Source organism: Emticicia soli (assembly GCF_037860775.1).
Classification (GTDB): Bacteria; Bacteroidota; Bacteroidia; order Cytophagales; family Spirosomataceae; genus Emticicia; species Emticicia soli.
The window spans coordinates 286,543-344,213 of sequence record NZ_JBBEWC010000007.1 but is presented as its reverse complement, the minus strand read 5'-3'; the positions used below and the strand labels follow the sequence as shown (position 1 = coordinate 344,213).

51 protein-coding genes (2 of these 51 only partly in view) are annotated in these 57,671 nt (G+C 39.2%); 25 read left to right on the top strand and 26 right to left on the bottom strand.

Annotated elements, in window-relative coordinates:
• The 4 genes from WAE64_RS13580 to WAE64_RS13565 all read left to right on the top strand — a co-directional run.
• A protein-coding gene (locus WAE64_RS13580; protein WP_340237302.1) for a S8 family serine peptidase crosses the window boundary here: on the top strand, positions 1 to 619 show its final stretch. The gene continues 2,219 nt to the left of window position 1, outside the view; the window shows 619 of its 2,838 coding nt (coding positions 2,220-2,838); the start codon falls outside the window, past its left edge; it ends in the stop codon at positions 617 to 619.
• Positions 620 to 676: 57 nt separating this feature from the next.
• On the top strand, positions 677 to 1,219 hold the full coding sequence (locus WAE64_RS13575) for a transposase (RefSeq protein WP_340237300.1): 543 nt from the start codon (positions 677 to 679) through the stop codon (positions 1,217 to 1,219).
• A 986-nt stretch (positions 1,220 to 2,205) separates the two neighbouring features.
• A complete protein-coding gene (locus WAE64_RS13570) occupies positions 2,206 to 5,499 on the top strand; it encodes a S8 family serine peptidase (RefSeq protein WP_340237299.1) in 3,294 nt (1,097 codons plus the stop codon).
• A gap of 214 nt (positions 5,500 to 5,713) precedes the next feature.
• Positions 5,714 to 8,365 carry a sodium-translocating pyrophosphatase gene (locus WAE64_RS13565; protein ID WP_340237297.1) on the top strand — a complete coding sequence of 884 codons (2,652 nt, stop codon included), beginning with the start codon at positions 5,714 to 5,716 and terminating at the stop codon, positions 8,363 to 8,365.
• A gap of 474 nt (positions 8,366 to 8,839) precedes the next feature.
• On the opposite strand, the gene WAE64_RS13560 is transcribed toward WAE64_RS13565, so the two are convergent.
• From WAE64_RS13560 to WAE64_RS13545, 4 genes are all read right to left on the bottom strand, one after another.
• Complete coding sequence (locus tag WAE64_RS13560) at positions 8,840 to 9,754, bottom strand: DUF6607 family protein (RefSeq protein ID WP_340237295.1); 915 nt, start codon at positions 9,752 to 9,754, stop codon at positions 8,840 to 8,842.
• 177 nt (positions 9,755 to 9,931) lie between these two features.
• Positions 9,932 to 10,636 carry a nickel transport complex, NikM subunit,transmembrane gene (locus WAE64_RS13555; protein WP_340237293.1) on the bottom strand — a complete coding sequence of 235 codons (705 nt, stop codon included), beginning with the start codon at positions 10,634 to 10,636 and terminating at the stop codon, positions 9,932 to 9,934.
• A gap of 81 nt (positions 10,637 to 10,717) precedes the next feature.
• Entirely contained in the window at positions 10,718 to 11,905 is a 1,188-nt protein-coding gene (locus tag WAE64_RS13550; RefSeq protein WP_340237292.1) for a PepSY-associated TM helix domain-containing protein, read from the bottom strand.
• Between the two features lie 2 nt (positions 11,906 to 11,907).
• Positions 11,908 to 14,250, bottom strand: coding sequence for a TonB-dependent siderophore receptor (locus tag WAE64_RS13545; RefSeq protein WP_340237290.1), 2,343 nt, complete (start codon positions 14,248 to 14,250; stop codon positions 11,908 to 11,910).
• A gap of 229 nt (positions 14,251 to 14,479) precedes the next feature.
• On the opposite strand from WAE64_RS13545, the gene WAE64_RS13540 reads away from it, so the two are divergent.
• From WAE64_RS13540 to WAE64_RS13525, 4 genes are all read left to right on the top strand, one after another.
• Positions 14,480 to 14,947, top strand: a complete 468-nt coding sequence (locus tag WAE64_RS13540; RefSeq protein ID WP_340237288.1) for a Fur family transcriptional regulator — start codon at positions 14,480 to 14,482, stop codon at positions 14,945 to 14,947.
• Positions 14,948 to 15,066: 119 nt separating this feature from the next.
• Positions 15,067 to 15,270: a hypothetical protein gene (locus WAE64_RS13535; protein ID WP_340237286.1), complete on the top strand. Its 204-nt coding sequence runs from the start codon at positions 15,067 to 15,069 to the stop codon at positions 15,268 to 15,270.
• Positions 15,263 to 15,589 (top strand): DUF6686 family protein, encoded by a 327-nt coding sequence (locus WAE64_RS13530; protein ID WP_340237284.1) that lies wholly within the window; start codon positions 15,263 to 15,265, stop codon positions 15,587 to 15,589. Before WAE64_RS13535 ends, WAE64_RS13530 begins: the two co-directional genes overlap by 8 nt.
• Positions 15,590 to 15,835: 246 nt before the next feature.
• Entirely contained in the window at positions 15,836 to 17,353 is a 1,518-nt protein-coding gene (locus WAE64_RS13525; RefSeq protein WP_340237283.1) for a 3-coathanger stack domain-containing protein, read from the top strand.
• Positions 17,354 to 17,417: 64 nt separating this feature from the next.
• On the opposite strand, the gene WAE64_RS13520 is transcribed toward WAE64_RS13525, so the two are convergent.
• Both WAE64_RS13520 and WAE64_RS13515 read right to left on the bottom strand, forming a co-directional pair.
• Positions 17,418 to 17,978: a 50S ribosomal protein L25/general stress protein Ctc gene (locus tag WAE64_RS13520; protein ID WP_340237282.1), complete on the bottom strand. Its 561-nt coding sequence runs from the start codon at positions 17,976 to 17,978 to the stop codon at positions 17,418 to 17,420.
• Between the two features lie 39 nt (positions 17,979 to 18,017).
• On the bottom strand, positions 18,018 to 18,968 hold the full coding sequence (locus WAE64_RS13515) for a ribose-phosphate pyrophosphokinase (protein WP_340237281.1): 951 nt from the start codon (positions 18,966 to 18,968) through the stop codon (positions 18,018 to 18,020).
• Between the two features lie 152 nt (positions 18,969 to 19,120).
• On the opposite strand from WAE64_RS13515, the gene WAE64_RS13510 reads away from it, so the two are divergent.
• The 3 genes from WAE64_RS13510 to WAE64_RS13500 all read left to right on the top strand — a co-directional run bounded on the left by WAE64_RS13510 (position 19,121) and on the right by WAE64_RS13500 (position 21,445).
• Positions 19,121 to 19,495 (top strand): hypothetical protein, encoded by a 375-nt coding sequence (locus WAE64_RS13510; RefSeq protein ID WP_340237279.1) that lies wholly within the window; start codon positions 19,121 to 19,123, stop codon positions 19,493 to 19,495.
• A 268-nt stretch (positions 19,496 to 19,763) separates the two neighbouring features.
• Positions 19,764 to 20,240: an RNA polymerase sigma factor gene (locus WAE64_RS13505; protein ID WP_340237277.1), complete on the top strand. Its 477-nt coding sequence runs from the start codon at positions 19,764 to 19,766 to the stop codon at positions 20,238 to 20,240.
• Positions 20,241 to 20,242: 2 nt separating this feature from the next.
• Positions 20,243 to 21,445, top strand: a complete 1,203-nt coding sequence (locus WAE64_RS13500; protein ID WP_340237275.1) for a hypothetical protein — start codon at positions 20,243 to 20,245, stop codon at positions 21,443 to 21,445.
• On the opposite strand, the gene WAE64_RS13495 is transcribed toward WAE64_RS13500, so the two are convergent.
• The 5 genes from WAE64_RS13495 to WAE64_RS13475 all read right to left on the bottom strand — a co-directional run bounded on the left by WAE64_RS13495 (position 21,423) and on the right by WAE64_RS13475 (position 25,527).
• Positions 21,423 to 22,133: a pirin family protein gene (locus tag WAE64_RS13495; RefSeq protein WP_340237273.1), complete on the bottom strand. Its 711-nt coding sequence runs from the start codon at positions 22,131 to 22,133 to the stop codon at positions 21,423 to 21,425. The genes WAE64_RS13500 and WAE64_RS13495 overlap by 23 nt on opposite strands.
• A 4-nt stretch (positions 22,134 to 22,137) precedes the next feature.
• A complete protein-coding gene (locus WAE64_RS13490) occupies positions 22,138 to 22,653 on the bottom strand; it encodes a hypothetical protein (RefSeq protein ID WP_340237271.1) in 516 nt (171 codons plus the stop codon).
• Positions 22,654 to 22,863: 210 nt separating this feature from the next.
• The gene (locus WAE64_RS13485; protein WP_340237269.1) at positions 22,864 to 23,589 is read right to left on the bottom strand and encodes a dioxygenase family protein; all 726 of its coding nucleotides are present in this window, start codon (positions 23,587 to 23,589) and stop codon (positions 22,864 to 22,866) included.
• Between the two features lie 102 nt (positions 23,590 to 23,691).
• Positions 23,692 to 24,393, bottom strand: coding sequence for a LytR/AlgR family response regulator transcription factor (locus WAE64_RS13480; RefSeq protein WP_340237268.1), 702 nt, complete (start codon positions 24,391 to 24,393; stop codon positions 23,692 to 23,694).
• On the bottom strand, positions 24,394 to 25,527 hold the full coding sequence (locus tag WAE64_RS13475) for a sensor histidine kinase (protein WP_340237266.1): 1,134 nt from the start codon (positions 25,525 to 25,527) through the stop codon (positions 24,394 to 24,396).
• A gap of 304 nt (positions 25,528 to 25,831) precedes the next feature.
• Here WAE64_RS13475 and WAE64_RS13470 point away from each other — a divergent pair, with 304 nt between their 5' ends.
• Positions 25,832 to 26,008: a T9SS type A sorting domain-containing protein gene (locus tag WAE64_RS13470; protein WP_340237264.1), complete on the top strand. Its 177-nt coding sequence runs from the start codon at positions 25,832 to 25,834 to the stop codon at positions 26,006 to 26,008.
• Positions 26,009 to 26,062: 54 nt separating this feature from the next.
• Here the strand turns inward: WAE64_RS13470 and WAE64_RS13465 are convergent, their stop codons facing one another.
• Together WAE64_RS13465 and WAE64_RS13460 are read right to left on the bottom strand one after the other, a co-directional pair.
• Positions 26,063 to 26,944 carry a bifunctional 5,10-methylenetetrahydrofolate dehydrogenase/5,10-methenyltetrahydrofolate cyclohydrolase gene (locus tag WAE64_RS13465; protein WP_340237263.1) on the bottom strand — a complete coding sequence of 294 codons (882 nt, stop codon included), beginning with the start codon at positions 26,942 to 26,944 and terminating at the stop codon, positions 26,063 to 26,065.
• 89 nt (positions 26,945 to 27,033) lie between these two features.
• Positions 27,034 to 27,540, bottom strand: coding sequence for a uridine kinase family protein (locus WAE64_RS13460; RefSeq protein ID WP_340237262.1), 507 nt, complete (start codon positions 27,538 to 27,540; stop codon positions 27,034 to 27,036).
• 337 nt (positions 27,541 to 27,877) lie between these two features.
• Here WAE64_RS13460 and WAE64_RS13455 point away from each other — a divergent pair, with 337 nt between their 5' ends.
• Positions 27,878 to 29,143 carry a metal-dependent hydrolase family protein gene (locus tag WAE64_RS13455; protein WP_340237260.1) on the top strand — a complete coding sequence of 422 codons (1,266 nt, stop codon included), beginning with the start codon at positions 27,878 to 27,880 and terminating at the stop codon, positions 29,141 to 29,143.
• Between the two features lie 78 nt (positions 29,144 to 29,221).
• Here WAE64_RS13455 and WAE64_RS13450 read toward each other — a convergent pair whose 3' ends face one another.
• Complete coding sequence (locus WAE64_RS13450) at positions 29,222 to 30,043, bottom strand: N-acetylmuramoyl-L-alanine amidase-like domain-containing protein (RefSeq protein WP_340237258.1); 822 nt, start codon at positions 30,041 to 30,043, stop codon at positions 29,222 to 29,224.
• Between the two features lie 81 nt (positions 30,044 to 30,124).
• Entirely contained in the window at positions 30,125 to 31,414 is a 1,290-nt protein-coding gene (locus WAE64_RS13445) for an aminopeptidase P N-terminal domain-containing protein (RefSeq protein ID WP_340237257.1), read from the bottom strand.
• Between the two features lie 169 nt (positions 31,415 to 31,583).
• Here WAE64_RS13445 and WAE64_RS13440 point away from each other — a divergent pair, with 169 nt between their 5' ends.
• The 4 genes from WAE64_RS13440 (at position 31,584) to WAE64_RS13425 (ending at position 36,835) form a co-directional block, all read left to right on the top strand.
• Positions 31,584 to 33,146 carry a S8 family serine peptidase gene (locus tag WAE64_RS13440; RefSeq protein ID WP_340237255.1) on the top strand — a complete coding sequence of 521 codons (1,563 nt, stop codon included), beginning with the start codon at positions 31,584 to 31,586 and terminating at the stop codon, positions 33,144 to 33,146.
• Positions 33,147 to 33,650: 504 nt separating this feature from the next.
• The gene (locus WAE64_RS13435) at positions 33,651 to 34,175 is read left to right on the top strand and encodes a gluconate 2-dehydrogenase subunit 3 family protein (protein WP_340237254.1); all 525 of its coding nucleotides are present in this window, start codon (positions 33,651 to 33,653) and stop codon (positions 34,173 to 34,175) included.
• Positions 34,176 to 34,203: 28 nt separating this feature from the next.
• A complete protein-coding gene (locus WAE64_RS13430; protein ID WP_340237252.1) occupies positions 34,204 to 35,919 on the top strand; it encodes a GMC oxidoreductase in 1,716 nt (571 codons plus the stop codon).
• A gap of 64 nt (positions 35,920 to 35,983) precedes the next feature.
• Complete coding sequence (locus tag WAE64_RS13425; protein ID WP_340237250.1) at positions 35,984 to 36,835, top strand: sugar phosphate isomerase/epimerase family protein; 852 nt, start codon at positions 35,984 to 35,986, stop codon at positions 36,833 to 36,835.
• A 74-nt stretch (positions 36,836 to 36,909) separates the two neighbouring features.
• On the opposite strand, the gene WAE64_RS13420 is transcribed toward WAE64_RS13425, so the two are convergent.
• From WAE64_RS13420 to WAE64_RS13395, 6 genes are all read right to left on the bottom strand, one after another.
• Positions 36,910 to 37,701, bottom strand: coding sequence for an alpha/beta hydrolase (locus tag WAE64_RS13420; protein ID WP_340237248.1), 792 nt, complete (start codon positions 37,699 to 37,701; stop codon positions 36,910 to 36,912).
• Positions 37,702 to 37,930: 229 nt separating this feature from the next.
• Positions 37,931 to 38,521 carry a Crp/Fnr family transcriptional regulator gene (locus WAE64_RS13415; protein ID WP_340237246.1) on the bottom strand — a complete coding sequence of 197 codons (591 nt, stop codon included), beginning with the start codon at positions 38,519 to 38,521 and terminating at the stop codon, positions 37,931 to 37,933.
• 301 nt (positions 38,522 to 38,822) lie between these two features.
• Positions 38,823 to 40,268, bottom strand: coding sequence for a Fe-S cluster assembly protein SufB (gene sufB, locus WAE64_RS13410; RefSeq protein ID WP_340237244.1), 1,446 nt, complete (start codon positions 40,266 to 40,268; stop codon positions 38,823 to 38,825).
• Between the two features lie 124 nt (positions 40,269 to 40,392).
• Entirely contained in the window at positions 40,393 to 40,878 is a 486-nt protein-coding gene (locus WAE64_RS13405; RefSeq protein WP_340237242.1) for a hypothetical protein, read from the bottom strand.
• 21 nt (positions 40,879 to 40,899) lie between these two features.
• Positions 40,900 to 42,024 (bottom strand): lipid-A-disaccharide synthase, encoded by a 1,125-nt coding sequence (lpxB, locus tag WAE64_RS13400; RefSeq protein WP_340237240.1) that lies wholly within the window; start codon positions 42,022 to 42,024, stop codon positions 40,900 to 40,902.
• A gap of 242 nt (positions 42,025 to 42,266) precedes the next feature.
• The gene (locus WAE64_RS13395; protein WP_340237238.1) at positions 42,267 to 42,677 is read right to left on the bottom strand and encodes a 6-pyruvoyl trahydropterin synthase family protein; all 411 of its coding nucleotides are present in this window, start codon (positions 42,675 to 42,677) and stop codon (positions 42,267 to 42,269) included.
• A gap of 208 nt (positions 42,678 to 42,885) precedes the next feature.
• On the opposite strand from WAE64_RS13395, the gene rfaD reads away from it, so the two are divergent.
• The 5 genes from rfaD (at position 42,886) to hslV (ending at position 48,798) form a co-directional block, all read left to right on the top strand.
• Positions 42,886 to 43,851, top strand: coding sequence for an ADP-glyceromanno-heptose 6-epimerase (gene rfaD, locus WAE64_RS13390; protein WP_340237236.1), 966 nt, complete (start codon positions 42,886 to 42,888; stop codon positions 43,849 to 43,851).
• A 165-nt stretch (positions 43,852 to 44,016) separates the two neighbouring features.
• Entirely contained in the window at positions 44,017 to 45,804 is a 1,788-nt protein-coding gene (gene lepA, locus WAE64_RS13385) for a translation elongation factor 4 (RefSeq protein WP_340237233.1), read from the top strand.
• 268 nt (positions 45,805 to 46,072) lie between these two features.
• A complete protein-coding gene (locus WAE64_RS13380) occupies positions 46,073 to 47,701 on the top strand; it encodes a pyruvate dehydrogenase complex dihydrolipoamide acetyltransferase (protein ID WP_340237228.1) in 1,629 nt (542 codons plus the stop codon).
• A 1-nt stretch (position 47,702) separates the two neighbouring features.
• Positions 47,703 to 48,260 (top strand): hypothetical protein, encoded by a 558-nt coding sequence (locus tag WAE64_RS13375; RefSeq protein ID WP_340237226.1) that lies wholly within the window; start codon positions 47,703 to 47,705, stop codon positions 48,258 to 48,260.
• A gap of 1 nt (position 48,261) precedes the next feature.
• Complete coding sequence (gene hslV / locus WAE64_RS13370; RefSeq protein WP_340237224.1) at positions 48,262 to 48,798, top strand: ATP-dependent protease subunit HslV; 537 nt, start codon at positions 48,262 to 48,264, stop codon at positions 48,796 to 48,798.
• Positions 48,799 to 48,874: 76 nt separating this feature from the next.
• Here hslV and WAE64_RS13365 read toward each other — a convergent pair whose 3' ends face one another.
• The 3 genes from WAE64_RS13365 to WAE64_RS13355 all read right to left on the bottom strand — a co-directional run bounded on the left by WAE64_RS13365 (position 48,875) and on the right by WAE64_RS13355 (position 51,838).
• Positions 48,875 to 49,264 (bottom strand): sugar 3,4-ketoisomerase, encoded by a 390-nt coding sequence (locus WAE64_RS13365; RefSeq protein ID WP_340237222.1) that lies wholly within the window; start codon positions 49,262 to 49,264, stop codon positions 48,875 to 48,877.
• 121 nt (positions 49,265 to 49,385) lie between these two features.
• On the bottom strand, positions 49,386 to 51,251 hold the full coding sequence (locus WAE64_RS13360; protein WP_340237220.1) for a hypothetical protein: 1,866 nt from the start codon (positions 51,249 to 51,251) through the stop codon (positions 49,386 to 49,388).
• Positions 51,252 to 51,373: 122 nt separating this feature from the next.
• Positions 51,374 to 51,838 carry an Lrp/AsnC ligand binding domain-containing protein gene (locus WAE64_RS13355; protein WP_340237218.1) on the bottom strand — a complete coding sequence of 155 codons (465 nt, stop codon included), beginning with the start codon at positions 51,836 to 51,838 and terminating at the stop codon, positions 51,374 to 51,376.
• A 570-nt stretch (positions 51,839 to 52,408) separates the two neighbouring features.
• On the opposite strand from WAE64_RS13355, the gene WAE64_RS13350 reads away from it, so the two are divergent.
• From WAE64_RS13350 to WAE64_RS13340, 3 genes are read left to right on the top strand one after another with little or no spacing between them, the layout of a single operon-like run.
• Positions 52,409 to 53,647 carry a DUF819 family protein gene (locus WAE64_RS13350; protein WP_340237216.1) on the top strand — a complete coding sequence of 413 codons (1,239 nt, stop codon included), beginning with the start codon at positions 52,409 to 52,411 and terminating at the stop codon, positions 53,645 to 53,647.
• Between the two features lie 52 nt (positions 53,648 to 53,699).
• A complete protein-coding gene (locus WAE64_RS13345) occupies positions 53,700 to 55,175 on the top strand; it encodes a capsule assembly Wzi family protein (RefSeq protein WP_340237214.1) in 1,476 nt (491 codons plus the stop codon).
• Between the two features lie 54 nt (positions 55,176 to 55,229).
• Positions 55,230 to 56,090, top strand: coding sequence for a DUF5694 domain-containing protein (locus tag WAE64_RS13340; protein ID WP_340237212.1), 861 nt, complete (start codon positions 55,230 to 55,232; stop codon positions 56,088 to 56,090).
• Here WAE64_RS13340 and WAE64_RS13335 read toward each other — a convergent pair.
• The gene (locus WAE64_RS13335; RefSeq protein ID WP_340237210.1) at positions 56,079 to 56,798 is read right to left on the bottom strand and encodes a 6-phosphogluconolactonase; all 720 of its coding nucleotides are present in this window, start codon (positions 56,796 to 56,798) and stop codon (positions 56,079 to 56,081) included. The genes WAE64_RS13340 and WAE64_RS13335 overlap by 12 nt on opposite strands.
• 69 nt (positions 56,799 to 56,867) lie before the next feature.
• Positions 56,868 to 57,671, bottom strand: partial view of a 1-aminocyclopropane-1-carboxylate deaminase/D-cysteine desulfhydrase gene (locus WAE64_RS13330; RefSeq protein ID WP_340237208.1) — the 3' portion only. The gene runs 117 nt beyond the window's last position; 804 of the gene's 921 nt are visible here — the last part of the coding sequence; its start codon lies off the right edge, out of view; it ends in the stop codon at positions 56,868 to 56,870.

Genomic DNA, 57,671 nt, shown 5'->3' with positions numbered 1-57,671 from the left:
ACGAGTTGCAGCGAAGTTTAATGTAATTACGGTGCCACAGGTACGAGTTTTTGCTATTTCTAACAGCCTTGCCGCCGATAGCCGATTCAAAGAAATGTTGAAGAAACAAACGCTTTCGTACAGCAAAAATGCCCAGAATCAATACCAGCTTTATGACAAAGCCGATGCCTCTACCGAGTATATTACAATGGGCGAAAATCCGCCGATGAGTAGCCCTGTAACACTTTGCAGCGCCAGCGAATCATATTTATTATTGGCAGAAGGCTGCCCAACAAATGTAATTACCTGGAACAACGGTGCCAACGGACAATCGCTAATGGTAGCTCCCAATAATCCTATTGGGTATAATGCGTATTGCCACAAAGAATGGGCTCCGTGTGCGCCAATTTCTTCAAACAATATTCTGTTTGTGTCGCCTGCCGATGCTGTTGTGATTAACCAAAAAGTGTATCCTAATTCAGTACAAACTTTCACCGGAAACAGCATTATGGCTTCAAACAGCATTGAAAGTCCATCGAATATTGTTTATAGAGCCAATACCTCAGTAATGCTTAACGCAGGTTTCAGCGTTGGAGGAAATAGTGTTTTTATGGCTCGGATTGGTGGGTGTGGGAATTGATGTTTGATTCTGGTAAAGAAGAATCATATTTTTTATTTAAGTGGCTAAATTGTTTTTATGATTGAACTATTCAATAATAAATATCGTGTACCATCAGCACGTTTACAGTCTTGGAATTATGCAAATGAGGGCATCTATTTTGTAACCATTTGCACCAAAGATAGAGAACCCTATTTTGGAGATATTGAAGATGCCACATTGCTACCGAATGAAATAGGAAAAATAGCCTGGCTTGAATGGTTTAAGGCTATAGAGATGCGACCAGATATGAATATTGAATTAGGAGAATTTGTGGTAATGCCAAACCATATTCATGGAATAATAATAATTGGCAGAAATAATTTCAACAAACCCGATTATAGCAATTGTTCCGAAAGTCAGAATCAATTTATGGCACAATCTAAAAATCTGGCGTCAATTATCAGAGGTTATAAATCGGCGGTTAGTTCTTATGCTAACAAAAACAACATCAATTTTGAATGGCAAACACGGTTTCATGAACATATTATTCGTTCTGAAGACGATTACGCAACCATAGCAAATTATATCATTAATAATCCTGCCAAATGGGAAGAAGACAAATTTTATAGTTCCATTTAATTAATGATGTTGATTTTGTAATTATTAAAATAACATAAAAAAATCCTATTCGTAGAGACGACATGCTGGCGTCTCCAAGGGCCTGTCTAATTCCTGAAAATTATATTTGAGAAATGAATCCAATAGATGATTTTCTGACATTTATAGACCTTTGGAGACGCCAGCATGTCGTCTCTACTTGAATTGCGTTTTTTCAGTATATCCAAAGAACGTTTATTTCTTGAATCTTAATAAGTCCGCATTGTACACTAAAAATTTCCTTTGTTACATTAGGCGGTGACCGCCACGGCGGACCGTTTCATTCACCGTTACTCCGAGTAGCCTTTTAGCCACAGCATTTTTCACTTAAAATCGCTTTTAAATTTAGATAAATTTATCCAGATTTCAAAGGTTTTTGGGGCTGTGATTAGGGCGAAATTTGTAAGAAAAATGCTATTTGTGGTGGGGAGGTTTAGATTTAAAGAAATAGTAATTTTCGTAGAGCCGTATTGCAATACGGCTCTTGTCGGCGAATGTGTTTTGGACTATAAACAGGTTTGAATTATATGTTTTTTTGAGAATAATTTCCCCAAATATTTATTCAAAAAATTAGACAGACCCTTGTAGTCTTATAACAATACGACTCTACCGAAATTGGTATTTTTGTATCATTTATGGCATCAATTTCAACAAATACATTTCTATTAAAAACAATATTTTTACTTTCTCAAAACAATTCCTATCAATAAAAGTTTATACAATAAGATAAAAAATAAAACAGGTATTTTTACCCTTGTATTATTTGCATTTATAAAAAAATAATATTTCTTTACATAGCATTATGGCATGAATAATGCAAATGAGAAATAAATTGTGAATCGAGAATGGCGAATTAGTGAATAATTAATCGTCTATTTCAAATTCGCTGATTTGCTAATATAATAATTCGCAATCCGCTAATTCGCCATTCACAATTACAAAGGCCAGAAACTATAAAATCACGATGAATGAAAACACTATCATTTTTGTTTTCAGGCGTTCTCTTATTTTTGTCAGGAAACTTTTTACAGGCCCAAACTATCAACAAAAATTATATTGATGGCGAGGTTTATGTAAAACTTAAAGAAAGACCATTAGCGGGTATTAACCTCGCAAATGGCGCAGTAAATATGGCTGCCGAACTGCCTTTTTTGCAGAGAGTCAGCCATATTTCGAACACCCTTGTGGCTACACGTAGCTTTTATTTCTCCAATTCGAGCGAGCTGCAAAAAGTTTATCGGCTAAAGATTGGTAATCCAAAGCAGGTGCATCAGTTTATCAAGGAAATCGGCAAAGACCCAAACGTTGAATACGCCGAGCCTGTGCCTTACCGTGAGATAATAGCCACACCCAATGACCCACAAACGGGCAACCAATACCACTTAGGCAAGGTAAAAGCCTTCGAAGCGTGGGATGTTGCCCAGGGCACTACCGATATTATAGTGGCCGTGGTCGATAACGCCATACAGGCAAATCATGAAGATTTGGCGGCAAATATGCTCCCCGGCAGAGATATTTCGGATAACGACAACGATACCTCACCACCCGATAGTACTTTTTCGCATGGCACACACGTGGCTGGTTTGGTTGGAGCTGTAAGCAACAACAATATTGGCGTAGCATCGGCGGGTTTCAACCGTATCAAGATTTTACCCGTAAAAGTAACACCCAACAATGGCACACCAACAAGTGTGTATCATGGCTTTGAGGGCATTGCTTGGGCAGCGGCCAATGGTGCCAAAATTATCAACGTTTCGTGGGGTGGCTATGCCTACTCAATTACCGACCAGGCGGTCATTAACAACGCCTATGCATCGGGGGCAATTATTATAGCCGCAGCAGGCAACGAAGCCCGTAATTCGGCTTATTATCCGGCTTCGTATACACACGTGGTTTCGGTTGCCAGCACTAATTTTTATGACGATAAAAGTTCCTTTTCAAACTACCATTCCACCGTCGACCTCACGGCACCGGGTAGTAGTATTTTCAGCACAAAGGCAATCAATAAATATGGTTACTCAAGTGGCACTTCAATGGCGGCACCCATTGTGAGTAGCATTTTTGGCTATGTGTGGTCGGTTAGGCCAACGCTTTCGCAGCAAGAACTAGAAAACCTCATTAAAAATACCAGCGATAACCTTGATGCCCAAAACCCTGCCTATGCAGGTATGCTGGGCAGCGGCAGGGTAAATGCCTTGAAGGCCGTATCTTGCTTGCAGGAAAACATTCTCCCGAGCCTTTTGCCTGCACCTACAAGTGTGCTTTGCACAGGCAAATTGCAGGAATTGTTCTGCACAGATATTGAAGGAGCTACTTATACCTGGAAAAAGGATGGCGTAGACTTAAATAACAATCAGGCATGGTTTGTTACTTCCGAAAGCGGTCAATATATTGTAAAACTTGCTAAAAACACCTGTGAAATTGAAACCCTGCCAATAACGGTGAGCTTTGTACCAACAAGTGTTGAGCTTACGGTTGGGCTTACAAAGGCTTGTGTGGGTGATTCTATCTTACTCACAGCCCCAAACCTGACGGGTATTCATTACCAATGGAAGAAAGATGGTGTAAACATCGGCACAAATTCATACAGGTTTTATGCCAAGCAAAATGCCAACTATACCGTAAGCCTGAGCGGCGATAGTTGTAGTGTAACATCGCCCGAAGTAAGCCTTGCGTTTGTTACCCTTAACCCTCAGATTACGTCAAGCAACGCCACGCTTCTGTGCGCAGGGCAAAGCACTACGCTATTGGCTAATAATGAAGCCGATGCAAGCTATCAATGGAAAAAAGACGGTGCGCTTATTTCGGGTGCAACAGCAGTTAGCTATCAGGTAAATGAGGCAGGTGAATATACTGTGGAACAGAAACTGGGGCAATGTGTGCTAACATCAAACAAAATACTGGTGAGCTACACCACACAAATGGCCGCAGCACCTAGCGTAACCAACCGTGAAATATGTGAAGGACAAGCCCTGAGCACAGGCAATGGCTTGCAGGCAAGTGCCGAAAACTGTGTGGGTTCGGCAACATTTTCGTATGCTTATACGGGCAATGTAGTAGGTTATGACGGAAACCAGCAAACAGGGTCAAATCCAACGATAACTATAAGCGACTTGGCCGGAAAAGTAGTTGGCAAAATAAGAGTAACCGTTAAGTTTGATAAAAAAGACCAGAACGGGCTAAACGATTGTGCTTTACCTCATGGCGGAAGCCAACCTTATACCGATGAGGTTTCGTTCAGGCTTCAATCGCCTGATGGCACTATCATTACGCTATTGGCTAGCGGTACTTATAATTATTATGTATATAACGGGGCTATCACGCTTACATTTGAAGACGGCAAACCAGCAATTAATGTTGATTCATCGCCATTATCAGGTACATTCAGCCCTTTGCAGGCTTTATCGGCTTTTAATGGGCTATCGGCCAATGGCACATGGACCTTGCTGCCCAATGATAATTCGAGCGGAGACCCACTTTGTGTATCAGCTTTTTCGGTCGATATTCAGGTAGACAACATAAGTCAGCCAAGTACTTTCAGTTGGTGGAGTGCCAGCGATGGAGGGCAAAAACTAGGCACAGGGCATGAGTTTATTCCGGCCAATGCCACAGCGGGCATTAATACCTATTATGTACAAAACCAATGTGCCGGTGTTTGCCCAAGCACGCTTGTGCCTGTAACGCTCAACATAAAGAAAGGCAGCGAAAGCATCTTAAGTATTATGGCCTATGCACTGTCAGACTCGGCTGCAACTGCCATAAGCCCAAAATTAGCGGGTGGCATTTTGAGCAATAAAAACCCGACAACCATCAAAAACGGTATCGATTCTACTATTGTATCGCTCAATGCCCCACTCATCGACCCTCTCACTGTATGCAGTGGCACAAAAGTGCTTTTGCTTGGTAGTGGTTGCAACAGCACCTTGCATTGGTCAACAAGCCAGCATGCACTCGGTATTATTGCTAGTCCATCAAGCACAAGTGTATATTCGGTAGCTTGCGACGATGCCAACACAGGATGCTGGAACTCAACAGCCCAGCGAACCATTCAGGTAAAACCCAGCGATGTAACTGTGAGCACCCAGATTCCACAAAAAGGCTTGCAAGAGTTTGTGGGCAACAGGGTATCGGTAAATAATATTGCCGAATCTCCGTCGGTAACAAGTATAAAAGCCGAAAACTCGGTTGTATTATTACCCGGCTTTCAGGTAGAAGGGAACAGTGTTTTTACAGCGCAAATTGCTGCTATTTGCCCTAACTGATTAAAACAAAGTACAAAAAAAACTTAATTTATTAATAAAATTTAGGCTTACACAAAGAAGAAACAAAACATAACCCACTGATAATAAAACACTTATAAGAATCCTGATTTTTGAGCTTGGTATTTTGGATGATATTGCATTTTCAAATTCAACATCTTATTGTAAATTTGCAAACCTTGTAAAAAAATACTTACTAAACTCAAAATAATTCACTATGGATTCAACGATTGTCTATCTTGTTCCGGTGTTCGGAATAATCGGATTACTTTACACTGCTTGGCGATTCAGTTGGGTATCAAACCAACCAACGGGAGATGCCAATATGCAAAAACTTTCAGGCTACATTGCCGACGGAGCCATTGCATTCTTAAAAGCAGAATGGAAAATCTTGGCTTACTTTGCTATTCCAACAGCTATTTTACTGGCATGGTTAGGCTCAAGCGAAGGCACTCCCGAATCCCCTATTCATTCTAGCCCTATTATTGCTGTTGCATTTTTGATTGGGGCGGTTTTCTCGGCAACAGCCGGTTACATAGGTATGAAAATCGCTACTAAAGCCAACGTACGTACAGCTCAGGCGGCACGTACCTCATTAGCAAAAGCACTACAAGTGTCGTTCACGGGTGGTTCGGTAATGGGTATGGGTGTGGCAGGCTTGGCGGTTTTAGGCTTGAGTGGTCTTTTCATTATTTTTTACAACTACTTTGCCAAAGGCGAATTGCTTACTTCTGACAACATGAAGAAAGCCATTGAAGTATTGGCAGGTTTCTCGTTAGGTGCCGAGTCTATTGCGTTATTTGCACGTGTAGGTGGTGGTATCTATACCAAAGCTGCCGACGTAGGTGCCGACCTTGTAGGTAAAGTAGAAGCAGGTATCCCTGAAGATGATGTTCGTAACCCTGCAACTATCGCCGATAACGTAGGTGATAACGTGGGTGACGTAGCAGGTATGGGTGCCGACTTATTTGGTTCTTATGTAGCTACAATTCTTGCAACTATGGTATTAGGGCAAGAAATAAGCGTAATAGATGATTTTGGTGGTTTCTCTCCGGTAATTCTTCCGATGATGATTGCAGGTGTAGGTCTTTTGGCTTCTTTGGTTTCTACATTCTTTGTACGTATCAGCAGCGAAGAGTCATCAGTACAAAATGCATTGAACCTTGGCAACTGGGCATCAATCATTATCACACTTATTGCTTCTTACTTCCTGGTAGTTAAAATCTTACCAGAAAACCTTAGCTTACGTGGCCATGAGTTTACATCAATGGGTGTATTCTGGGCTATTGTGGTTGGTCTTGTGGTAGGTGCTTTGATGTCAATCATCACCGAGTATTACACAGCTATGGGCAAGCCTCCTGTAATGTCAATCGTTCAGAAATCAGGTACTGGTCATGCTACCAACATTATTGGTGGTTTGGCAGTAGGTATGGAGTCTACGGTGTTACCAATCATTGTATTGGCAGCAGGTATTATTTTCTCGTATAGCTTTGCAGGTTTATATGGTGTATCTATTGCCGCAGCAGGTATGATGGCAACAACAGCTATGCAGTTGGCTATTGATGCTTTCGGCCCAATTGCCGATAACGCAGGTGGAATCGCAGAGATGTCTCAACTACCTCCAGAAGTTCGAGAACGTACCGATAACCTTGATGCCGTAGGAAACACAACAGCAGCAACCGGAAAAGGTTTTGCTATTGCTTCTGCAGCCCTTACTTCATTGGCTTTATTTGCAGCTTTTGTAGGTATTGCAGGTATTGATGCCATCGATATTTACAAAGCTCCGGTATTGGCAGGTTTGTTTGTAGGGGGTATGATTCCTTTTATTTTCAGTGCATTATGTATTTCAGCAGTAGGTAAAGCAGCTATGGAAATGGTAAACGAAGTTCGTCGCCAATTCCGTGAGATTCCGGGTATCATGGAATACAAAGCTGAACCAGAGTACGAAAAATGTGTCGCAATTTCAACACAAGCATCAATCAAACAAATGATTCTACCGGGGGCTATCGCTCTTATAGTTCCGGTATTAGTAGGTTTCGGATTCAAAGGAGTTTTTGAAGGTACATCATCAGCCGAAATCCTTGGTGGTTTATTAGCGGGTGTTACTGTATCAGGTGTATTGATGGGAATATTCCAGTCAAACGCAGGTGGTGCATGGGATAACGCTAAGAAATCGTTCGAAAAAGGCGTTGTGATTGATGGTGAAACCTATTACAAAAAATCGGAGCCACACAAAGCATCTGTAACCGGTGACACCGTTGGTGACCCATTCAAAGATACTTCAGGCCCATCGATGAACATCCTTATCAAATTGATGTCAATCGTTTCTTTGGTTATTGCACCTTACATTGCAGCAAAATCAAGCCATACTACTATTAGTGAAAAACTTGAAATTGTAGAAGCAGAATTGCCATCGAGCATCAACAAGCAATTATCATCAGGTGTTACCCTGAACTTTGTTGAGGGCGGTATCGAAGACCAACTAATCAAATTCATTGAAGACGAAAACCAACAAGTTGACAAAGATGTATGGTTTAACTTCAAAGATTTGAACTTCAACTCAGGAAGCGCAACAATCGATGAAAAATCGATGAACGAAGTAAAAAACATCGCTGAAATTCTGAAATCATATCCAAACGTAAACATCAAAGTGGGTGGTTATACAGATAACGAAGGCGACGACGCTAAGAATCTACAACTATCAGGCGAAAGAGCAAGTGCTGTAAAAGGAGCTTTAGTAGGCTCAGGCATTGCTGATGCACGTTTAGAGTCAGAAGGTTATGGTGAGCAACATCCGGTAGCATCAAACGATACACCGGAAGGAAGAGCACAAAACCGCCGTATTGCCGTAAGCGTTCGTAAGAAGTAATTCTTTATCATAAAGCATAAAAAAGCCTCTGGTGGAAACATCAGGGGCTTTTTTCGTTCCCACAGACTCCGTGTCACGCTTATACTCGTACGCAAAAGAGCGGCGGTGCGGGTATGAGTTGAAGGGTTTTGCTATTTCGTAAAATTACATATCCCGCTAGGGATGATATATCGGTAGAAAAAGAATTAAGCAGATATTTGTATCCCATCGGGATAATATATTCTTCGAGAGTTAATATACCGTCCTTATGGGCCTTGGTTAGTCTAATCTTAAAAGTACTACCGATATATCATCCCTAACGGGATTTTTAAGCAAATACAAACACCAAAGGATAATTAGTAGAATCTGTTCACCTCCCCAACTAACCGTGACACGCCCGTCTTCTTCGGAGTATAGGCGTGCCACGGCCAATAAAAAACCTCTCATGAAATCACGAGAGGCTTTTTGGCGTTCAGATATTAAAGGCCAGAACCATTAGTTCTTTCCTATTACTTCATCATTGTATATTACAAATTGATTCAATACTTCTTTGATTTTCTTGCGGTTTGTAGCCGAATCGTTTTTCTCTTTTTCGATAGCCGAGAAATACTCGCTCAACATTTTACTTCTCACAAATTGTTTGATAGTAATGTTTTTGTGTTTGTCAAAAACCACTTGCCATTCTGCACGCACATCAGCCCAGAACGGAGCGTGTTCTGCCCACCATTTTTTGGTAACTTCACAAGCTTTTTCGTCTGTTTTACGGTAATCGTTGATACCTTTTTCTTGTGCAATCAACACATCGGCACCATCTTTTCTCGAGATTTTATCGTTATCCTGCTCGTGCAAATAGCCATAATCGGTAACGTAGATTCTATTACCACGTTTCAATACGTTGTAATCTTTACGTTTTGTGTACTCACGGCGTGGAAGCGGCGCATCTACTTTACTTTCCCAAAGGTGTTTACCATTCACGTGCGACCATTGCGCAAAACCTTCGTAACGGGGGGCATCGTCAACCTCATATACTTTTTGTGTCCAACCTTTTTTCACTTGTGCTTTGTCAAACTGGCTATATTTCCAGACACCTTCTTTATAAAAACTCAATAAATTCGGGTCTTCGTAAGTCCAGTCTTCACGCCAATGTTTTACCACCATCGTATCGCCGATAGCCAACAAGTGTTGAATCACAATTTTATCTTTCGATTCTTCTACCACAAACACATACTCAGTTCCTTTAGCGTGGTATTGGCTGCTAAGTTTATACTCTTTGTTTGGCGAGAAAGTTTCGGCATAATCAAACTTTACTTCATGGCAACCACATTGCCCTTTAATGGCAGCAATATCAGCCGATTTCTGAGCAAATGCAGCTCCGAAACTCGCTAGTAGTAAAAAAGCTATTTTTTTCATTTTTTGAATTAATTTTTGTTTTGATTTATGGATATTTAGTGATTGGACGATTGGAATTATTTAGTGAGTGATGAATGAGTGATTATGTTATTGATTATAGCTAGTTTCATTTTTGAATTACACTATATGAAATTCTAATCACTCATTCACTAAATCACTCATTCGCTCACAAATCAATTATTTCACCTCAATGGTAGTTTCGGTATGGTATCGAACCGACTCATAAGGTTTATCTTTATAAGTACCCGGCGTTTTGTCAATCCATTCGGCTTCTATCAGGTAAATACCTTTTGTATTTGGCACGAACGATGTACGGCCTCTTTCGCTCGTAACTTTTACTTTTTCCCAACCATCAGGGCTTATTACGGTTACTTTGGCTTTATCGGCAGGTACATTGTTTTTAAATGCAGTTAGGTTTATACCATTATCGGTCTCGGTGGCAATAATATCAAAGTAGTTGCTAGGTTTGTTGGCTGCCGTAGCTTTACCAACGCTATAATTGGTGCGCAGGTATTGCATTGGGCGCACAACACCTAAATTGTGTTTTGCCCAATCTTGTACTTCACGGGTTTCGTTAATACCCAATATCTGGTAATTACCTTCTGTTTTTGGCGTAAAAGTGCCTTCCCAATGTGTTTCGGTTTGCACAGTTGGCACATCAATACGGTTGCCGGCTTCGTCAATCACAAAGAGTTTTATCTCATTCATTTTGTCAAGCGATTTGCCTTTCATTCTTCCCTGATTGTTGTACTCACCATAGAAAATCTGAATCTTAGCCGCCTCTCCTACCTTACCTGAGCCTTTAACCTCAAGCCAGTAGCCATGTGCCGTTGCCAGAAAAGGCATCAACATAAGGGCAAGCAATGCAACTTTACTTTTCATATAAATTGTTGTTTTTTTGTATGTTTGATTAGAGAATTAGCTCAACGAAAACGCTTTGCGCCTTTGTTTGGCAACAGCCTTTTACTTAACAGAATACTTTTCGTCAAAAACTTTTTTGTGTCTCGTTTCAGAAGCTACAACCGCTTTTGATGTTTTCTTTCTTCTACCCCACCAGATATACGCACCCGTAACCGGCAAACTTGCCGCTATAAGGCTGGCAAAGAAAGCAAGTAGTTTACCCGCAAAACCGAATATTCCGCCAGTATGAATGTCATAATTCATTCTGAAAATTTTATCGGCTGTCGAGATACTCTCCAGTCGCCCGAAAGCATGCTTCACCGATACCTCATTTAATGTATATTGGTCAAAATATCGGTAGTCGTGTTTCCAATACACATCAACATCGGTAGTTGTAGCCGTAACAATGGTCGATTTTTCTGTTTCAGGTGGATGCACTTCAATGGTTTTTGCTCCGGGTGTTTCGGCAATTATTTTTTTCCAGATACGGTCAATAGCTGGTGTATTTTCTTGCAAGGTCAAGGTAGCTGCACTTGGGGTAGCCGATTCCGGCTCGTAGTATTCGGTTTGGGTTTTACCACCTGAAAGCGTATAATAATAAGCCTTAGAAAACCACTGGAAACCCCATACAAGGCCCGTAACGCCCAGAATAATAAGCACCCAGGTTGCATAAAAACCAAGCACATTGTGCAGGTCGTAGTTTACACGTCTCCATCTGGCATTCCATTTGATTGAGAATCGTTGTTTGGCTGCCGATTTATTTTTTGGCCACCACAGTATCATTCCTGTAATAGTCAGAATCAGAAAAATCAGCGTAGCGGTAGCCACTACTGGTTGCCCTATTGCATCGGGTAGCCATAAATAGAAGTGCCCGTCAAGAATAATTCGGAAAAAATCTTCATCCATATTCTTCACTTTCAGCACCTCTCCGCTGTAAGGATTCACATAGGCCAGGTAATAATAGCTTGGTTCATAGTGGTAGATTGTTGCAATAGCAGCACGGCCGGGTCTTTCGTAAGTAACACTATGTATTACTTTGTTCGGAACGGCTTTTTCTACAATCGCTTTAATAGCGGAGGGAGGCAACATCGGTTTCTTTTCGACCTCGATGTATCGGTAAGATTGGGTTAAGTCCTGAATTTCGGACTGAAAGGCGTAAATACAGCCGGTAATACTGACAATAAACACCACTAGCCCGGACGTAAGCCCGAGCCAGAGATGTATTTTGCCAACTGCTTTTTTAACTGTCATTGTTAGAATTTGTAGTTGATTGAAAGACGAAGATTTCTCTTAGCTTCTGTTTGCCAGTAATAGAATTGGCTCCAGTCATAAAATGCCCCCATGTATAAGTAAGCATTGGTAATATTGTTTACATTAAGTGCAACGGCAAATTTGTTGGCTTGGTAAGAAACTGCACCATCCATCTTGAAATAGTTTGGTAAGCCTTGTTTCGAACCATCAAACACGTACCACGACGAGCGACCAGCAATAAACTGACCACCCAACGATACACCAAAGCCTTTCAAAGCACCATTGGTTGCTTTATAGCTCAACCATGCATTGGCTACGTTTTTAGAAGTACCCGGTATCTGTACACCTACATTTTTCTCTTCTGTATCTTTGGTTACTTTACCATCCGTATAAGCGTAGTTCAAGGTAAGGTCTAAACCGTGCATAATTTGTCCACGTAAGTCAAATTCAATACCTTTTACTTGCGTTTGGCCTAACTGAATCGAGAAATATTGATTGTTAGGGTCAGCTGTCAAGACATTGTTTTTAGTGATGTTATATGCCGAAACCGAAGTTGACCACAAACCACCTAACCACTCACGTTTAATACCAATTTCTTTGTTGTTACCAGTAATTGGGTCGAAGCTCTTACCTTGGAAAGTAGCACCTGCTTGTGGCACAAATGCTTCGTCGAACACAGCATATACACTTGTATTTTTGTTAATAGAGTAGCTTAAACCAACACGTGGCGTAAATTTCTCTGCTTTACCAATACCCGAATACGGGTCGCTGTCTTGTGCGTTGGTGTAACGGCCTGCAAGTGTCAATCTTAATTTATCTTCGAAGAAGCGTAACTCATCTTGTAAGTAGATAGCCGCATAGCTTTGTGCATAATATACCCCTCTTTGGCGTAGGCTAAGGCTACGGTCATATTTAGGATAAGCCGATGCCGGTACAGTACCGTATACAGGGTTATAAATATTGAAACCAGCAGGCCCAGAGTAAGCACCACCTTGTGCCCAGTCATGATAAAAATCTTTTTGTCCCATATCTAAACCACCCAATATTCTGTGGTTTACAGGGCCAGTCTTCACATCGCCATTTACGAAGAACTGACCTACTTTAGTAATACCGAGTACGTCCCAAATAGAAGCACCTCTGATAAGCGTATCGCCATTGGCAGAGAAACCTGACGGCCAGATAGACTGCCCAATCTGGCTGTATTTCATGTAAGCCAACTGTCCGGTTAGTTTCCAATTATCGTTAAGGCTATGCGCCAAGCTAAGAAACAAAGTATTATCGTTGATGTTCGATGGGTCCATATTAGGCTCTGCCGTTGTAAAGTTTACAGGCAAATCGGCCATTCCTTTTTTAGAGAAAGCATAGTTTGAACCAATTACCGACATCTGGTTGAACTGGTAAGTATATTCGGCCGTTAACGATGTATTTGGCGTAAACTGGAATTTTAATACCGGAGCAATAGATATACGGTTATTGAACTCATAATCACGGTGTGAGCCTTTGGTTTGTCCCATCAGGTTCAAACGGTACAATACTTTACCGTCTTGTGATAGTTTACCATCAAAATCAAGGGCAGTACGGTAGGTATTAAAGCTACCAACGGTCATGTTTGCTTCACCTTTATTGATACCCGTAGGTTTTTTGGTTACTACGTTATAGAAACCACTAGGCTCGCCATTGGCTAGCATAAAGCCCGCTGGCCCTTTCACAAACTCAACACGCTCAACCATGCTCATATCTTCAGCAAGTGGGCCCCAGGTTGACTGTACATTCATTCCGTTTCTGAAAGCCGCAATTCTTGAACCTCTCATGTTTATCTGTGCGTAAGTGTCCCAGTGCTCAACACGGGTAGCACCACTCACATTACGGGTTACACCCTCAAGCATATCAAAAATTTGTTGGTCTTGAATTACCTGACGTGTTACAACCTGAATATTTTGTGGAACTTCTAATAGTGGAGTTTTTAAACGAAGTGAGATAGACGGGTAGTCGGTAACGTATTTACTTGGGTTTGCCGATACCACCACTTCTTGTAATTGGTTAGCACTTATTTCCATTTCAAAATCTAACGTTACTGTTTCGTCAGCTTTGATACTGAATTTTTTTGTTTCGGCTTTCAGCCCGATAAAACTAACTTGTGCTACATACTCACCTGGTTTTACATTGCCAATCTGGTAGTTTCCGTCAATATCAGCAACCGCACCTCTGTTTGCACCTTTAATAATAACATTTACAAATTCGGCAGGTTTGCCATCGTTTGTTGTAACTTTTCCTTTAAGGGTTCCGTTCTGTCCGAATACCCAAGCGCTACACATTACCAATAATACTGTAAAACTTAACTTCATTTTTTGGGGTGTTTGTATACTCATTAAATTTAAAAAAATCATTCTCTTGTTTGATGATGCAAATGTATAGCTTATTTAGACTAATTAAAAATAAAACTTAAAAATTATTTGGATTAATTCTAAATAAGAATTTACCTTTGTAGCACGATGCTAACAACAAGTATCCAACAACATATATTATATACTATTACAATTGCCTTTAGTGGTAATTATTCGGAAGGGAGGCACAATGAAAGATATAAATTACGAGAAGGCTGTGGCTAAGTTTCTGATTTTTTTGGAAGAAAAAGGACTGAGAAAAACCACAGAAAGAATGATGATGCTCGAAGAAATCTATTCTCGTCAGGACCATTTCGATGCTGAAGACCTTTATACAACTATGGTTGAAAAAAAGCAATACGTAAGTAGAGCTACTATATATAATAACCTTGAGGTATTGCTTGAATGTGGCCTGATACGTAAAAACCAGTTTGGCAACAACGTAACAAAATACGAGAAAGCAGCTAATTTCCGCCAGCACGACCACCTGATATGTTTAGACTGCCAACAGGTTAAAGAATTTTGTGACCCACGTTTGCAGCAGATTCAGAAAATGATAGGCGAAATGATGCAGTTTAATATTACTCAACACGATTTATTATTATATGGGCATTGTGAAAAAGCCGATTGTGAAAACAAAAAAGTATTGAGCAATTAATGGTTTGGGAATGTGAGAATGGGTGATTAGGTAAGTAGCAATTATCGGTAAGGTATCAAAATTGCTCATTTGCATTTGTTTGAGATAATAAAAAATTAATCACTGATTCGCCGAATAGCATGCAAGAAAAATCACACACATCAGCCGACAAAGAATCGTTGATGATTCAGGCTTTAGAAATTATTGATTACGTAAGCAACCAAAGGGTATTTCTGCTAGGAAAACCAATGCTGAGCCAGTTTAATTACCTGATTTGCGGATATACCGACGAAAATTATGGTGATTTATTGCAAAAGAAAATCAACAAACAAAAAAATGACTAGTCACAAACTTTTAATACTTGCCTCTTGTGCTTATGGGTATGTTGGTAAATGCCCGTGCTGCGAAAAATTCAATCTGGTATTCAACAACCAATTGTTTATTTTTTCGGAAGATGATTTGAGACAATTCAGAAGGATGTTTGATGACGAAAACACAATCTTTGATACAGGAGATGTGGGGGCAAGTGGAAGAACCCTAGGAATGCGCACCCCACTCAACAATTTTTATCTGATGTTTACCCCTAAAGAAATGGATAACTTCAGAAATATGCTAGATGATGCATTTGTTATGATAGAAGTAAATAAAGTACTACAGTACTAAACTAAATCCACCACATCAAAATTTTATATTTAAGTCGTAAATAACTGTCGTAGTAAGCAATCTTGTCACCGTTTTGTGTGGCAAGATTTTTTTTATGTGCAAATATAATTCGTTTCGGTTAAAGTGGTATCAAAAACATCCACTCAATAAATAATATAGAATTAATCTAAACTATTTTAGCTATAAACTTAACTTTGGCACACCTAATTACCAATTTCACTAAACACCTATATTCCTATTTCCACCATGAAACTTCCGCTGTTTTTCCTTATCAGTATGTTTTCATATTATTATACGCTAGCGCAACAACCGCTTATAGAATGGCAAAAAACCTACGGTGGCAGCTTCTACGACAAAGCCGTATCGGTTACCGAAACCCACGACGGTGGCTATTTTGTAGGCGGTCATTCGCAGTCAGACAATTTTCATCTCGACAATAATTTTGGCTTTTTTGATGGCTGGGTTATCAAACTAGATACACACGGCGAGCTTCAATGGAAAAAATCATTAGGTGGCAGTGGCGAAGATTATATCAACTCAGTAATTGAAACCCACGACCACAAGTTTATATGTCTTGGCTATACAAATTCAATCAACCACGATATTACCCAGAACTTTGGCCATACCGATTATTGGCTCATCAAGTTTACAAACAATGGCAATGTAGAATGGAAAAAGAATCTTGGCGGCAGCAGTAATGATTTTGGCTACTCAATTTGTAAAGCTGATAACGATACTTATATAATTGCAGGCTTTTCAGAATCAAACGATAGCTATGTAGTGGGGAATCATGGCTGGACTGATGCCTGGCTACTGAAAATTGATGGTGTTGGCAATGTGCTATGGCAAAAAACTTATGGTGGAGCTAAAAACGATCATGCGCACGCTATTACCAAAACGCACGATGGTGGTTTTCTTTTTGTAGGATATTCAAATTCAGAAGATATGCCGGGTGTACCAAATAAAGGCGGGCTTGATTTCTGGATAGTTAAAATAAATAAAGATGGTACCCTGCAATGGCAGAAAAAATTCGGAGGCACGCTCGACGAATATGCCAGAGCGGTAATGCAATGCAACGATGGCAGTTATGTAATTGCCGGAGAAACCTACTCGCATGATTACGATGCACTCGGGAATCATGCCAACAGCGAAAACACAGGTAATCGAGATTATCTGGTGGTAAAAATAGATAGCACAGGCCAGAAGCTCTGGAGCAAGTGCTACGGTGGCTTAAAAAACGAATATGCACGCTCACTTGTGCAAATGGCAGATGGCGAGTACTTGGTAGTTGGTGAGTCTTATTCGCCTGATGGCGAAGGTGAGCCTGTGGGGAATCATGGTAGTGCCGATTTTTGGGTGGTAAAGCTAAACCCTATCAATGGCGATATCCGCTGGCATAAATTATATGGTGGCAGTGGCCACGACGAACCCAACTGCATGGTGAGCACTTTTGATAACGGCTATCTGGTTGTTGGCAATACGGCCTCAAACAACGGCGATATAACTGAATGGCGAGGCGATGATGATTTCTGGATTCTGAAACTGAAAAATAACGAGTGCCAATCGGAAATGAATCTTACGAAGGATATTCCGAGTGGAAATTATAATTTTTCCGCATCCGAACGAATCATTTTTAAAGGTAAAATGCTTGATAACTCATCTATAATTAAAATGGAAGCCAATAAGAGCATTATGCTTACGGCTGGTTTTCAGACACAACCCGGTGCAACTTTTGAAGCAAAAATGGGTGCTTGCAATAATTAAGGTAAAAAAAATAGCGGGTTGAAACCAACCCGCTATATATCTATTAGCTATGATTTTTGCAATCTTATTGTTGACGCAAAGAACGTGGAATAGAGATAAACGCAATAGGATTGCTAGTTGCATCTAAGATTTTTACACCGTCGATTTCACCAATTGCACCTACTTTTACAGATTTACCTAAATCCAAATCTTTAATATCAACGTTTACATAATCAGGAATGTGTTTAGCCGGACCTTGCAAACGTAGTTTTTGCATTTTCTGAACTAATTTACCCCCTTTCTTTTGTCCTTCTGACGGACCGTGTAATTTAATCGGAACAGCTACTTTAATAACTTTGTCCGGAGTGATTTCTAAGAAATCAGCGTGAATGATTTGGTCGTTTACAGGGTGGTATTGTGAATCCTGCAAAATACCGGTGTAAATTTTACCTTCAATATTGATAGTTACTTCGTAAACATCAGGAGTAAAAAGTAAATCACGGAACAAGTAAGCCGGAGCATAGAACGAAACCTGGTTTTCTCCACCATATAACACACATGGGATCAATCCTTGCGCACGCAGTTCCTGTGAAGCCTGGCGTCCGAGATTCGCTCTGTTATACCCTACAATCTCAGTTTTTTTCATTTTTGTAAAGTTTAATTTTTGAACTTTAGTATCTGAATTTCAGAAACCTAAATTCTGTTGATAATTTATAAATAAAGTGCTAATAGACCCATTATCTCTGATTCTTCCGATAGCCTTGCCAAACAACTCAGCTACTGATAACACCTTTATTTTAGGGTTATCATATTTCAACGGAATAGTATCAGTTACTATTAATTCTTCTAATACCGAATTGGAGATATTTTCATTTGCTTTACCCGAAAGTACACCGTGAGTACAGAATGCACGCACCGATTTGGCACCTCTTGAAAGAATCAACTCTGCTGCTTTACAGATAGTACCCCCTGTATCAATCAGGTCATCTACCAGAATTACATCAGAGCCTTCAACATCTCCAATCAATTGCATAGAAGCAATTTCATTGGCTTTTTTGCGATGTTTGTCACAAATTACAATTTCGGCATCGAAATACGATGCGAATTTCCTACAACGAGCTACCCCACCAACGTCAGGAGAAGCAAATTTCAGGTTTTCGAGTTTCTGAGCTTTCAGATAAGGTACAAAAACCGAAGTACCCTCCAGATGGTCAACCGGAATATCGAAAAAACCTTGAATCTGGCCTGCGTGTAAGTCCATTGTCATTACTCGGTCAGCACCTGCGGCTGTGAGCATATTGGCAATAAGCTTGGCAGTAATGCCTACTCTTGGTTTGTCTTTTCTGTCTTGACGGGCGTATCCAAAATACGGAATAACCGCACAAACATAGTGAGCCGAGGCACGTCTTGCGGCGTCAATCATCATCAACAATTCCATGATATTATCACTTGGTGGAAAAGTTGACTGAACCAGAAAGACATCGCAGCCCCTTACAGACTCATCAAAACTTACCGAAATTTCACTATCAGCGAAGCGGTTAATGCTCACACTGCCTAAGTCTTTGCCGTAATAGTCGGCAACCCGACTAGCTAAATACTTTGATGATGTACCTGAGAAAATCTTAACTTCTGCCATTTTTTTTTATGCCTCAAAAAAGATTCGCAAAGGTACGCTTTTTGCTTAAAAAAACACCTATCGTATTGGAATATTTTCCACTTTTTGTATAGATTTGCATTATTCATGGAATGATAGTGTAATGTACCATGACAATTAAACGCCTAAAGCTGATGCAACTGTCGCTACTGGACGAAGTTCCTGAACTTAACAAAATCTTTTTCTTAGATGTTTTTGCCGAGTCATATTATGACCCTAGCAAAAAACGTATGCGACTAAGCACCATTAATGGCCAGCAGATACCCTGCGATATTAAGGTAAGTTGCCCCTCACGGTTAGTAGCTCACTACCCCGAAGGCACAATTTTCAAACTAGATGCCCGCCTTGTAAGAAGAGGCCACGGCCAAAACCCCTACTTTATTGCTATCAATCGTAGTAATTTACAAAGAGCTCTTGAGTTTTTTGATTATAACCTTAAAGTACAAAACGGTTTTGATTATGTTTTACCGAAGAAAATCGGCAAAAGCATAAGCCGGGCACGGCTTTAGTATATAATATATAGAAGTAATTAATCCCTCCTACTTGCAGGTTTTACCTGCCATTTTTTAATGTTTCAAGGAAATTAATTATTTCACACAGCGTTTTAGCAGGTTATTTACGTCTTGTTAGAAAATAGTTCCACTATTCAATCGTAAATTTCCCGTGATAACTCAAACAGCAGAAATTTACTTAAAAACCTTAACCAGAAAAAAGCTATTGACCTCAAATAGTTTGATGGAGGTTGTCGCAGATTGCCTGAAAGGCGATGAAAAAGCTATGAAAATCTTTTATGAGCATTTTCATGGGTTTGCTTTGTCTGCTTGTATGAGTTATTGTGAAAACAGAGAAGACGCTTTGGAAATAATGAACGATGGATTCTTGAAAGTCTTCAAAAACCTAGACAAAATAAGTAATATAGAAAGTATTAAACCGTGGCTCCGCCGTATCATGATTAACGGAGCTATAGACCATTACAGAAAAAATATTCATAAACAATCAGCAGAATTAAACGAAAACATTGCTGAACCTAATTACGGAGACGAGTCGGTTTACGCCAAACTCTCATCAGAAGACATCATGTTGGCTATACAGAGCCTACCTACCAATTATCGGGTAGTTTTTAGCTTGTATGCCATAGAAGGTTATTCACACAAAGAAATTGCAGAAATGTTAAACATTGCAGAAAGTACTTCAAGAGCAAATCTGTCTTTAGCAAATGGGTTACTTCGTCAAAAGTTAACAAAAAGATTGTAGTCATGTCAGAAGAAGAAAAATTACATCGGATTATCAGGGAGAAATTGAATAATTTCCAGCCTGACTATTCGCCAGATGATTGGAAAAAGATGCAACGTAAAATTATGGTTGATAAACTTTTACGTTTTTCGGTTCCAAGTGTTGTAGTATTGGTGTTAGGCTTGAGTTATTATTGGTTTGCTGCCAACGACCCACTACCGGTTAAGCAAGAAATTGCCAAACAAACCAACCTAAACCCTGAAACCAAAACTGAACAAGCAGAACTAATACATGATTCGACGTTTACTAAAGTAGAAGTACAAGACCCTAAAGAAGCTGGCATTGAGCCGGCAAAAACTAAATCACCAATACGAACTGAAATCGCACCCGAAACCAACAACGAGGTTTCAGAACCACTAACCAGCCTTAAAGTAAGTAAATTAACTTCAAGAAAAGTTGCCGGCCCTGCTGAAAAACACGCAGACTTCGCCGATAAAGATATTCGTTTTCTGAACTCGTCGGCTATTTCGATGAGTGATAAAATTCTGAGGGTGCGTGAACTTGGCAAAACCTATGAATTGACCTCTTACGAAGCCCTTGACCGCAATGCCGAAAAGTGGAAAAATGTAGTGATTGTGTGCGACATGACCTCGAGTATGTTTCCGTATACCACCCAGGTTTTCGACTGGATGATGGAAAACGTTGACAACAATAATATAAAAGGGATTGTATTCTTTACCGATTGCGACAGCCTTGGCAACGAAACTCGTGGCAGACTACCCGGCAAGATGTTTATGGTAAATACCAAAGATGAAATGAAACTTTGGGATACCATGTTTGCCGCTATCAGTAATACAGAAAACAATAAAGAGCGTGCCGAAAACAACATTGAAGCGCTACTTTATGCCCAAAAGCAGTTCCCTGATGTTGATGAATTTGTGATGATTGCCGATAACAGCAGCCCTGTGAAGGACATGAAGAATCTTTCGAAAGTAAAGAAAAAAACGCATATTATTTTATGTGGCGAAACCTACGAGAGAAACCTAGCGTTTCAGTCAGACTACGTACAAATAGCTAAAAAAACGCATGGTAGTATTCATACGCTTGAAGATGACATAGAAAACCCTGATAATATCAAAGAAATGACAGTTATCAGAGTCGGACGTATCTATTTCAGATTCGAAAAGGGAAAATTCTATACTACTAAATTAATATTCCGCCCATAGTTTTTACTTCAATTATTAACAAAATAGCATCGTTCGATAGAGCTTCAAACTCTATTTGAAGCGGGTCATTGTCGTCGTTCCATAGAGCTATGCTGTCTCTTGCTTCCAACAGGCGATTCTGAAACTCAAATGCACCTTCAATCACGAAGCCAAAAACACCTTGGCTTTCAGGTTTAAGGATCAGAAATCCCTCTTCACGGCCTGCAAATTTACCTATATAACAATTGGCACCAATGTTTTGTAGGGTATGTTTATTTGTATCAATATTAAAATAAACGCTTCTATTCTTAATGCTTTCAACCCCGAATGCTCTTGTAAAGCGGATATGTAGAAAATTCACAAGCTCGTTGTCATAAGGATTTGTGATTTCGTAGGCATCATTGGCCGAAACCGAAAAAACCTTTGCTTCGCAAATATCTATAAATTCTGGTTTACCTCCATTGATACTTAGTTCAATAGCACCTACCAAGGGCAAGAGCATAATCTCTAAGTTTCGGTCAGCAATTATTCTCATGGTCTCCCCTCCTACCAACGTATCATCATTACAAGTAATCAGGTTACCGAACGGCTTTCTGTTTCTGTCATAATAATTACCATCATTGAAAGTATGGAAACTTCTGTGAGTTTTGGTAAGCGTTAGCCCTCGGGCATTAGATAAATATATTTGACCTTGTGTTTGAGTAAGCATTTTTCTAAAAGTTTTGGAACGATGAAATACTTAAAAATGGCTGCAATGCAATTAAATCTGTTTGGAGTTCAGTGTTTGAGTTTAATGCATCGCTCTGATTCCCGTAAGCAATCAATAATTGATTATCTATGGTATCAACCCAGGTGAGCGCATCGCTATAAAAATAAATAGCTACTTTGTGCTCTGCTTTACGTTGCGTATGCGACTGCACGATTTCAAACCTGAAATTCTTAAACGGCAGGCACACGTGCTGATGCACATTGGTAATATCAGGTATGAGGTCGTTTAACTGCCTGATGTAGTTTATGGCAGCCGTACTTACCAAATAATGCAGTTTATCTGCAGCCGGAACATTCGCCAGTATCTCCTGAAAAGTCTGGTACTTTCCTTCCTGATTATAGAACTGAGATTGCATAAAAAACTCCATATAAGTATCCTCAAAAACCTGCTTCTCCCACGTTTTTTGTGCATTTGCCTCTATAATTTTCTTGTAACACAAGCGAATGATTCCTTTTGCCATGTCTTTATGCATTGAGTGATTGAGAGATTTAGTGAATGAGTGATTATTCTATTTTTGACATAATCTAATTTCACGCATATAATTTTATTAAGACTCGAGAGATAGATATTATTTAAAGATGTTAGATTGTGTAGAGACAGGGCAATGCCCTGTCTCTACCTCTGCGCTTATGTATATTACTCCGTGAATCTTAATTAAATAACCTTACAATTATCCGTTCACCACAATAGTGTGTGTAAGGGCGTAGCCTGCTGATGGACTTCCGGTAACGGTTGACATTTCGGTTGTTACACCATCACCAAAAACATTGTCTCTTGCATTAGTTGTATCGGCTTGGCCGTGGGTGGCGTAAACACCTTGTGCAAATACTACTTTGCTAACATCTTCCGGGAATGCTATTTGTGTTACCAGCAATGATTTGCCGCTACTGTTATACACATGCACGTGAATGTGTACGGCACGCCCTGAATACCAACCAGGATAAATAGTGGTAAAATTCACTACACCGCTCGAATCGGTAGTCTGGCGGCCTCTCAAAAAATGGACATTTGTATAATTTGTACTTTGCATACCTGTTCCGCCGTATTCAGAGTAGTTGCCGGCAGCATCACAATGCCAGATGTCAACAAAAGCATTGGCTAGTGCCGCACAGCTATTGTTTTTATTCTGAATCGTGATTTTTACGGTGAGTTTTGTCCCGGCTCGGTCAGAAGTAATATCGTTTGTAACCAAAGAACTCGGGTTTTTAGTAGGAAAAGGCCCTTCGGTTTCAGAGGCAGTAGTAGTACAAGACCCGGTACTTGTACCAGTCCCCGAATCAGTACCTGTGCTTCCGCTTGTATCAGTTGGGTCTACATCAGTTTCTTTGCAAGCCGCAAATAATGGCATAATAGCTAAAGAGCCTAAGCCTTTTTTCAAAAAATCTTTTCTGTCCATAATGTTTTTCGTTATATACCTCTATAGACGAAGAAAAAGAAAGTTTGATTGCATTGCGTTTGCCAAGTATCGGTTAACGACACGTTTGTATCGGTAAATTGATTACTTTTTTTGCCAATCGTCAACAAATTGCTGGTAAGAATTACTGATAGGCAACTCAACACCCGAAGCTAACAATACGTTTTTCTTTAACACAGATTTTACCTGCGCATTGGCAACAATATAACTACGGTGGATTCGGCTGAATGAATCGGCGGGCAATTGTTCTAAAATGCCTTTGAGCGACATAAGCGTAAGAATCGGGTGGCTTTGCCCCATTACATGAATCTTGATGTAGTCTTCTAAGCCTTCAATGTATTCCATAGCCTTTAGTTCTATTTTCACCATGCGGTATTCGGCACGTACAAAAATGTATTGCGCCTCTTCGCTCGTCTGATTGCTTTTGAACTGATGGTATTCCAACGCTTTCTTTACAGCTTTACCGAATCTTTCAAAATCAATTGGCTTGAGCAGATAATCAACAGCTTCGAGGTCGAAACCCTCAACGGCAAATTTCCGATGAGCCGTGGTAAAAATTACCATTGGCTTATTGCTCAGAGAAGCAACCAGTTCAAGCCCTGTAATATCGGGCATATTAATATCTACAAATAGTAAATCAATCTGATTATCTCGCAGAAAATCCCGCCCTTGAATGCCATCATCAAAGGTCTGAACTAGGTTTAACTCCTGAAACCCTGAAATATACTCTTTCATTAACTCCAAGGCCAAGGGTTCATCATCAATTACAACACATTTGAGTTTCATCTATTCTTCAATTATTAATTCAACATGATAAAATTCTACTTTATCGTGTATAGTCAATGTGTATTTATCTTTATACAAATGCGCCAAACGCTGCCGTGTATTAGCCAGACCTATTCCTGTTCGTTCAACCTTGCGAGAAGTAGCAAATAAAGTATTCTTACAGTTGAACCTCATGATTTTGGCATCAGCACTAATTTTAATCTCAATAATTGCGTTTTCGTGATTGCTTATGCCATGTTTAAAGGCATTTTCAACAAAAGTCATAAGCAACAAAGGCGAAATTTTTTTTGTTTCGGTTTCACCTCCTACTTCAAAAACCACGTTTGTTTTTTTGCTTAAGCGTAGTTTTTGCAGGTCAATATAATTACTAATACACTCTATTTCGCTTTGCAGCGGCACAAAATCTTCCGACACTTCATCGGTTACATAACGCATTATCTGCGACAATTTCATGATGCTTGCAGCCGTACTTTTATTGTTGGTTACAGCCAGCGAATAAATATTATTTAACGTATTAAACAAAAAATGTGGGTTAATCTGTGCTTTCAGAAAAGATAATTCGGCATTGGCCTTATCTGCTTCCGCCTGAACAGCCCTTTGCTCCGAATCTCGCCAACGCTCGTTTATTTTCAGGGCCATACCTAATGCACATATTAAGCCAAACAAAAAAATACTAATTACATCTATTTTCTTGCCTGTTTCCCGGGGTTCTCTTTTTCTTTCGGGTTCTCTCAAAAACTCAGGCGGAGGTTTGGCAAATTTTTCAAAATGCGGTGGATGGTCTAATCTTGGCGGTGGGCGGTCAAAATCCGGTCGTTCAAACCTTTTATTACTTTCTCGGTTTCTTTCAAAAACCAATCTATCAAATGGTTTGATGATAGCAATGGCAACTAGAAGACACAAAATAATACCAAAATAAGCGTAGAATTTACGGCGAAAGAAAAACTCAGGAATCAGCCAAAGGATATTGATATAAAAAAGAACAATGTATATCAGAAAAAAAAGCCAAATATATGTACCGAATAAGATGTCAGCGATACTCCGGCTTTCAGACATAAATAAGGTGGTAAGACTAATAACAATCAGCCAGCCAACCAGGTGTATAAGCAAAGAAACATTCTTCAATTGAAACATACCTAAAGATACGGCTCAAGCCGTAATTTTGATTAAAAGAATCGACTATCTGAAAGAATGTATCGGTAGATTATAACAAATTTGATTTCAAATAGTTAAACTAAACAAGAAGGCGTATACGTATTTGTGCTGTAAAATACACAATAAAATTACCTATAATCCGTTTTAGTCCAAATCCGCATTAACTAAATATTGCTTCGCAATTAAACCAATGCAACACTTTTTAGTCCAACATTCGTCTATTGGTAAGACGCAGCAGAAATTTTGCTACTCTCTATTATTAATAGCTTAAACGAACATTAGTATGAAGACAACAGCATTTCTAAAAGATTCGCAAGGAAAAGTAATTCAAAAACAAAATCTTCAGGAAGGAAATTTGCAGGAATTTGACATCGAAAAGTTAAAAGATGGCATTTATTTTGTTGAATTACACCTAGGAAATGGTAAATCCATTACACACCAGCTTTATATTAACCACTAAGCCAATTGTTTTGGCAAAAAAAAGAGGCTCCACCTAAGTAAAGCCTCTTTTTTCTTATTTATAAATCTCTCTTCTGGCAGAAAGCAAAGTATTATACATCAGGGCAGCTACCGTCATTAGCCCTACTCCGCCCGGAACCGGGGTTATATAGCTACTTTTAGGTGCAACTTCATCAAACTTTACATCGCCTTTCAGAGCAAATCCGCTCTTTTTACTTGAGTCAACCACACGTGTTAAGCCTACGTCAATTACCACTGCACCTTCTTTTACCATATCAGCCGTAATAAACTCAGGCTTGCCTAAAGCGGCAACCAGAATATCGGCCTGGCGGGTAATATCAGCAAGATTTTGTGTACGGCTATGTACCAAAGATACCGTACAGTTACCCGGGTAAGTGTTTCGTTGCATCAGGATACTCATTGGCAAACCAACTATCTGGCTGCGGCCAACTACCACGCAATGTTTACCTGCGGTTTCGATATTATATCGTTTGATGAGTTCTAAAACGCCAAATGGTGTAGCCGAAATATAAGCAGGTAAACCCTTGGCCATTCTACCGATATTGATTGGATGAAACCCATCAACATCTTTTCTTGGTTCGATTGACTCAATTACTTTTTCGACATTGATTTGTTGAGGAAGCGGTAACTGAACGATGAAACCATCAATATCATCATCTTCGTTCAATTGTTTAATAAGTTCCAGCAACTCTTCTTCTGTTATGCTTTCATCTCTACGAATAAGGGTCGATTTAAAACCTATTTCTTCGCAAGATTTTATTTTACTTGCCACATAGGTTTCACTTGAGCCATTATTACCTACTAATATAGCTGCCAGATGAGGAATTTTACCACCATTGGCTTTTTGTTTTTCTACTTCTTCTTTTAATTCTTGTTTGACCTGAGCCGAAATTAATTTTCCGTCTATGAGTTTCATTGAGCTAATTTTTAATGAGAGTGCAAAGGTCTGCTAAATCAGCAAATTTCAAAAATTAATTCTGAAAAATTGATACTGAATGTAACCAACTACTTACAGATATATTTAATCACCTTCTCCATATCAAATTCATCTTCGCCACTTACCGAAAGTAAATTTTTTATTTCGGTTGATGGTTTACCATATTTCTGAAACGAGTTCCAGATATGGTCAATGAACCAGGTAGGTTCGTAGCCCCATCGGGTATCCATCGATTTCCTGATAAGAAAAGTACGTTTTGATATTTTCACAAAGAGTTTTTTATCCAAAAGTTCGTTTGTTGCTGTATCATGAAACGCAAACAGTCCCTCAGCAATTACCACGTCAAACTTCTCCCTAAAAAGAATCAGTACTTCTTTAAACAATTCGAAATCAATAGAATGTGGTGATTCCCAATCGGTACGATTTTTAATTTTAGGGATTTGCGTTTCAGGAAAAACAAAATCATCTTGATGGAAAATAATGGCCTTTTTACCATTTTTCCTGAAATAAGTAACTAAAAGATTGGCCAATGTACTTTTACCCGACCGACTTACCCCTCCTATACCTATAAGCATATATTTCTAGTTTATTTTGTAAAAATGGAAATTTTAGGTAAAAGATTTAAATAAAATTTTATTTTTGAATAAATTTCAAACTTATACCCTAACCTAAATACATATGGATAAAAACAAGCTCTCTTTTTACGCCAGTTTTGTGGCTATTGCCTGTGGCATTTTTATCATTGGCCTCCGATTCGTTACTCCAGAAGTAAGTACCTCAAATATAGTAATGGGGCTTGTCTTTATAACAATCGGCCTGATTGGCATCAGGAGGTTCCGCCGCTCATGATTCGGGCAGATTCAAAAAAGTCTGTGACTAAATCTGTATTTTTCTATCAAACCACCCTTTTCTATGAACAAATCTATACTTATTATTACTATACTTTTGCTGTCTTCAACCCTTGTATTTTCACAAAACACAATTTATCTTAAACCTACACGGATATTTGATGGGGAAAAAGTTTTTGAAAATTATGGTGTTTTAGTAAAAAACAACATAATTGAGCAGGTCGGCCCTTATGCCGAAATCGAAAAAAAACTAAGCAAGGATGCCGCAACAATAGAACTGAAAAACTGTACGCTTATGCCCGGCCTGATTGAAGGCCACACACATTTGTTTCTGCACCCTTACAACGAAACACCTTGGGACGACCAGGTATTGAGAGAACCCAGCTCATACCGCACCATAAGAGCTGCAAAACATGCCGAAAGAACCCTAAAGGCCGGTTTTACCACTGCCCGCGATTTGGGCACTGAAGGTGCTGGCTTTGATGATGTTGGCCTGAAAATGGCAATCAACGAGGGAATTATATTAGGCCCAAGATTATTGATTGCCACCAAAGCATTGGTTGCTACCGGAAGTTATGCACCAAAAGGTTTTGCCTCTGGTGTAAGCGTGCCGCAAGGAGCCGAAGAAGCTGACGGCCACGATGATTTAATAAAAAAAGTACGAAACCAGATTGGGCATGGCGCCGATTTAATTAAGGTCTATGCCGATTATCGCTGGGGATTGAGAGGTGAAACCGCCCCTACCTTTACACTCGATGAGCTTAAGTTGATTGTAGCAACAGCAAAAAGTTCGGGCAGGCCAACAGTTGCTCATGCCTCATCGGCTGAGGGAATGCGCAGGGCTATACTGGCTGGTATTGAAACCATAGAACACGGCGATAACGGTACGCCCGAAATATGGAAAATGATGGTTGAAAGAAATGTTTATCTATGCCCTACACTAGCGGCAGGTGATGCCTTGTTTCAATATTCAGGTTGGAAAAAAGGAATTGACCCAGAACCCGAGCACTTAAAGCAAAAAAAAGCGAAATTTAAAGAATTATTGAAATCGGGAGTAAAGATATTAATGGGAGGCGATGTAGGTGTTTTTGCTCATGGTGATAATGCCCGAGAGATAGAAATGTTGGTAGAGTATGGCATGAAACCCATTGAAGCCTTAAAATCAGCCACAAGTAATAGTGCTGATGCTTTTCATATCGAAAAACAAGTAGGCAGAATCAAAACCGGTTTATTAGCTGATATTGTGGTTGTTGAAGGAAATCCGACAGAAAATATCAATGACGTAAGAAATATAAAAATAGTAATGAAAGACGGTAAAGTAATAGAATAAACGAAGAGGCTGTCTCAAAAGAAGGTAGCACAAAATATTATTTGGCACAAAAAACTTTTGAGACAGCCTCTTTTGTAATCAGAGCAAGCGAACTACTGCTATACCCGAATGCTTCTTGAAACGATTGAGGTAATCTACCAATGGCTCGGTAGAAATAATTATTTTTTTCATTTCCTGCGAGGCATGCAGCAAATGTATTCTTCCGTTTTTTCTGATGGCAAATCCCTCATGATTAAAATCGAGGCCATCGATGTTTGAAGTAATGGCAATAATATCACCATCCTGAATCTGGCTCTCGATTTTTCTTACATTCGCTTTTGGAATATAATAGAAATCGTATTTGTTCAGATAGTCTTCATATTTTTCAACAGCCGCAAACGTTTCATTACTCTGCAAATGTGGATATAAATCTCGATGGCGGGTCATAAAGTTAATTTCTTTATCAGCCGGAACCCCGCCAATCATTTCGGTCATATCTTGCACAATTTTGTTTTCTTCTGCCCGTATTGCCCATTCTTTAAAATAGTGTAAGCGAGAAGCATAACCGTTTATTTGACCTTCTCGGTAACGAAGCTTCTTTAAATTATTCAGGAATGCTGAAAAGTTGGGCTTTGCTGAATTTTTGGTAACTGTCATGGCAGAAACCGTTTCCACGAATGTCCAACAATCAAAATCTTTCAAATTGCAAACTAATTGTTCTTTACTTGGTGCATCGAGTGTGCCTGCTTTATAGGGCTGCCCTAAAAACGACTGAGCAATAGTGAGCGCCGTTTGAGACGAGGTTTCACCTTTTGGCAAACTCATTTTTTGTTTAAACACCATTTCGTCGGCACTTTGTGCCAAAGCCAGATTAACGAGCAAAATCAATAAAGCTGTGTAACGATATTTCAGAGAAAGCATTTTTATATTTGTTAATTGAATTTATCAGAATTTCAAAGATAACTGAAAAGAATCTTTGTTGTATCAAATTATAAAACACTACTAGCTATTCATTAACTCCTCTATTTCGTCAATTTCAAGCGGAATATCCTCCATCAAATCGATGTTTCCTTTTTGAGTTATCAGAATATCGTTTTCTAATCGAATGCCCAATTTTTCTTCCGGAATATAAATTCCTGGCTCACAGGTAAAGACCATGCCGGGCTTAAAAGTTTCATATCTGTTGCCTATATCGTGTACATCGAGCCCTAAATGATGCGAAATACCATGTGGAAAATATTTTCGATACAAGGGCGCATCAGGGTCTTGTCTGTCTACATCGTGCCGACTTAACAAGCCTAAATCTATCAATTCAGATTCGACCACCTTGCCTACATCTTTCCGCAATTTATCCATTGTGTTCCCTTTTATAATCATATTCCGAGAGATACGCATGATTCTTAAAACTGCCTGATATACTTCTCGTTGCCTGGGTGTAAACTTTCCGTTTACAGGCAAACACCGTGTTACGTCAGCATTATAATTGGCATATTCGGCACCAAAATCTAATAGTATAACTTCTCCATCTTTACAAATATTGTTGTTGGTAATATAATGCATTACACAAGCACTAGCACCAGAGGCCATTATTGGGTGAAAAGCGTGCCCACGTGAGCGGTTCATCAGAAACTCGTGCGTTAGCTCAGCCTCTAATTCATATTCACGCACATTAGGTTTCAGAAACTTAGCCATTCTTTTAAAACCCTTGGCCGAAATCTCAATGGCACGTTTCAATAAATCTATTTCAATAGATTGTTTTATTACTCTCAATTGGCGCATAAGCGGAGCCAATCTTTCAACTTTATGCAAAGGAAATTTGTGGCGAAATTCATCAACAAATCGTCTCTCTCGGCTCTGGAATTTCCAGTCGGCACCATCATGCTCATTCAGATTCAGATACACCTGGTCGGCTTCGAAAACAAGTTTGCGAAGTATTGACTCGAAGCTATTTACCCAAATTACCTTCGCAATATCCGAAATACCCGAAGCCTGGGTTTTAGTTAATCTTTCTCCTTCCCATATTTTAATATGTTCGCTGGTTTCACGGAGTAGTAATATTTCTCTGAAATTTTCGTCCGGAAAATCAGGGAATAAAATGAGAATGCTTTCTTCTTGGTCGATACCAGTTAAATAAAAAAAATCGTTATTTTGTCTGAAACCCATAGTTCCGTCGGCATTAGTCGGAATCACATCGTTCGACAAAACTATTACCATCGATTTTGGTTTTAACAATGAATTGAGACGTCGGCGATTGCTTACAAATAAGGTTGAATCAATTGGTTCGTAACGCATAATTGGTGATTTTAAATGTAATCTTAGTCAGTTAGGTGTATATTATTAATTATTTCAGCTAATTTTATAAGTTAAAGTCTAAATCCGTCGGGGTTTTCTGGTTTAACTTTCTGTTGGGTGGCACTTGCTAAGCATTGCGCTTTTTTAAATTATGAATTTTGTATAGGTTATGACACGAGTTGGAAATTTTTTAATAAACTTCATTTTTACTGTTTTCGTTTCTTTGCAAGGATTCTCGCAGCAAAAATACTGGGTTCTTTTCAAAGACAAAGAATTAAATACGAAAGCTGCTATCTCTGATAAATGTAAAGAAAACAGAAGAGCCCTTGGTATGCAAGAAATTCAACCAAGCGATTTTCCTGTAAGCCAAAAATACATTGCACAATTGAGTGCTAATGGAATAGCCACCCTTAACCAATCTAAATGGCTGAACGCTATTTCGTCTTACCTCACGCATTCACAAATTCAATACCTTCATACGCTACCTTTTGTTCAGGAAATTATTCCAATAGATAGTAAATTAATTATCGCCAAAACCAATGCCAACCAAATGGCAAACGACGATTTACGGGTTGACTACGTTATGAAACAAGTAGGTATTGAAGGTTTTCTGCAAGCAGGCTTAAACGGTAAAGATATAACTATAGGTGTAATTGATGCAGGCTACTATGGCACTAGCGAATCGCCGGCATTAGGGCATTTATTTAGCGAGCAAAGAATTTTAGGCGTGCGAGATTATATAAATCCGAAGAAAACCAACCATTTTGATGAAAGAGAAACTTCTTCTGATTTTCATGGTACAGAAGTGTTGACGGCCATTACGGGTAAATCGTCTAACAATAAATTGCAATTTGGTTTGGCTACACAGGCCAAGTTTTATCTGGCAAGAACCGATACCGGTGGGCGTGAGTTTAGAGGTGAAGAAGACAACTGGGTTTCGGCAATTGAATGGCTGGATAGTCTAGGTGTGCGATTAGTAAATACATCTTTGGGCTATGCCAAAGGTTTTTCAAACCCAAAAGAAGATTATAAGCCCATTCAGATGAATGGCAATACAAGTACCATTGCCAAAGCAGCCAAAATAGCAACCGAGCAAAAGGGCATGATAGTGGTAGTTTCGGCAGGGAATGAAGGTGACGACCGTGACTGGCGTATTATATCGACCCCTGCTGATGTAGAGGGTGTGATAGCTGTTGGCGCAACTAACGAAGCCGGACTAAAAATGGGTTATAGCAGCATTGGTCCCGATTTTCTGGATTACCTAAAACCTAACGTATCTTGTTTCTCGTTGTATGGCACTTCGTTGGCGGCTCCGGTTATTACAGGCTTTGTGGCTTGTATGTTACAGGCAAATCCAAGGCTGACGAACCAGGAAGTGAAAGATTATCTCCAAAAATCAGCAAGTCTATATCCTTTTGGCAATAATTATTTAGGTTATGGAGTGCCTAATGCCTTTAAAGCATTAGCTTTGATTCAGAACCCTAATAAAGAACCGCTAGAAGTACAAAACCATACAAAAACAATATCGGTACACGAAACTGACCATCAGCTTGAAGTTGAGGTAAAAGCGGGTGATGTTGTAAGTGTTTTCCATAAAAAGACACCTTTTCTAGTACTCTCCCAAGACTCTCACAAAGTACGTAACAATACAATCTTACTCAAACGAAACGCTCAAGTGAAACACACAACAGTTGTAACCCGAGACGAAGTGATTGAGGTAATCTGGTTGTAAGCAAATATTTCCCTATAGGTTTTCAGACAAGGCATGAGGTAATGACAGATTTCTCATGAAAAATCTTATTTTATGTTTATTGGTTCTATGTATAACCGAACAGCTCTTATTATGAAAAAATAATTTTAAGCTGTCTGTTTTTCTCGCTTATTTCTTCTGGCTTATTGTTGCAATATCTTACACCTATCGATCCGATATTGGTATCAATCCTCTCTAAAACATATTTTGCATATCTACCAAAAACTACACGTTAATTCAAAATGGGAAGCCATTACGAAAACTATCCCACATAAGCTTTTATAATGGCGTTGGCTTATATTTCAAATATGAAATCTTTCTACACATAAGGTCAGCTGATTCACTGCTTTATTTACTCAATTTTTACTAAGTGGTTTGTGCTTGATCACAAACCTTATTTTTATCTAAACAAAACTAAATTTTGTCTCATAAAAGCTAGAAATAATTAAATTTTACTTAGATTTATCATTCTAAATATTCAACCTTATGAACCGACGTATTGCTATAAGAGACCTAACTATAGCGCTAGGTGGCCTTGTGTCTATTCCAGCTTGGGCAAGCAATGGCTGGAACGCCAATTCTCTCAAAACCAGCTATGGCTTTTTTGAAACCAGCGAACAGCAAATGCTCGAACTGATTGTAGGAACCATCATTCCTGAGTCTGATACCAAAGGTGCCAAGTCTTTAGGGGTACCTGCTTTTTTAGAAAAAATGCTACAAGACTGCTACGAAAAACCAGTAGCCGAGAATGTAAAAAATGGCTTAGCCAGTACGGATGCCATAGCTCAAAAACAATTCGGAAAATCTTTCGCTAACTGTGAAACAGCTCAGAAACACCAGATTTTACTAGGTTTTGAGAAAAGCGATAATACTCAATTGAAAGACTTTTACAGCCTTGTAAAAAACCTCACGATATTAGGTTATACTACCTCTGAATATGTTCAGACGGAATTTCTAAACTACAACATGGCTCCAGGGCATTACTATGGCTGTGTGCCTGTAAAAAAATAAGCTATTCAACCTATACATATTTACTGAAATGGCAAATCTGGCGATAGATATAAAAAAACAAAATACTTATGATGCCATCGTAATTGGCTCTGGCATTAGTGGTGGTTGGGCAGCCAAAGAACTATGCGAAAAAGGTCTGAAAACCATTGTTTTGGAACGTGGGCATGACATTAAACATATTACAGACTACCCAACTGCCATGAAAAATCCCTGGGATTTTGAGCATCGTGGACAAGTACCACTCGATGTAAGAAGTCAATATCCGAAAGGTAGAGCAGCATTTTTAAGAGAAGAAACGCTTCCGTTTGCATTGAAAGATGGCATACAACCATTTGTAGAAGAAAAACCTTTTACCTGGACACGTGGCTACCACGTAGGCGGTAAATCTTTGATGTGGGCAAGGCAAACCCAACGTTGGAGCGATTTAGATTTTGAAGGCCCAAAACGTGATGGCTTTGCAGTTGACTGGCCGATACGCTATGCTGATATTGCACCCTGGTATAGCCATGTAGAAAAATTTGCGGGTATTTCGGGCAATAAAGATGGTTTGCAAGAACTACCCGATGGCGAATTTCTTACGCCAATAGAGCTCAATTGTGTAGAACAACACCTTAAACAGGTATTAGCTAAAGAATATAATAATAAACGCCATGTAGTTCAGGGACGCTGTGCTCACGTAACCGACCCACAGCCTATTCATCTGAAACAAGGGCGTGCCAAGTGCCAGCATCGTAATCTTTGTAACAGAGGTTGCCCCTATGGTGGTTATTTCAGTAGTAATGCCTCTACCCTGCCTTGGGCAGCTAAAACAGGTAAAATGACCTTGAGGCCGTTTTCAACCGTTCATTCTATTATTTTTGACGAAAAACTCAACAAGGCAACAGGTGTTCGGGTGGTTGATACCAATACCAAAGAAATGATTGAGTACTATGCCCGCATTATTTTTGTAAATGGCTCGGCACTAAACTCAAACCTGATTTTACTTAATTCAATCTCTAATCGTTTCCCGAATGGATTAGGGAATGATAGTGGATTCTTAGGTAAATTTATCTCATGGCATAATTATAGAGGCAAGATTTCGGCCGAATATGATGGTTTTTTAGATAAAATGACTGATGGTAAAAACCCAAGCAATGGCTATGTGCCAAGATTCAGAAATTTGCATTCGCAGGAAACAGATTTTCTGAGAGGTTATGCGGCTGGTATTGGCGCAGGAAGGGGTTCTTGGTCAAGCCGGGAAGGAATCGGAGAAGATTTGAAAAATAGTCTTTTACACCCTAAATTGAACAATCAATGGAATGTTAGTTCGTGGATGATGGGTGAGTGTGTGCCTATCGAGAAAAACCACGTGCGTTTGCATGAAAACTTAAAAGACCCTTACGGCATTCCACAATTGGTTACATCGGCCGAATGGACAGATAATGATGTGAAAATGGTGCAAGATTATATAGAGCAGTTTACCGAAATGTTTACCAAAGCAGGTTTCAAAAACATAAAGGCATCAGACTCAAAATCTAATCCGGGAGCGGATATTCATGAGATGGGCGGCGTTAGAATGGGAAATGATCCAAAAACTTCCTTGCTTAATAAGTGGAATGCTTTGCATCTTTGCAAAAATGTTTTTGTAACCGACGGAGCCTGCATGACTTCTACAGGTACACAAAATCCATCATTAACCTATATGGCGCTTACTGCCCGTGCAGCTAATTATGCAGTAGGTGAAATGAAAAAGAAAAATCTATAGAAAGTTTTTGAATTAAATTTTGAAATTAAAACAATCAACCTAGGCGATGAACGCCCTCTCACTTATGAAAAAAATCCTTTTTTACAGCTTATTGAGCCTGATATTTATTCAGGAAGTAAATGCACAAAAGAAAAAGCCTTTGTACACTTTTCCTTTTGGCGTTCAAGCCTACACTTACCGTAATTCGTTTCCTAAAGATGTAGCCGGAACACTCGATATTATCAAGTCATTGGGCATTACCGAACTAGAAGGTGGCGGAGCTAAAGGCGTTACCCTTGAAGAATTTAAAAAAATGTGCGACGACAGAGGGATTTCGATACCAGCAACCGGAGCAGGTTATGAAGAACTTAGAAAACCTGAGGAAATTGTAAGAAAAGCCAAGATTTTAGGCGCTAAATATGTGATGTGTGCCTGGATACCTCATAAAGGCGATAATTTCACGATTGAAGATGCCAAGAAAGCAGTAGAAGATTTTAACTACGCAGGTAAAGTATTGAAGGAAAATGGCATCACGTTTTGCTACCACGACCACGGCTATGAGTTCAGACCTTACGAAGATGGTACTTTGATGGACTATATCATCAAAAATACAAACCCTGAGTATGTTTCTTTTGAAATGGACGTACTCTGGACAATTCATGGCGGTGGCGACCCGGTAGCTTTATTGAAAAAATATGGTAGCCGTTGGAAATTAATGCATGTGAAAGATTTGAAAAAAGGCGTAAAAGGCGATTTCTCTGGCCATACACCATCGGAAAACGACGTTGTATTAGGCACAGGTCAAGCCGATTTCCCGAATATCTTTAAAGCAGCAAAAAAAGCTGGTATCAAACATTACTTTATTGAAGACGAAAGCAATAACGAAATGGTGAATGTACCAAAAAGCATTGAATATCTGAAGAGTTTAAAAGAGTAGTAAAACCTACTTCAAAAACACAAAGAGGAGAAACCACCAAGGTCTCTCCTCTTTGCACTTAAAATGCCTTAAAATTATTGTTTATTAAGCCAATCCAGAATATAATCGGCATCTTCTTTCCAGGTTGGTTGGCCTAAAACGTAGTGGTTTCTACCCTTAAATTCTTTATAATCCAGTACCGAACCAGAGTTTTTGTAGGCTTTGTAGTTACGATTATTCAGGTGAGCCGGAATAATGGTATCCAAATCGCCTGAGGTAATGAGCAATGGTGCATGAGGTTTGGCAAAATCAACTTTTGCGGCACTTGTTAAACCACCTCTTGCTACTGTTTTAGACTCTGGAATTGTGTATTTTTCGTACGCTTCTTTTTGTGCTTCCAATGGCATTGTGTTTACAAAGGCATATTGCCAATCTTTAAACGACATCAAATACGTTTTTTTCAATGATGTAAATAGCCCCAGTGCTTTCCATCCTGCTTTCAAAAACGAAAATTCGTAAGGGAAAACGCCTTGTGGTGGCACCGGGTGAATAGCGATTGCTGCGGCAGCTAAATCTCTGTTTACCAATATCTGTGTGATTAAACCGCCTAATGAGTGACCAATAATAATTGGTTTCTCAGGGAATTGGCTTACTATTTTTGCGTAGTGGTCTACCAATTCATTAAGTGTTAAAGCAGCTAAATCAGTATCGTTTGGTTGTCTGTTTCTAAGGTCTGCAGCGGTTGGAGCATCTTTATGTGGCCAAGCCGGAGCAATGGTGTTATAGCCTTTGCTTTCGAAATATCTTTGCCATTCTTCCCAAGATGAATTGTGAACGAAAGCGCCTGTAATAAATACGATGTTTTTGGTGGTGATTGAATTTTTCATTGTAGTATTGATTTTGATGTTTATGATTTCTTTGTCTTATAATCGTCGTTGATTATGATACAAAGGTCATAGATGGCACTGACAATAATTTTAACCCAAGTTAAAATCGGTAGCAGACACAATTATTTTTTTCATCAATACTAATTGAATGATTTAGCGATTTAGTGATTGTGTGAATGAGTGATTAAATAATCGATTTCTCTATTTATCAGTAATAATATTTACTGACTTACTTTCCGACCAATCGTTTACGAATACGGCTAAGCGAAGGGCCTTGAATGCCTAGGTATGAAGAAATCTGATAAAGTGGAATTGTATTGAAAATATCTGGGTGGTCTTCCATTAATTGCAAGTAACGCTGCTCAGGCGTTTGAAACAAAAAGCTCTCGGTGCGATTCATCGAAATATTAAAGGCCATTTCGGCAATAATACGCCCCAGATGCTCCCATTTGTGTGATTGTTGGTATAACCTGTTCAGGTCGTCGATATGAATGTACAGAATCTTTGAGTCGGCCATCGATTGCGTGAAGTAGTTGCAGGGAGTTTGGGTAATAAAACTTTTGAAAGATACCACCACCTGATTTTTTGAATAGAAGAACACATTCTTTTCTTCGCCTGTGCTATCATCAACATAATATGTTCTGAAAACACCGTCTACAATAAAACCCAGGTACTTACATACATTGCGGTACTCGTTGTAATATTCACCTTTCTTGTAATTGCGGCGTTGCCAGTATTGAGCCGATAGTTTGAAGTCGTCTTCGTCAATTTTAGCCAATGTGTGTAGTGCATGAGCGAGTGTTTCGAGGTCGGTTAGCATAGCATTCAGGTATTTTGGGGATTTACCAAAGCTACTGATTATGAATGTTTATAGCAAGTGCTTATCAAAATTCTCTGTTGAATCCCCCTAAAACAAGAAAGACCGCCGGTTGGCAGTCTTTCTTAATATATTCTTTATAATTTAGTATCAGCGAATAAATTCGCCGTCTATTTAAACAAAGGTTTCTTTATTACACATGCGGACTTAAGTCCGCAGTACACTATTAAAATATTCCTTTGTTGTTTTAGCCACCCAATTTATTGGGTGAAGCACAAGACTGGGCAAATTGATTCTCCAAAAATTATCCAACACTTCCTTCTAAGGAAATCTCTAATAATTTTTGTGCTTCTACCGCAAATTCCATTGGTAATTGATTCAATACCTCTTTCACATAACCATTTACAATCAAAGCAACGGCTTGCTCAGTTGGTATCCCTCTCTGGTTACAATAGAACAATTGGTCTTCACCAATTTTAGAGGTTGTAGCCTCATGCTCTACAGTAGCAGAAGAGTTGTTTACCTCGATATACGGGAACGTATGTGCACCACATCTATCACCTAATAGCAACGAATCACATTGCGAGAAGTTACGGGCGTTTTGTGCTCTTTTCGAAATATCAACCAAACCTCTGTAAGAGTTCTGGCTTTTACCTGCCGAAATACCTTTCGATACTATACGGCTCTTGGTATTTTTACCGATATGAATCATTTTGGTTCCGGTATCGGCTTGTTGCATATTATTTGTAACAGCTACCGAGTAGAACTCTCCGATTGAGTTATCGCCACGTAAAATAACCGATGGGTATTTCCAGGTAATGGCCGAGCCTGTTTCTACCTGTGTCCAAGAGATTTTAGAATTTTCGCCAAAACATAAACCACGTTTGGTTACGAAATTATAAATCCCGCCTTTCCCCTCTTTATCGCCTGGATACCAGTTTTGTACCGTTGAGTACTTCACTTCACTATCTTTGTGCGCGTAGATTTCAACCACAGCTGCGTGCAATTGGTTTTCGTCACGTTGTGGTGCTGTACAGCCCTCAAGATAACTCACGTATGCACCTTCGTCTGCCACAATCAAGGTACGCTCAAATTGCCCTGTTCCGGCTGCATTGATACGGAAATACGTTGAAAGCTCCATTGGGCAACGAACACCCTTTGGAATATAACAGAACGAACCATCAGAAAACACGGCTGCATTAAGTGCCGAATAAAAGTTATCTTTTACAGGTACAACCGAGCCAAGGTATTTTTTCACCAAATCAGGGTATTCTTGAATAGCCTCTGACATTGAGCAGAAGATGATACCCATTTCTTTCAACTTGGTTTTAAAGGTAGTTGCTACCGAAACCGAGTCAATTACAGCATCAACGGCAACGCCTGACAGACGTTCCTGCTCTTTTAAAGAAATTCCTAAACGCTCGAAAGTACGGCGTAATTCAGGATCAATTTCATCAAGGCTATTGATAACCTTTTTCTGCTTAGGCGCAGAGTAATATTTAATAGCCTGAAAATCAACAGGTTTATACGTAACATTTGGCCACGTAGGTTCTGTCATGCCCTGCCATGTTCTGAAAGCGCTCAAACGCCATTCTAACATCCACTCAGGCTCATTTTTCTTTTCAGAAATCAAACGAACTACACCTTCATCCAAACCCGCTGGTACTTCATCTGCCTCAATGTCTGTATAAAAGCCGTATTTATATTCAGAACTTGTTAATTCTTCTAGTAATTCTAGGTCTTTACTCATGTATTTTTGCTTTATGCTCTTATACTTAAACGTAAGTTAAGTAATATTTGTTCGCAAATTTAGCCTTAATACCGATACGATTAGCTAATTTGTTAAATTTATTCTCACTTGCCTTCAATATAGCCTATTGAGCAGGCTGAAAAGTAGCCACAAACTCATAAGTTACACCCGCCAATGGCAACGATGTTTTACCCGTAAAAACATTATCGTTTAGCTCAATGATATCAAAAACAGCATCGTTTACCTCACGGCCTTGAAACACAATTTTGTCAATCTTAAACTTGGTTTCGTTATCTAAAAACGTCCAGTTTGATTTCAATATGATGTCAGGGTCATTTGGTGAGCATTTGGTAGCTCCTTCTTTAAACTCATAGGTATTGTTCGGATAAAAAACCAGTCTATTATCTACAACGCAGTCAGGTTGGTTTAATACCAAATCAACTTTAAGACCTTGAGGGTTAGTGGCTTCGGCCTTGGTATTTTTCCATGATTTAGAAGTTGTCCCTGCCAGATACTCAGTTTTTGATTTTAGAACAACTGCTTTTTCTTTGCAAGAAAACATAACAAGGCTTGTAAAAGCGAGGACAATTAAAGATTTGCTAAAGTTCATTTTACACAATTTTATATTAATTCAATTATTTGCTAAATTATCATTTTCTAATATCTCTACAATTCGTTTACCTGTTTTGGCCGATGCACCGGCGCTGCCAAGTATTTCTCTAATTTTCTGATAGTCAAGCAATTGCTGTTGCCTTTCGGCCGAATTATTTAATACTTTTTTAATTTCTTCTGTAATATTCTCGGGTGTTACTTCGTCTTGCCAAAGCTCCACTACTGCTTCTTTCTGTGCAATCAGGTTTACTAACGATATATACGGAACTTTAATAACCATCATGGCTATTTTATATGACACCCAGCTTGTGCGGTAACAAACCACCTGAGGCACACCCAAAAGAGCCGTTTCGAGCGTGGCCGTTCCGCTTGTTACCATTGCGGCTTCGGCGTGGCTCAATAGATCATAGGCTTGGTCTATAATAATGCTCACATCGTCGGCCAAAAACCTTTCATAAAACTCTCTCGAAAGATTACCCACCCCTGCAATAACGAAGTGGTGCTCAGGAAATTGTTTCTTTGTAGCCACCATAACCTCGAGCATTTTTTCTACCTCTTGTTTTCGGCTACCGGGCAATAATGCTATAATTCTCTTATTGGTGAGCTTATTCTGGTTCAGAAAATCGGGGTTTGGCTCAAATGCAGCAATGGCATCAAACAAAGGATTCCCCACAAACTCAACTTCGTAATCATACTTTTTGAAGAAATCGACCTCGAACGGAAAAATCACAAATAATTTATCGATATTCTGTTTCAGCTTCAAGGCTCTATCCTGATTCCAGGCCCAAACTTTAGGTGAAATATAATAAAACAGCTTAAAGCCTTGCGGTTTTGCCCATTTGGCTATACGCATATTGAAACCAGAGTAATCAATCAGAATAATGGCATCGGGCTGAAAGTCCTGAATCTGTTTTTTACAAAGTTTGAAAAAACCCAGAATTTTCGGCAGGTTCTTCAACACCTCAACAAAACCCATAAAGGCAAGGTCTTTGTAATGCATCACAATTTCAGCCCCTGCTGTTTGCATATAATCTCCACCCCAACCTTGTATCTCGGCCCTGGCATCAGCCTTTTTAATAGCAGTTATCAGGTTAGAACCATGTAAATCGCCTGACCGTTCGCCTGCTATAATGAAGTATTTCATTTTGAAAAATTTAGTGATTTAGCGATTGGGTGATTGAGTGATTATTTAAAGCATATTAGATAATCATTCTAAACAAGATTATATACTGAAGAAATAATTGATAATATATTCATATTTAAGATGCATCGGTAGAGACAGGGCAGTGCCCTGTCTCTACTCAATCTAGCATTAATTGAAGATATAGTTATCTAAATTTCTTATGCTTACGACCTAAACAAAATCCTTAAAAACAATATTAGCCCTTACTCACCAAAATACTCAACATAATGGTTTGGGGTTTCAATCAGCTTTATACAATGCAATGTACTATTGTATGTTTCTTTGATAACCGGAGCCAATATTTTCCAGATTTCTACCGCAAAAACCTCAGTACTCGGAAACTTACCTCTCAAAAACTCCACATCTTCGTTCAGGAAAGTATGGTCTACTTTATCAATAATTTCTTCTTTCATCAGCTTGCTCAACACCTTCAAATCCATCACAAAACCCGTATCAGGGTTAATCTCACCTTTCACGGTTACAATCAGCTCCCAGTTATGACCGTGAATGTTTGAACATAAACCAAAAACTTCTCTATTTTTTTCTTCCGACCAATTGGCGTTCCATAATCTATGGGCAGCATTAAATCTCTCTCGCCTTGTTATATAAATCATTTGTTTTGTTGATTTTCATTTTGCCTTGTAACAACGAAGCCTGCTACAAAAAGTTCACAAAATTACCATCAAAAAACCATTAACCTATTGTTATATATAAAGTTTAACAGCATATTCTTCAAAAAGTACAAATTAATCAAAGTTAAGTCTATGGATTTGCGTTTCGGAATGTACTAAATTTGCAACTTATAACACTACGAAAAGTTCTATGATTATTGTTACGGGTGCCGCTGGTTTTATTGGAAGCTGTTTGATACAACGCCTAAATCAAGACGGCTTTAATTTTATTATTGCTGTTGATGACTTTTCTAACCCGCTGAAAATGAAGAATTTAGCGGACAAAAAAATTCAGGAATTTGTACACCGTGATGTATTTTTTGAATGGTTAGACAAAAATCAGGCAGAGGTTGAGTTTTGTTTTCATATAGGCGCACGTACCGATACTGCTGAGTTCGACCAGGATATTTTTAATCGACTGAATCTTAATTATTCGAAGCAAATATGGAAAAAGTGCCATCTTTACCAGATTCCTTTGATATATGCTTCATCAGCAGCCACTTACGGAAACGGAGAGTTTGGTTATGACGATAACGAATTGCAGATTCCGCAATTAAAGCCTCTTAATCCTTATGGCGAATCTAAAAACGAATTCGATAAGTGGGCTTTATTACAAAAAGATACGCCATTCTTTTGGGCAGGTTTAAAATTCTTTAACGTTTTTGGCCCTAACGAATACCACAAAGGCAGAATGGCCTCTGTTATTTTCCATTCGCATAACCAAATTAAAGCAACTGGCCGCATTAAGCTTTTCAAATCGCACCGACCTGACTTTAAAGACGGTGAACAAATGCGTGATTTCGTTTATGTAAAAGACCTTGTTGAGGTTTGTATTTACCTGATGCACTCACGCCGTAACTCTGGTATATATAATTTAGGAACAGGCAAAGCACGCACTTTCCTTGATTTAGCCAAGGCTACTTTTGCCGCCATGAATCTTGAACCACAAATAGATTTTATTGATACTCCGATAGATATTCGTGACAAATACCAGTATTTTACACAGGCAAATATGAGTAAACTGCGCCTGATTGGCTATAAAAAACCTTTCTCTTCGCTCGAAGACTCGGTGAACGATTACGTAAGCAATTACCTGGCAAAAGATAATTATCTTTAAAACATTCATTATATCCTCCTTTTCTTACTATTTTTGCAAACATTTTTTTGTAAGACAGATTTTCTATTGAAACACAAGTTTTAAAGATTCTTTTTGTTACGAATAAATGATACGGTAGATGCCTAAAAAAACGGCTATCTCGTAATACTCGGAACTGAACATTAAATGAAAAATATTCGCAATTTCTGCATTATTGCACACATTGACCACGGCAAAAGTACACTTGCCGACCGCCTTTTACAATCTACTAATACTGTTTCGGCCCGTGAAATGCAAGCCCAGGTGCTTGATGATATGGATTTGGAAAGAGAAAGAGGTATTACTATCAAGAGCCATGCTATTCAGATGAACTATAAGTTTGAAGGGCAGGAGTACATATTAAATCTGATAGACACCCCCGGCCACGTCGATTTCAGTTACGAGGTTTCTCGTTCGATTGCTGCCTGCGAAGGCGCATTGCTGGTAGTTGATGCTTCGCAGGGAATTGAGGCCCAAACCATCAGTAACTTGTTTCTGGCACTTGACCACAACCTTGAGATTATTCCGGTATTAAATAAAATTGACCTACCGGGTGCAATGCCTGAAGAGGTAAAAGACCAGATTGTTGACCTCATTGGCTGCGACCGTGACGCCATCATTCCGGCTAGTGCAAAAGAAGGTATCGGTATTAACGAAATTCTGGCGGCTATAATTCATCGTATTGAGCCACCAAAAGGCAACCCTGATGCTGAGCTTCAAGCCTTGATTTTTGACTCTACTTTTAACTCATACCGTGGTATTGAGGTAATATTCCGAGTAAAAAACGGTCGTATCAATAAAGGAGACAAAGTAAAATTCGTAGCCACAGGTAAAGAATACTTTGCCGACGAAGTCGGGATTCTTAGACTTACTAAAGAACCACGTGACTACGTTGATTGTGGAGACGTAGGATACATTATATCGGGTATCAAAGTAGCCAAAGAGGTAAAAGTAGGTGATACCATTACGCACTCCGAAAAACCTACCAAAGAGGCTATTAAAGGTTTTGAAGAAGTAAAACCAATGGTATTTGCTGGAATTTATCCGGTTGACACCACAGAGTTTGAAGATTTGAGAGAAGCAATGGAAAAATTGCAGCTCAACGATGCAGCCCTTATCTGGGAACCTGAAACATCGGCCGCTTTGGGCTTTGGTTTCAGATGTGGTTTCCTGGGTATGTTGCACATGGAGATTGTACAGGAGCGTCTGGAACGTGAATTTGATATGACTGTACTTACCACCGTTCCGTCGGTGCGTTTCAATGTGATTGATAAAAAGGGAGAAGTGCTAGAGGTTTCGGCACCTTCTGAAATGCCAGACCCTAACTATATCGACTGGATTGAAGAGCCGTTCATTGCCGCTCAGATCATCACAGCATCAGACTACGTAGGGCCAATTATGGGGCTATGCATGGAAAAAAGAGGTATCCTAAAAAATCAGGTTTACCTTACAGCTACCCGTGTAGAGCTTACTTTTGACATGCCACTGTCGGAAGTTGTTTTCGATTTCTTCGACAAACTAAAAACCATATCAAGAGGTTATGCCTCATTAGATTACCACCTGATTGGTTACCAGGAGTCTAATCTGGTAAAACTGGATATTCTGCTTAATGGTGACCCTGTAGATGCACTTTCGGCCATTGTACACCGTGACAAAGCCTATGAGTGGGGCAAAAAATTGTGTGAAAAGCTACGTGAGCTTTTGCCTCGCCAACAGTTCGAAATCGCTATTCAGGCGGCTATTGGTGCCAAAATTATTGCCCGCGAAACCGTAAAAGCCTTACGTAAAGACGTAATCGCGAAGTGTTATGGTGGTGATATTTCTCGTAAACGTAAGCTCTTGGAGAAACAAAAGAAAGGGAAGAAGAGAATGCGACAAATCGGAAACGTGGAGGTGCCGCAAGAAGCATTTATGGCAGTTCTGAAAATTAACTAACAATAAATGCCCTTCCTGATTGATGTTGACGGAAGGGCATTTTCTTGTATGCCATTACAGAATTAAATAAAGTTTTTGTTGGAATATTAATGACATTCACAGACTTTATTATAATTTTGGGTTTCGAAGAAGTTCAACAAAATCGATTCTAAGTAAAATCAATAAAATGCTGGCAAGAAAGTAACTTTTTACCACGCTACTGTGTTCTGTTAGAAGTTATTTACCCTTTGCAGCAAATCATTAATCCAAAACCAAGCAAATTTTTAAAATGGCAGAAGTAATCCGAATGCCCAAGATGAGCGACACCATGACCGAAGGTGTTATAGCAGCATGGCATAAAAAAGTTGGAGATACTGTAAAATCAGGCGATATTTTAGCAGAAGTAGAAACAGATAAGGCAACAATGGATATGGAGTCTTATTATGATGGCACTTTGCTATATATTGGCGTGGAAAAAGGGCAATCTGTTCCGGTTGATGCTATCATGGCAGTAATTGGCAAGCCCGGTGAAGATTATCAAAGCCTTTTAAGTGGAGATGGTGCAGCACAAACTGCAGAAGCACCGAAGGAAGCAGCTCCGGCCGCTCAGCCTGAGCCACAAGCTACTGCACCGGCGGCTCCGGCAGTAGACATTTCAAATATCAAAGCTAAAACAGTAGAAATGCCACTTCTGAGCGATACCATGACAGAAGGGGTAATACATGCATGGTTGAAAAAAGTAGGTGACAAAGTAAAATCAGGCGATATTCTGGCTGAAATCGAGACAGATAAAGCAACGATGGAGCTAGAAGCCTATGAAGATGGAACCCTTCTATATATTGGTGTAGAAGCAGGCCAAGCCGCAAAAATCAACGAAGTAATTGCCGTTATAGGTGAAGAAGGTGCCGATTATCAGGCGCTTCTAAACGCAGGTAAAGCTCCGGCTGCTCCAGCTCAACAAGCAGCTGCTCCGGCAGAAGCGAAAGCAGAGCAAGCACCGGCTCAACAAGCTACACCAGAAGCAACTACTACATCAGCCAACAATGGCCGCATCCTTGCATCGCCATTGGCTAAGCGTTTAGCAGAAGAAAAAGGCATTAATCTATCAGATGTTAACGGTTCTGGCGAAGGTGGCCGTATCGTTAAAAATGATGTTGATTCATTTACACCAAAAGCTAAACCGGCTGCTCCGGCTGCAACTGCAACACCAGCAGTAGCTGCTGCTCCGGCAGGCCAGGAAAGCTACGAAGATATACCTCTTTCGCAAATGCGTAAGACTATCGCTCGCCGCTTGGCTGAATCTAAATTCTCTGCACCTGAGTTCTATCTAACGATGGAAATCACGATGGACAAAGCCATCAAGGCAAGAGAAGCCATGAACGAGATTTCGCCAGTTAAGATTTCATTTAATGATATGGTTATTAAAGCTGTAGCCGTTGCTCTTACAAAACACCCAATGGTAAATGCATCGTGGTTAGGTGATAAAATCCGCAAAAACCACCATGTACACATTGGTATGGCAGTTGCAGTTGAAGAAGGCCTATTAGTACCGGTTATCCGTTTTGCTAATACAAAAACACTTTCGCAGGTTGCAGCAGAAACCAAAGATTTAGGCGGTAAAGCTAAAAATAAACAATTACAACCTAAAGACTGGGAAGGTAACACCTTTACAGTAAGTAACCTTGGTATGTTTGGCATTGAGCAGTTTACTTCAATCATCAACCCTCCTGAGTCTTGTATTTTGGCGGTTGGTGCAATTAAAGAAACTGTTGGCGTAAAAGATGGCCAATTCTTTGCAACCAATATTATGAAGCTAACCCTTACTTGCGACCACCGTGTGGTTGATGGTGCAACAGGTGCAGCTTTTATGGTTACTTTGAAACAATTACTAGAAGAACCATACAAACTATTGGTATAATATGTTTGTCAGACTATATCAGTTAAAATCTTTGCTAAATCCCTCATTGAAAACATGGGGGATTTATTGCTTTCTGGCAATAGCAACACCTTCATTTGCGCAAGAAACCCCACAGCAAAGGCTTTCGCAGTTTTTCAACTGGCTCAATAAGCCCGCACAAGTACCAGACGAGGGCGAATGCTTTGATGGTGAAGGTTATGATATTACGAAAGTTAATAATAAATGTCTGCAAAATTACCTGGCGACTATCCAGAAAACAGGTTTATTTTCAAGTGTATACATCAAGCATCTGAAAGCTGAATTTGCCGAAATTCAGGCAATTGTTGCCAAGAAAGATACAGCAGAAAGATTGAGTTATGACCGTTATTTTTTATCGCAAGACCCTCCTACTCCTGCGCAGATGCTTTATGCATTAAAAAATAGCTCGTCGACCAAAATAGACAAGACAAAGGCCAAGGTAACAGTAAATGTAAAAAAGCCTTACAAGTACACACTGATTTATAATTTTGATTTGGAAGACTCCATTTGGAAGCTGACTTCTATTGAATCTAAAGAATAAGATGGAAAAAATACACGCAACGACCGTTCTCGGCATAATACACAACGGCAAAGTAGCCCTTGGAGCCGACGGACAGGCAACTATGGGAAACACCATTGCCAAAAGCAATGTAAGAAAAGTAAGAAAACTATATGGTGGTAAAATATTGGCAGGTTTTGCAGGTTCAACAGCCGATGCCTTTACATTGATTGAACGCTTTGAAGAGAAACTAAACTCTTATGGCGGAAACATGAAACGTGCAGCTATTGAATTAGCCAAAGACTGGCGCATGGATAGATATTTACGTAAGCTGGAAGCGATGTTAATAATAGCCAATGAAACCGAATTGCTCGTAATATCAGGAACTGGCGATGTACTTGAGCCTGATAATCAGATTGCGGCCATTGGGTCAGGCAGTATGTTTGCACAATCGGCGGCTATTGCCTTAAAGAGACATGCTTCGCAATTGAGTGCGCACGAAATGGTGCAGGAAGGGTTGAATATTGCAGCTGATATTTGTATTTATACCAACCATAATATTATTATTGAAACGCTTTAATCGCAAAAACTTTGATATGACCACCTTACGAAGCAATTCGAAGGTGGTTTTTTATTGTAGAATTTCTCGCAAATACTTATTGAACAGGCGTTAATTTCTTTTCAGGGTATCTTTCAAATATATAATCTTCTTTATCATAAAACTGGTCTGAAAGCACAAGCAAGACCGCATTATCAGAGAAATCATACATTTCGTGCCAATCTTTCGGGTCGAGTAACAAACACTTGTCTGGCGTATCTAAATCATAAACTTCCTGTACCTCTCCATCATCAACAAAAACTTTACAACTACCACTCACACAAGTTAAAGCATTATTTGTTATTACATGTCTATGCCCGCCCCTTATTTGATTTTCTGCACCATAAATATAAAAAATTCTCCTGATGCCTTCTGATAATATTTTTTCAAAAACAGTAAGACTCCCTTTTTCTGATGTAAACGTTTGTAAATGAAATAGTTTTGCCATAAGGCTATTTTTTAGCTTGATTGGAATTAATATTAAAATAGTGAGTGTAAATGTAAAATAAACTTTTTTTTTTATCATTTAAAAGCCTGTGGCTCTAAATTGGCTTAAATTTATAGTTTTCTTAACACCCACACGGAAATTTCATTTTTGCTGCTTTGGTTTTGTCAGTATACATTTTCCATGAATCTGGCTTCGGAATAAACACCACCTTACCTGCCCCGGGGAATATTGTACTATCAATCGGCTTACCGATTTTCTCAACAATCTGCTCGTACATTTTTTCAGGAATCAGGTCGATACATAAATTGATGCCGACAAAATCGTTGTATTGTAAATACTTAATAAAGTATGTTAGTTGCTGTTCCGAAAACTCATTTACCAGTTTAGAAGCCTTTCGCCAATCGTTAAAATCAGGTTCGGCCAAGTTGCCTAAGCCTGTTTCAACAAAACCTTTTATAGCATCGGGGTGTATATGGCTGTAATAGCCTCCTATTACCTTTTTCTGATGAAACCTTCGCATAGCATATACATTGCAGGTTTTCTCAAAAACAGGGCACAGATTTTCTTTAAGCCCTGTACCATCTCCCCCTACCACACAAAACGGGAAATCTAAAACGGCTTCGCCTTTTTGTTTCTCTACGGTAGCCATATAATTAAAAAAATTACTATCAATTATATAAGGCCCTTTACTGTAAAGAAACCGATACACCACAAAGCCTTCGAGTAAAAATAAAACTATTAGAACGCCCCCTAAAATTTTACGTGCTTTAAGCCTGTAAAAATCAAGTGGCAGAATAAAGCAACAAAAAATAACTGGTAAAATTGAGGTAAACCTTGATGGTACACGATTAAATGTGCCCCAAGGAAAAATCTTTAAAGTTGGTACTCTATTAGGGTGATAAAACGTTGAAATAAGCAACAATATCACCAATGGTAAAAACACCAGCCAATACTTTTTTCGATTCGAAAAATACCCGATTATTCCTAAACCCAAACAAAACCAACCGGGTGCTCCTGAGCCATTTCCTTCGGGCATATCTTTTAATAATGGTATTAACGGATTAAAAGTAGCCTCAAAAAACGGAAAATATGGCAACAACATTCGCAATGGGTGGCTCCAGAGATGTGGCGATTGTGCATTATCAAAATGCAACGATTGCGACTCACGGTAAATCTGCCACACAATTGGCAAATAAAAATAAAGTAACAAAAGAGGTGGTACAAGCAAAAGTGAATAATACGCCGGTTTTGCTTTCAGCTCTTGTCCCCAATAGCTCAGGTACCACATCAACTGATTCTCTTTATGTCGTCTAAGCAACACAACGCCTACAACTGCCAGACTCAACACAAAACTTGTGAGCGCAAAACCACAAATATAGCCAAGGTTCATGCCCAGCGTGGCTATTAATATAAAAGCTTTCAGAAACACCCATTTTACCGAGATTCGCTCTCGTAAAATAATTCTTTTACTTAAAATAAAATCCGAGAATACACTCAGGATAGTCCAATGAATAGTACTATGGTTAAAATGGTGCGGGTACTTGTTGAGCGCATAAAAATTAAAGAACGTAACAACAAACCCCACAAAAAAAGCCTTCCTATCGCCAAACTCCTTTTTTAATAATAAGTACGAACCCGCAAAAGAGACTATCAGACTTAACACATAATAATAATTGAGCCAGGCACCATGCCCCCAGCTTTTATAGAAAAATGCAAACCAGTAATTGCTTTCCAGCGACCAGTCGGCAAAAGCTTGGGTTGTACCATACGGATAAAACGTCTGGTTTTGTTGCAAGGCAATTTGCGGGAAAACATCGAAATGGAGATTATTGGCCAAAAAATAGCCTACATATTCCCACTCGTCAGTATCTCCGCTTCCGGTTAGCGGGAGACTAAAATTTCTGATGAAGAAAACTCCATAAATAACAGGAAGTAAAATTGCAACAGCTAAAAAAATCTGGTTCTGCCTTGATGCTCGAAAGTCCATTCAATATTCTTGTATCCTGAAAGGAAATTAAAGCACAAATGTATCAATTTTTATTCAGAACCTTCCTAATTTTATGGATTGACCTGTTCTAATATAAAAAGGTTGTAAGGCTCTGAAAGTTTTTATAAAAGCGGGATTGGCCTCACCGTTCTTTCTTCTAATGATATAAAAGTTTCGGTACGCTGTATGCCCTGTACTTTTTGTACTTTATCGTGTAGTACTTCTCTGAGGTGTGGGGTGTCTCGGCACACAATTTTAGCAAAAATGCTATACATACCTGTGGTATAGTTAATACTAACTACTTCGGGTATTTTCTCTAGTTGGTCGGCCACCTCGTCATACAGTGAACTTTTATCTAAGTAAATACCAATGAACGCACTTATATCCCACCCTAGTTTTTCGGGGTCTACAATTAGTTGCGAACCTTTTACAATACCCATTTGTTCCATTTTAGCCATGCGCACATGCACAGTACCGCCCGAAACAAAGATTTTCTCGCCAATGGTTGTGTAGGGCATTTTGGCATCCTGCATCAATAATGATAAAATCTTCAAATCTGTTTTATCAATTTCTAAATTTTTGTCCATTCCAAGTATCTGTTTTTGCGAATTTATCAACAAAATAACTTTAATTTTAACAATTATTCAAATTTTAAAGTTTTTTTATAAAAAATTTGCAATCAATTAGTTTTTTGTATTAACTTTGTGACATCAAAGCAGAAGAAATGAAGCAAATGATAATGATACTGTAAGGTGATGAAATTGGCAGCCATGCCCTCCTGTCTCGGGGGTGGTGATAATAGGACAAACGCAGCATAAAGCCGGACAATTTTAGTCGACTGGGATTGACCACCAAAATTTGTACTGTGGCTAACTACACCGTGGGCGGTTCGAGTCCCCCTCTTACAGCGTGAAGTATGAAAGATTTATGATTAAATTTCTTTCATACTTTTTTTTTAAGTATGTTTGCTTAACAAAAACATTATTTGGTTTTTAGTTTGTTGATGAAGTGTAATTGCGACACGCAGTTCCGAATTGAGGATTGCGTGTTTTTTATTTGAGACCAAACGGCAATTTTTTAATAGATTAAGATCCATTATTTGCGTATTCTATAAAAAAACCGTTTATTCAAAATAATAAATCAACTTCTCAACATTAATGAACCCTACCTCTCCTCTTATTAGCAACGACGCCATAGTGCTGGGTATTTTACTTTGTACACTCGCTCTTATTTTTTACTCAACCAAAATCAAAGCGCTTGAGAAAGTCTATAAAATTGTTCCACCAATTTTGCTATGCTTTTTCATTCCGGGGCTTTTTAGCTCTTTCAATGTTATTTCGGCCGATGTATCTCAGTTAGACGAAACAGCTTCAAGATTCCTACTACCTACTTGCCTAGTGTTTTTTACATTGGGTATCGATTTTCAGGCTATCAGGCGGCTAGGCGGTAAAGCTTTATTTGTTTTTCTGATTGGTGCAGTTGGTGTAATGGTAGGTGGGCCAGTAGGCTTATGGGTTGGTAAATGGCTTGACCCTGGCTTTTTGAACAGAAATGGTGAAGAAGTATGGCGAGGGCTAGCCACCATAGCCGGAAGCTGGACGGGCGGTAATGCCAATCAATTAGCCCTCAAAGAAATATTTCAGCCTACTCCCAACGTTTTTGCGCAAACGAGTGTCATAGATGTATTATTCTCTGAACTATGGCTGGGCTTACTGCTATATTTTGTTGGGAAAGCAGCACTGATTGATAAGAAAATGAGGGCCGATGCATCGGTTATTGAAGAAATCAGAATTAAAGTTGAGAATAACGGAGTAAAGCAAAAGAATCCCGACTTTCAGGAATTGCTGATTTTATTAGCAGTTGGTTTTGGTATTACGGCTGTTGCACATTTGCTGGCCGATACAATAGCCCCCTTTATTGAGCAGAATTATCCGGCCTTGAAAGCATATAGTCTTGCGTCAAAATCATTCTGGATTGTGACTATTGCTTCGTCGTCGGGTCTAATATTATCGACGACCAAAGCAAGAAACCTCGAAATGTGGGGCGCAACCAAATTTGGTATCTTGTTTTTGTATATGCTCATTGCAACCATCGGTATGCAATTACATATTTTTGATGCATTCAAGAATCCGACACTATTTATTGTCGGTTTAGTCTGGATTATGATTCACGCTATTTTTACGTTAATAGCGACACGAATAGTAAGAGCACCTTTCTTTTTTACGGCTGTTGGGTCGCAAGCCAACGTTGGCGGTGTAGCCTCAGCCTCTGTTGTGGCAGCGGCATTTCATCCTTCTTTGGCACCTATCGGAGTATTGCTGGCCATTTTAGGAAACGCCATCGGAACATATTGCGGATATGTTACTGGCCTGATTATGCAATGGATTGCAAATTAGGCATTGTTTTTGTCTATTTGTTCATCATTACGATGTAGCCCAAATATATGTAATGAAAAGCTTTACAATACTATTTATTTTTTTGATTACCAATGCTGCTTTTGGACAGGAAAAACAGCCGCCGAATAATAAATTCAATTATCAGTTTGAATTAGGTGGATACTTTTCGCTAACCAATAAATTGCCATTCTGGCAAGCCAGCAATCAATTTGGGAGTATTCCAAAAGGAACTCCTTCATTTTTTAGCAGGCAAATCATAAAATCCAAGAAAGATACACTCAAAAAGTTTTTTAAGTTAGACTATGGTGCCGAACTGGTAGCTATACTCGGTAAACAAGCGCAATTGATTGTACCAGAAGGTTATGTAAATGCCAAAGTGGGGGTATTTAATATATATGCAGGCCGAAAAAGGGAAATATTCGGTTTAGTAGATACTACATTAAGTTCCGGCTCAATATCGTGGTCGGGCAATGCGCTTCCTATTCCGCAAGTTCAGGTAAGCATACCTCAATACACCAAATTATTCTTTAAATGGCTTAGCTTTAAAGGTAGTTTTTCACATGGCTGGTTTGGCGAACAAAAATATGCCAAAGGCTATTATCTGCACCAGAAAACACTCTTTTTCAGACTCGGCACGCCAACAGCAAAAGTAAAACTCTTTGGCGGGATTGTTCATAATGTACAATGGGGAGGTACGCCAAAAGTAACATTACCGGAAGGCGACGACCGCTTATTTAATGGCAAATTCCCGGAAGATTGGTTTGTGTATGGCAATGTGGTTTTTCCATTTAAAAAACTATGGGGTAATATACCCAAGTATAAAGATTATAACAATTTTGAGTTGGGCAATAGATTTGGCAATCACTTGGGTTCGCTTGATGCCGGCGCAGAAATTAACATCAATAAAAGTAAACTACTCGTTTACAAACAATTTGTTTTTGACGATGGGCAATTGTTTGGCCTTACCAATACCGACGATGGCCTGTATGGCATCAGCCTTACGCCTTACAAATCAGCCTTCAAGAAAGTAGTTTTTGAGTACCTGTACACCAAAAACCAAGGGCATTATGTATCGGCTTTTGGCCGATTACTTGGTTTACCTGACCGCCATCCCAACGAAGCAAACTTCCTTTTTAATCACCAACAGTACCTTGATGGTTGGTCGTATAACCGTAATACGATTGGAACTCCATTCTTAACGCCGGAAGAAAACCTACGCTCTGAAAAACAAGTTGATAACGGCTATATTTTTGTAAACAATAACAGAGTCTGGGCTTTTTACCTAGGCTTAATGAACCAGATAGGCACTATAAGTTTTACTAACAGAGTTTCGTACAGCAAAAACTTCGGTTCTTATGATGTGGTCGGTAAACCTATTACCCCTGTAAATCAGATTTCATACAGTGTCAATACAGTTATACCTTTAAGTCGCCTAAAAGCCGATTTGAATGTAAACATAGCTGTTGACCACGGCGACCTTATCAGAGATAATTTCGGTTCTTACATTTCAATTATCAAAAAATGGTAAGCTATTTCTGCTTTCATAATCTTTTTGCTTAAGTTTATAGCAAAACACACCTACATGAAAAACTATATTCTTTTTGTTTTCCTGATAATTGCGCCTTTTCAGATTGTAGCCCAAACCCAGAAAGTACAAATTGCTTTACTTGGTGTTTTTCATATGGGCGAAACACCCGATTATAAACAAGGAAAACTGATTGATTTACTGTCGGCAAGCAGACAAGAGCAGATTTCGGAGGTAGTTGATGCACTGGCAAAGTTCAAACCCGATAAGATTTTTGTAGAAAACACGCCCGACACACAGCCCTTCTGGAACAATGTTTACAAAAATTATAGAAACGGAATAGAACCTAAAGCACATAATATTTTATATAATGAAATCTATCAGTTAGGTATAAAACTGGCTCGGCAAATAAACCACCCTATTGGCGTAACTTGCGTAAATTATATTCAACCAGACCTGCCAACAGGTTTGAAATCGGCTAGAAACAAAATAGATACATTGCTGAGTTTTTACTCTAGTGAATTAGAGAAGAAACGACCGCCCTACGATGCATACTTCAAAGCAAACCCTAGTGTAAATAATGCTTTGAAGAATTATCTGCTTCAATACGAATCATGGAAGGATTTAAGTATTAAAGACCACCTGCTAAAACTCAATTCAGCCGAAAGTATTGCTACCCTCCACTATTTTAACATTACAGGTTGGATGGATAATAATACCAATGGCTATGGTGCCGAATTAGCAGCAAAAGAGTATTTTCGCAACACCAAAATTATGCAGAATATACTGCTTAATACTAGCCAGAAAGATGCTAGATTATTGCTTATAATTGGGGGTGGGCATATACAGGTACTAAAAGATATGCTGAAAACCCACCCCTATTTCGAAATAGTAGATGCGGCTACCTTATTGAAGTAATGAAGCAGCGGCTTTATCAATCCATACGTGTCCGTTTATATGCTTCTTAAACACAGTAGCAGGCAATTGAATGTTTGGGTCTTGCAATACAATTTCTCTGACAATTTCAGCTTTTTTCTCTCCATTGGCAATCAGAACAGCCATTTTAGCTTCTAATAGATGTTTTAAGCCAATAGTAATACCCTGTGTAAGTTCAGTACTCTGGTTGAAATACTTCTGTCCTGTCGAAATAGTTATTTCTGCAAGTTTAGACACATGGCTGTATAAATCGAAACTTACACCCGGTTCGTTTAAGCCAATATGTCCATTTAAACCAACACCTACCAATATAAAATCAACGCCTCCTTTCTCAAAAATCAGCTTATCAACACGCACACATTCACTCTGTAAATCAGCCGTCATTGAATCAAAAAATGTATATTGCGCCTGATCTACGTTCAGCGGTTTCAACAGATTTTCTTCAACTATATATCGGCAACTGCCCTCGCTGGTAGCAGGTACACCAACCCATTCATCAAGACCGATTACAGTAACCTGGTCAAAATCGCCGGGTTGAGCTAGTTCCACAATCTTTTTATAGGTTTTTACAGGCGTATCACCCGATGTCAGAATAAGGGTTGCTGTAGGTTTATCACGTACCAGATTAAGGATAAATTTTGCTGTGTGTTCAGCCAACTCTTGTGGGTTCTCGAATACTTCTATTTGCATAGGATAAAGGTTTTTTGAATAATTTCAGACTCGGTTGATTTTTACAAATGTATTCAAATTTATGAAAAATCAACGCAATCCTCCTGTATGAATTAAAACTACTGTACTATTATTTTTAATCTTGTTTTTCAGCAATTCATAAAAAGCAAAAAACATTTTTCCTGAGTACACATACTCTGTTTTTATGTGATGCATCTCTTCAAATTGCTCAATAAACATGAGTAATTCAGGTGTGTTTTTGGCATAACCACCGTGATGAAAATCCCAAAGAATTTCAAAGTTTCTAAGCTCTATATTTTCTTTGTTTTCTACCAAGCCTAATATCTCAGTTTCAAGGTATTGTGCATTTTTCAACACACAAACCCCGACAATATGGGTTTTAGGTGCAACATTAATCAAACCGGCTATGGTACCACCCGAACCAACAGGGCATATAATATAATCGGGAATGTAGCCCAATTGTGCCACTATCTCCTGATACATCTCTCCTACTCCTGCCAATGCCAATGCGTTACTACCACCTTCAGGAACTATATATTGGTCACTTGTTCGATAAATATTCAATAGTTCTTCCTTATCTCGATAAGCCTCTCTTGAAACAAAAACAAGGCGCATTCCGCACTCATGCGCATATTGTAAAGTAAGGCTCGAATCAGCATTTAACTCATCGCCTCTGATAATGCCTGTTGTCTCAAACCCTAAATATTTACCCGCAGCCGCTAAGGCATAAAGATGATTTGAATGTGCTCCGCCAAAGGTAATCAGCTTTGTGTATCCAAGTTTTTTTGCCTCTAATAAATTAAACTTTAGTTTTCGCCATTTGTTTCCCGAAATTTGTGGATGAATCAAATCATCTCTTTTCACAAAGACTTT

Bases quoted from the DNA above. Each gene is read 5' to 3' on its own strand.
- WAE64_RS13360 (WP_340237220.1), bottom strand. From the start codon at position 51,251: ATGGACTTTCGAGCATCAAGGCAGAACCAGATTTTTTTAGCTGTTGCA.
- WAE64_RS13335 (WP_340237210.1), bottom strand. From the start codon at position 56,798: ATGCAAATAGAAGTATTCGAGAACCCACAAGAGTTGGCTGAACACACA.
- WAE64_RS13575 (WP_340237300.1), top strand. From the start codon at position 677: ATGATTGAACTATTCAATAATAAATATCGTGTACCATCAGCACGTTTA.
- WAE64_RS13415 (WP_340237246.1), bottom strand. From the start codon at position 38,521: ATGCTAACCGACCTCGAAACACTCGCTCATGCACTACACACATTGGCT.
- WAE64_RS13555 (WP_340237293.1), bottom strand. From the start codon at position 10,636: ATGAAAAGTAAAGTTGCATTGCTTGCCCTTATGTTGATGCCTTTTCTG.
- WAE64_RS13440 (WP_340237255.1), top strand. From the start codon at position 31,584: ATGACACGAGTTGGAAATTTTTTAATAAACTTCATTTTTACTGTTTTC.
- WAE64_RS13545 (WP_340237290.1), bottom strand. From the start codon at position 14,250: ATGAAGTTAAGTTTTACAGTATTATTGGTAATGTGTAGCGCTTGGGTA.
- lepA (WP_340237233.1), top strand. From the start codon at position 44,017: ATGAAAAATATTCGCAATTTCTGCATTATTGCACACATTGACCACGGC.
- hslV (WP_340237224.1), top strand. From the start codon at position 48,262: ATGGAAAAAATACACGCAACGACCGTTCTCGGCATAATACACAACGGC.
- WAE64_RS13540 (WP_340237288.1), top strand. From the start codon at position 14,480: ATGAAAGATATAAATTACGAGAAGGCTGTGGCTAAGTTTCTGATTTTT.
- sufB (WP_340237244.1), bottom strand. From the start codon at position 40,268: ATGAGTAAAGACCTAGAATTACTAGAAGAATTAACAAGTTCTGAATAT.
- WAE64_RS13535 (WP_340237286.1), top strand. From the start codon at position 15,067: ATGCAAGAAAAATCACACACATCAGCCGACAAAGAATCGTTGATGATT.
- WAE64_RS13510 (WP_340237279.1), top strand. From the start codon at position 19,121: ATGCAACTGTCGCTACTGGACGAAGTTCCTGAACTTAACAAAATCTTT.
- WAE64_RS13355 (WP_340237218.1), bottom strand. From the start codon at position 51,838: ATGGACAAAAATTTAGAAATTGATAAAACAGATTTGAAGATTTTATCA.
- WAE64_RS13515 (WP_340237281.1), bottom strand. From the start codon at position 18,968: ATGGCAGAAGTTAAGATTTTCTCAGGTACATCATCAAAGTATTTAGCT.
- WAE64_RS13405 (WP_340237242.1), bottom strand. From the start codon at position 40,878: ATGAACTTTAGCAAATCTTTAATTGTCCTCGCTTTTACAAGCCTTGTT.
- lpxB (WP_340237240.1), bottom strand. From the start codon at position 42,024: ATGAAATACTTCATTATAGCAGGCGAACGGTCAGGCGATTTACATGGT.
- WAE64_RS13530 (WP_340237284.1), top strand. From the start codon at position 15,263: ATGACTAGTCACAAACTTTTAATACTTGCCTCTTGTGCTTATGGGTAT.
- WAE64_RS13435 (WP_340237254.1), top strand. From the start codon at position 33,651: ATGAACCGACGTATTGCTATAAGAGACCTAACTATAGCGCTAGGTGGC.
- WAE64_RS13365 (WP_340237222.1), bottom strand. From the start codon at position 49,264: ATGGCAAAACTATTTCATTTACAAACGTTTACATCAGAAAAAGGGAGT.
- WAE64_RS13565 (WP_340237297.1), top strand. From the start codon at position 5,714: ATGGATTCAACGATTGTCTATCTTGTTCCGGTGTTCGGAATAATCGGA.
- WAE64_RS13505 (WP_340237277.1), top strand. From the start codon at position 19,764: ATGAAAATCTTTTATGAGCATTTTCATGGGTTTGCTTTGTCTGCTTGT.
- WAE64_RS13375 (WP_340237226.1), top strand. From the start codon at position 47,703: ATGTTTGTCAGACTATATCAGTTAAAATCTTTGCTAAATCCCTCATTG.
- WAE64_RS13380 (WP_340237228.1), top strand. From the start codon at position 46,073: ATGGCAGAAGTAATCCGAATGCCCAAGATGAGCGACACCATGACCGAA.
- WAE64_RS13520 (WP_340237282.1), bottom strand. From the start codon at position 17,978: ATGAAAAAAACTGAGATTGTAGGGTATAACAGAGCGAATCTCGGACGC.
- WAE64_RS13480 (WP_340237268.1), bottom strand. From the start codon at position 24,393: ATGAAACTCAAATGTGTTGTAATTGATGATGAACCCTTGGCCTTGGAG.
- WAE64_RS13465 (WP_340237263.1), bottom strand. From the start codon at position 26,944: ATGAAACTCATAGACGGAAAATTAATTTCGGCTCAGGTCAAACAAGAA.
- WAE64_RS13340 (WP_340237212.1), top strand. From the start codon at position 55,230: ATGAAAAACTATATTCTTTTTGTTTTCCTGATAATTGCGCCTTTTCAG.
- WAE64_RS13525 (WP_340237283.1), top strand. From the start codon at position 15,836: ATGAAACTTCCGCTGTTTTTCCTTATCAGTATGTTTTCATATTATTAT.
- WAE64_RS13500 (WP_340237275.1), top strand. From the start codon at position 20,243: ATGTCAGAAGAAGAAAAATTACATCGGATTATCAGGGAGAAATTGAAT.
- WAE64_RS13445 (WP_340237257.1), bottom strand. From the start codon at position 31,414: ATGCGTTACGAACCAATTGATTCAACCTTATTTGTAAGCAATCGCCGA.
- WAE64_RS13570 (WP_340237299.1), top strand. From the start codon at position 2,206: ATGAAAACACTATCATTTTTGTTTTCAGGCGTTCTCTTATTTTTGTCA.
- WAE64_RS13490 (WP_340237271.1), bottom strand. From the start codon at position 22,653: ATGGCAAAAGGAATCATTCGCTTGTGTTACAAGAAAATTATAGAGGCA.
- rfaD (WP_340237236.1), top strand. From the start codon at position 42,886: ATGATTATTGTTACGGGTGCCGCTGGTTTTATTGGAAGCTGTTTGATA.
- WAE64_RS13495 (WP_340237273.1), bottom strand. From the start codon at position 22,133: ATGCTTACTCAAACACAAGGTCAAATATATTTATCTAATGCCCGAGGG.
- WAE64_RS13395 (WP_340237238.1), bottom strand. From the start codon at position 42,677: ATGATTTATATAACAAGGCGAGAGAGATTTAATGCTGCCCATAGATTA.
- WAE64_RS13455 (WP_340237260.1), top strand. From the start codon at position 27,878: ATGAACAAATCTATACTTATTATTACTATACTTTTGCTGTCTTCAACC.
- WAE64_RS13560 (WP_340237295.1), bottom strand. From the start codon at position 9,754: ATGAAAAAAATAGCTTTTTTACTACTAGCGAGTTTCGGAGCTGCATTT.
- WAE64_RS13475 (WP_340237266.1), bottom strand. From the start codon at position 25,527: ATGTTTCAATTGAAGAATGTTTCTTTGCTTATACACCTGGTTGGCTGG.
- WAE64_RS13550 (WP_340237292.1), bottom strand. From the start codon at position 11,905: ATGACAGTTAAAAAAGCAGTTGGCAAAATACATCTCTGGCTCGGGCTT.
- WAE64_RS13425 (WP_340237250.1), top strand. From the start codon at position 35,984: ATGAAAAAAATCCTTTTTTACAGCTTATTGAGCCTGATATTTATTCAG.
- WAE64_RS13350 (WP_340237216.1), top strand. From the start codon at position 52,409: ATGAACCCTACCTCTCCTCTTATTAGCAACGACGCCATAGTGCTGGGT.
- WAE64_RS13420 (WP_340237248.1), bottom strand. From the start codon at position 37,701: ATGAAAAATTCAATCACCACCAAAAACATCGTATTTATTACAGGCGCT.
- WAE64_RS13450 (WP_340237258.1), bottom strand. From the start codon at position 30,043: ATGCTTTCTCTGAAATATCGTTACACAGCTTTATTGATTTTGCTCGTT.
- WAE64_RS13430 (WP_340237252.1), top strand. From the start codon at position 34,204: ATGGCAAATCTGGCGATAGATATAAAAAAACAAAATACTTATGATGCC.
- WAE64_RS13345 (WP_340237214.1), top strand. From the start codon at position 53,700: ATGAAAAGCTTTACAATACTATTTATTTTTTTGATTACCAATGCTGCT.
- WAE64_RS13460 (WP_340237262.1), bottom strand. From the start codon at position 27,540: ATGCTTATAGGTATAGGAGGGGTAAGTCGGTCGGGTAAAAGTACATTG.
- WAE64_RS13470 (WP_340237264.1), top strand. From the start codon at position 25,832: ATGAAGACAACAGCATTTCTAAAAGATTCGCAAGGAAAAGTAATTCAA.
- WAE64_RS13485 (WP_340237269.1), bottom strand. From the start codon at position 23,589: ATGGACAGAAAAGATTTTTTGAAAAAAGGCTTAGGCTCTTTAGCTATT.